Source organism: Dysgonomonas sp. 511, assembly GCF_010501105.1.
Classification (GTDB): domain Bacteria; phylum Bacteroidota; class Bacteroidia; order Bacteroidales; family Dysgonomonadaceae; genus Dysgonomonas.
Genome location: NZ_QVMQ01000025.1, coordinates 15,384 through 73,054 on the forward strand (window position 1 = coordinate 15,384; position 57,671 = coordinate 73,054).

At 41.2% G+C, this 57,671-nt stretch carries 48 protein-coding genes and 3 tRNA genes; 17 read left to right on the forward strand and 34 right to left on the reverse strand.

Features of this window, described 5'->3' with window-relative positions; genetic code table 11:
- Positions 1–318, reverse strand: a 318-nt coding sequence (locus D0T57_RS11725; protein ID WP_163273682.1) for a hypothetical protein, incomplete at its 3' end; no start/stop codon positions are given.
- A 144-nt stretch (positions 319–462) separates the two neighbouring features.
- Positions 463–536: transfer RNA gene (locus tag D0T57_RS11730), tRNA-Arg, on the reverse strand.
- 250 nt (positions 537–786) lie between these two features.
- On the opposite strand from D0T57_RS11730, the gene D0T57_RS11735 reads away from it, so the two are divergent.
- The gene (locus D0T57_RS11735) at positions 787–1,443 is read left to right on the forward strand and encodes a DUF2975 domain-containing protein (RefSeq protein WP_163273683.1); all 657 of its coding nucleotides are present in this window, start codon (positions 787–789) and stop codon (positions 1,441–1,443) included.
- A gap of 37 nt (positions 1,444–1,480) precedes the next feature.
- Positions 1,481–1,690 (forward strand): helix-turn-helix transcriptional regulator, encoded by a 210-nt coding sequence (locus D0T57_RS11740; RefSeq protein WP_163273684.1) that lies wholly within the window; start codon positions 1,481–1,483, stop codon positions 1,688–1,690.
- Between the two features lie 6 nt (positions 1,691–1,696).
- On the opposite strand, the gene dapA is transcribed toward D0T57_RS11740, so the two are convergent.
- The 5 genes from dapA to gldG all read right to left on the reverse strand — a co-directional run bounded on the left by dapA (position 1,697) and on the right by gldG (position 9,958).
- Positions 1,697–2,590, reverse strand: coding sequence for a 4-hydroxy-tetrahydrodipicolinate synthase (gene dapA / locus D0T57_RS11745; protein WP_163273685.1), 894 nt, complete (start codon positions 2,588–2,590; stop codon positions 1,697–1,699).
- Positions 2,591–2,839: 249 nt separating this feature from the next.
- Positions 2,840–3,985 (reverse strand): galactokinase, encoded by a 1,146-nt coding sequence (gene galK, locus D0T57_RS11750; RefSeq protein WP_163273686.1) that lies wholly within the window; start codon positions 3,983–3,985, stop codon positions 2,840–2,842.
- Positions 3,986–4,300: 315 nt separating this feature from the next.
- Positions 4,301–6,298 (reverse strand): NAD-dependent DNA ligase LigA, encoded by a 1,998-nt coding sequence (gene ligA, locus D0T57_RS11755; protein WP_163273687.1) that lies wholly within the window; start codon positions 6,296–6,298, stop codon positions 4,301–4,303.
- 114 nt (positions 6,299–6,412) lie between these two features.
- A complete protein-coding gene (locus D0T57_RS11760) occupies positions 6,413–7,531 on the reverse strand; it encodes an SGNH/GDSL hydrolase family protein (protein ID WP_163273688.1) in 1,119 nt (372 codons plus the stop codon).
- A 30-nt stretch (positions 7,532–7,561) separates the two neighbouring features.
- Complete coding sequence (gene gldG / locus D0T57_RS11765) at positions 7,562–9,958, reverse strand: gliding motility-associated ABC transporter substrate-binding protein GldG (protein WP_163273689.1); 2,397 nt, start codon at positions 9,956–9,958, stop codon at positions 7,562–7,564.
- A gap of 267 nt (positions 9,959–10,225) precedes the next feature.
- On the opposite strand from gldG, the gene mscL reads away from it, so the two are divergent.
- Both mscL and D0T57_RS11775 read left to right on the forward strand, forming a co-directional pair.
- Positions 10,226–10,636, forward strand: a complete 411-nt coding sequence (gene mscL / locus D0T57_RS11770) for a large-conductance mechanosensitive channel protein MscL (RefSeq protein WP_163273690.1) — start codon at positions 10,226–10,228, stop codon at positions 10,634–10,636.
- Positions 10,637–10,673: 37 nt separating this feature from the next.
- A complete protein-coding gene (locus D0T57_RS11775) occupies positions 10,674–11,516 on the forward strand; it encodes a M48 family metallopeptidase (RefSeq protein ID WP_185154675.1) in 843 nt (280 codons plus the stop codon).
- Between the two features lie 161 nt (positions 11,517–11,677).
- On the opposite strand, the gene D0T57_RS11780 is transcribed toward D0T57_RS11775, so the two are convergent.
- From D0T57_RS11780 to D0T57_RS11790, 3 genes are all read right to left on the reverse strand, one after another.
- Positions 11,678–14,143, reverse strand: coding sequence for a DUF5686 and carboxypeptidase-like regulatory domain-containing protein (locus D0T57_RS11780; RefSeq protein WP_255490584.1), 2,466 nt, complete (start codon positions 14,141–14,143; stop codon positions 11,678–11,680).
- Between the two features lie 275 nt (positions 14,144–14,418).
- The gene (gene ettA, locus D0T57_RS11785; RefSeq protein WP_163273692.1) at positions 14,419–16,104 is read right to left on the reverse strand and encodes an energy-dependent translational throttle protein EttA; all 1,686 of its coding nucleotides are present in this window, start codon (positions 16,102–16,104) and stop codon (positions 14,419–14,421) included.
- A 163-nt stretch (positions 16,105–16,267) separates the two neighbouring features.
- Positions 16,268–17,926 (reverse strand): AMP-binding protein, encoded by a 1,659-nt coding sequence (locus D0T57_RS11790; RefSeq protein ID WP_163273693.1) that lies wholly within the window; start codon positions 17,924–17,926, stop codon positions 16,268–16,270.
- Positions 17,927–18,223: 297 nt separating this feature from the next.
- On the opposite strand from D0T57_RS11790, the gene D0T57_RS11795 reads away from it, so the two are divergent.
- The 3 genes from D0T57_RS11795 (at position 18,224) to D0T57_RS16100 (ending at position 22,777) form a co-directional block, all read left to right on the forward strand.
- Positions 18,224–21,877, forward strand: coding sequence for a tetratricopeptide repeat protein (locus D0T57_RS11795; protein WP_185154676.1), 3,654 nt, complete (start codon positions 18,224–18,226; stop codon positions 21,875–21,877).
- 218 nt (positions 21,878–22,095) lie between these two features.
- Positions 22,096–22,413, forward strand: a complete 318-nt coding sequence (locus D0T57_RS11800) for an IS630 transposase-related protein (RefSeq protein ID WP_163273695.1) — start codon at positions 22,096–22,098, stop codon at positions 22,411–22,413.
- 79 nt (positions 22,414–22,492) lie between these two features.
- Entirely contained in the window at positions 22,493–22,777 is a 285-nt protein-coding gene (locus D0T57_RS16100) for a transposase (RefSeq protein ID WP_368666929.1), read from the forward strand.
- Between the two features lie 177 nt (positions 22,778–22,954).
- Here the strand turns inward: D0T57_RS16100 and rplI are convergent, their stop codons facing one another.
- The 3 genes from rplI to rpsF are packed head-to-tail and all read right to left on the reverse strand — an operon-like array spanning position 22,955 to position 24,045.
- Positions 22,955–23,398 (reverse strand): 50S ribosomal protein L9, encoded by a 444-nt coding sequence (rplI, locus tag D0T57_RS11810; protein ID WP_163273697.1) that lies wholly within the window; start codon positions 23,396–23,398, stop codon positions 22,955–22,957.
- 17 nt (positions 23,399–23,415) lie between these two features.
- On the reverse strand, positions 23,416–23,682 hold the full coding sequence (gene rpsR, locus D0T57_RS11815) for a 30S ribosomal protein S18 (protein WP_006798740.1): 267 nt from the start codon (positions 23,680–23,682) through the stop codon (positions 23,416–23,418).
- A 3-nt stretch (positions 23,683–23,685) separates the two neighbouring features.
- Positions 23,686–24,045 (reverse strand): 30S ribosomal protein S6, encoded by a 360-nt coding sequence (gene rpsF / locus D0T57_RS11820; protein ID WP_163273698.1) that lies wholly within the window; start codon positions 24,043–24,045, stop codon positions 23,686–23,688.
- A gap of 154 nt (positions 24,046–24,199) precedes the next feature.
- On the opposite strand from rpsF, the gene D0T57_RS11825 reads away from it, so the two are divergent.
- Complete coding sequence (locus D0T57_RS11825; protein ID WP_163273699.1) at positions 24,200–24,679, forward strand: MarR family winged helix-turn-helix transcriptional regulator; 480 nt, start codon at positions 24,200–24,202, stop codon at positions 24,677–24,679.
- Here D0T57_RS11825 and D0T57_RS11830 read toward each other — a convergent pair.
- The 14 genes from D0T57_RS11830 to ilvD all read right to left on the reverse strand — a co-directional run bounded on the left by D0T57_RS11830 (position 24,676) and on the right by ilvD (position 41,831).
- Positions 24,676–25,725 carry an endonuclease/exonuclease/phosphatase family protein gene (locus D0T57_RS11830; protein ID WP_255490585.1) on the reverse strand — a complete coding sequence of 350 codons (1,050 nt, stop codon included), beginning with the start codon at positions 25,723–25,725 and terminating at the stop codon, positions 24,676–24,678. The genes D0T57_RS11825 and D0T57_RS11830 overlap by 4 nt on opposite strands.
- The gene (locus D0T57_RS11835) at positions 25,715–27,091 is read right to left on the reverse strand and encodes a hypothetical protein (protein ID WP_368666928.1); all 1,377 of its coding nucleotides are present in this window, start codon (positions 27,089–27,091) and stop codon (positions 25,715–25,717) included. The genes D0T57_RS11830 and D0T57_RS11835 overlap by 11 nt, the downstream gene beginning before the upstream one ends.
- 13 nt (positions 27,092–27,104) lie before the next feature.
- Entirely contained in the window at positions 27,105–27,821 is a 717-nt protein-coding gene (locus tag D0T57_RS11840) for a DsbA family oxidoreductase (protein WP_163273701.1), read from the reverse strand.
- Positions 27,822–27,941: 120 nt separating this feature from the next.
- Positions 27,942–28,025: transfer RNA gene (locus D0T57_RS11845), tRNA-Leu, on the reverse strand.
- A 313-nt stretch (positions 28,026–28,338) separates the two neighbouring features.
- Positions 28,339–29,064, reverse strand: a complete 726-nt coding sequence (locus D0T57_RS11850; RefSeq protein WP_163273702.1) for a YebC/PmpR family DNA-binding transcriptional regulator — start codon at positions 29,062–29,064, stop codon at positions 28,339–28,341.
- A 104-nt stretch (positions 29,065–29,168) separates the two neighbouring features.
- Complete coding sequence (locus tag D0T57_RS11855; RefSeq protein WP_163273703.1) at positions 29,169–29,990, reverse strand: VanW family protein; 822 nt, start codon at positions 29,988–29,990, stop codon at positions 29,169–29,171.
- 17 nt (positions 29,991–30,007) lie between these two features.
- Complete coding sequence (gene abc-f, locus D0T57_RS11860; RefSeq protein WP_163273704.1) at positions 30,008–31,594, reverse strand: ribosomal protection-like ABC-F family protein; 1,587 nt, start codon at positions 31,592–31,594, stop codon at positions 30,008–30,010.
- Positions 31,595–31,918: 324 nt separating this feature from the next.
- On the reverse strand, positions 31,919–34,390 hold the full coding sequence (gene pheT, locus D0T57_RS11865; protein ID WP_163273705.1) for a phenylalanine--tRNA ligase subunit beta: 2,472 nt from the start codon (positions 34,388–34,390) through the stop codon (positions 31,919–31,921).
- 256 nt (positions 34,391–34,646) lie between these two features.
- Positions 34,647–35,693, reverse strand: coding sequence for a ketol-acid reductoisomerase (ilvC, locus tag D0T57_RS11870; RefSeq protein ID WP_163273706.1), 1,047 nt, complete (start codon positions 35,691–35,693; stop codon positions 34,647–34,649).
- Between the two features lie 38 nt (positions 35,694–35,731).
- Entirely contained in the window at positions 35,732–36,472 is a 741-nt protein-coding gene (locus D0T57_RS11875; protein ID WP_163273707.1) for an acyl-[acyl-carrier-protein] thioesterase, read from the reverse strand.
- Positions 36,473–36,510: 38 nt separating this feature from the next.
- Positions 36,511–37,296, reverse strand: coding sequence for an FkbM family methyltransferase (locus D0T57_RS11880; RefSeq protein WP_163273708.1), 786 nt, complete (start codon positions 37,294–37,296; stop codon positions 36,511–36,513).
- Positions 37,297–37,421: 125 nt separating this feature from the next.
- Positions 37,422–37,970, reverse strand: coding sequence for an acetolactate synthase small subunit (gene ilvN / locus D0T57_RS11885; RefSeq protein WP_163273709.1), 549 nt, complete (start codon positions 37,968–37,970; stop codon positions 37,422–37,424).
- 116 nt (positions 37,971–38,086) lie between these two features.
- Positions 38,087–39,793, reverse strand: a complete 1,707-nt coding sequence (gene ilvB / locus D0T57_RS11890) for a biosynthetic-type acetolactate synthase large subunit (RefSeq protein ID WP_163273710.1) — start codon at positions 39,791–39,793, stop codon at positions 38,087–38,089.
- A 208-nt stretch (positions 39,794–40,001) separates the two neighbouring features.
- Complete coding sequence (ilvD, locus tag D0T57_RS11895) at positions 40,002–41,831, reverse strand: dihydroxy-acid dehydratase (RefSeq protein WP_163273711.1); 1,830 nt, start codon at positions 41,829–41,831, stop codon at positions 40,002–40,004.
- 612 nt (positions 41,832–42,443) lie between these two features.
- On the opposite strand from ilvD, the gene D0T57_RS11900 reads away from it, so the two are divergent.
- A complete protein-coding gene (locus tag D0T57_RS11900; RefSeq protein ID WP_163273712.1) occupies positions 42,444–43,250 on the forward strand; it encodes an AraC family transcriptional regulator in 807 nt (268 codons plus the stop codon).
- A gap of 110 nt (positions 43,251–43,360) precedes the next feature.
- Here the strand turns inward: D0T57_RS11900 and D0T57_RS11905 are convergent, their stop codons facing one another.
- A complete protein-coding gene (locus tag D0T57_RS11905; RefSeq protein WP_163273713.1) occupies positions 43,361–44,023 on the reverse strand; it encodes a B3/4 domain-containing protein in 663 nt (220 codons plus the stop codon).
- A 438-nt stretch (positions 44,024–44,461) separates the two neighbouring features.
- On the opposite strand from D0T57_RS11905, the gene sufC reads away from it, so the two are divergent.
- The 8 genes from sufC to D0T57_RS11945 all read left to right on the forward strand — a co-directional run bounded on the left by sufC (position 44,462) and on the right by D0T57_RS11945 (position 52,917).
- Positions 44,462–45,220 carry a Fe-S cluster assembly ATPase SufC gene (gene sufC, locus D0T57_RS11910; protein WP_163273714.1) on the forward strand — a complete coding sequence of 253 codons (759 nt, stop codon included), beginning with the start codon at positions 44,462–44,464 and terminating at the stop codon, positions 45,218–45,220.
- Positions 45,220–46,560 (forward strand): Fe-S cluster assembly protein SufD, encoded by a 1,341-nt coding sequence (gene sufD / locus D0T57_RS11915; protein WP_163273715.1) that lies wholly within the window; start codon positions 45,220–45,222, stop codon positions 46,558–46,560. Before sufC ends, sufD begins: the two co-directional genes overlap by 1 nt.
- 77 nt (positions 46,561–46,637) lie before the next feature.
- The gene (locus D0T57_RS11920) at positions 46,638–47,852 is read left to right on the forward strand and encodes an aminotransferase class V-fold PLP-dependent enzyme (protein ID WP_163273716.1); all 1,215 of its coding nucleotides are present in this window, start codon (positions 46,638–46,640) and stop codon (positions 47,850–47,852) included.
- Positions 47,853–47,969: 117 nt separating this feature from the next.
- On the forward strand, positions 47,970–48,821 hold the full coding sequence (locus tag D0T57_RS11925) for an outer membrane protein assembly factor BamD (RefSeq protein ID WP_163273717.1): 852 nt from the start codon (positions 47,970–47,972) through the stop codon (positions 48,819–48,821).
- Positions 48,822–48,861: 40 nt separating this feature from the next.
- Positions 48,862–49,194, forward strand: a complete 333-nt coding sequence (locus D0T57_RS11930; RefSeq protein WP_163273718.1) for a DNA-directed RNA polymerase subunit omega — start codon at positions 48,862–48,864, stop codon at positions 49,192–49,194.
- Between the two features lie 3 nt (positions 49,195–49,197).
- Positions 49,198–49,668 carry a DUF4293 domain-containing protein gene (locus D0T57_RS11935; RefSeq protein WP_163273719.1) on the forward strand — a complete coding sequence of 157 codons (471 nt, stop codon included), beginning with the start codon at positions 49,198–49,200 and terminating at the stop codon, positions 49,666–49,668.
- A 124-nt stretch (positions 49,669–49,792) separates the two neighbouring features.
- Positions 49,793–52,762: a PEP/pyruvate-binding domain-containing protein gene (locus D0T57_RS11940; RefSeq protein WP_163273720.1), complete on the forward strand. Its 2,970-nt coding sequence runs from the start codon at positions 49,793–49,795 to the stop codon at positions 52,760–52,762.
- An 84-nt stretch (positions 52,763–52,846) separates the two neighbouring features.
- A tRNA-Cys gene (locus D0T57_RS11945) sits at positions 52,847–52,917 on the forward strand.
- 89 nt (positions 52,918–53,006) lie between these two features.
- On the opposite strand, the gene D0T57_RS11950 is transcribed toward D0T57_RS11945, so the two are convergent.
- From D0T57_RS11950 to D0T57_RS11975, 6 genes are all read right to left on the reverse strand, one after another.
- Positions 53,007–53,975, reverse strand: a complete 969-nt coding sequence (locus D0T57_RS11950; protein WP_163273721.1) for a DUF4062 domain-containing protein — start codon at positions 53,973–53,975, stop codon at positions 53,007–53,009.
- Between the two features lie 686 nt (positions 53,976–54,661).
- Positions 54,662–55,723 (reverse strand): phage/plasmid replication protein, encoded by a 1,062-nt coding sequence (locus tag D0T57_RS11955; protein ID WP_163273722.1) that lies wholly within the window; start codon positions 55,721–55,723, stop codon positions 54,662–54,664.
- Positions 55,724–55,727: 4 nt separating this feature from the next.
- Entirely contained in the window at positions 55,728–56,066 is a 339-nt protein-coding gene (locus tag D0T57_RS11960; protein WP_163273723.1) for an AlpA family transcriptional regulator, read from the reverse strand.
- 160 nt (positions 56,067–56,226) lie between these two features.
- On the reverse strand, positions 56,227–56,748 hold the full coding sequence (locus tag D0T57_RS11965; RefSeq protein ID WP_163273724.1) for a hypothetical protein: 522 nt from the start codon (positions 56,746–56,748) through the stop codon (positions 56,227–56,229).
- 25 nt (positions 56,749–56,773) lie between these two features.
- On the reverse strand, positions 56,774–57,358 hold the full coding sequence (locus tag D0T57_RS11970) for a hypothetical protein (RefSeq protein ID WP_163273725.1): 585 nt from the start codon (positions 57,356–57,358) through the stop codon (positions 56,774–56,776).
- A gap of 3 nt (positions 57,359–57,361) precedes the next feature.
- On the reverse strand, positions 57,362–57,649 hold the full coding sequence (locus D0T57_RS11975; RefSeq protein WP_221412305.1) for a hypothetical protein: 288 nt from the start codon (positions 57,647–57,649) through the stop codon (positions 57,362–57,364).
- Positions 57,650–57,671: the final 22 nt, after the last annotated feature.

The window sequence follows — 57,671 nt, forward strand, 5'->3', positions numbered from 1 at the left end:
AGAGGCAAACTCTTCGGTTAGACGAGTACCTTTGGCTACTACTTCCCAATCACGCATATACGGATTGCCTGTATTCAGATCCTGCCAGCGACGACGGCGGACGTGAAGTATTAAACTTTTCCCTCGAAGAGGAAAGTCATGTATCGATGCGGGTGGGTAAAAACCTTTGGATTGAAGGTGTTTGCCTTTACGTTCTTCTTCCGATAAATCCTTCTCATCCAAATAGATTAAGATTGCTGTAGAGGTGCGTTCGGCATGGGTTACTTCAAAATAAGTCAATATGCCTTCGGGTAATAATAGTTCGTAGCCTGTTTCCATAAAACAAAACTACTCCCTTTTTTCTAGCTCCACAACTTTCCGGGGTGAGCCCCGAAGAGCCGTGATTCGCTAAGTGTTTTTCTAAGTACTAAAAAACAAAAGCGTGTAAACCATTGATTCACACACTTTATTGTTTTCTAAGAGTGACCACGACAGGATTCAAACCTGTAACCTTCTGATCCGTAGTCAGATGCTCTATTCAGTTGAGCTACGTAGCCGTTTTCCTTAAATGCGTTGCAAAGATAGAATAGTTTTGCTTATATTCCAAATTTGTAGAGGTTATTTTTTAGATAAAATTAAAGAGAATATGTATCTGCTGTCTATTTCCTTGTGTTTGTGATGTTTATAACATATGTGAAGTGTTATTTAATAAGAATATATCGTTTTTCGATAAATTATTTGTGAATTTCGAAAATAATTTATTCTTTTGCATATAGATATTTGAACTAAATAAAAAAAATAAATGTTATGAATAAGAAAATTAAAGTTTACAGTATTTTGTTGGCACTAGTTTTTGTGGGAAGTTTTGTCCATATGGTGTATACTGAAAAAGATGAAATAGTGTCCTCGTTTAAGCAAGGAGCAAAAGATGGAGGAGGAAACTCATCTTTTTTCAGCAGTATTCCCGTTATGCTCGAACCTATGGATGGTAATCAGGCTGTGCCTGTGCTGCACGACCAAAAAACAAACAAAGATCTAAAAACTACAGACTATACATATAAAGTACGGATAGAGGTGCCGGACGGATCTATCCCTACACATTATTATATTATCGAAGTGGTAATGTCGGTCTTTACCGTGTTTTTTATGATTGCTTTGCTGGCTTTTCCATTCCTCTTTTTCAATGTGATATACAATATCGGTAAAAATAAGATGATAAGCGACTCCACTACTTTCAAACTCCGAGTGATGGGCTGGACGCTCATCGGTTGGTTTATACTCGAATCTGTTATTTGTTATATGGATATGTCGCTGGCAAAACAATCATTGGATATAAATGGATTTAACATAACGGGAGAAAGCGTCAGTGCATATCCGCTTATACTAGGACTGATAATGCTGATTATCACAGAGGTAATCAATTATGCCCTGAAAATGAAAGAAGAACAGGATTTAACTATCTAATAGAAATTGTAATAAAGAAACTGAAAATGAATAAGATATGGCAATAATAGTAAATCTGGATGTAATGATGGCAAAACGGAAGATGTCGCTCAACGAATTATCGGAAAAGGTAGATATCACTCCTGCCAACCTTTCTATATTGAAAACGGGCAAAGCCAAAGCCATACGTTTCAGCACGCTCGAAGCGATATGCAAGGAGTTGGAATGCCAGCCCGGCGATATATTGGAATTTAAAGAAGGTGGATAACAGAGGTCAGCAGTCGATATTTAGTTCTTGCAACACATGGCGTATCTGCTCGTAAGTGGTGATGCGCGTAGGGACAAGCGGCAATCGCAACTTGTTTTCTATGTATCCCATCATGTTGAGCATACATTTCACCCCGGCAGGGTTGCCATCGACAAACAGCAGGTTGAACAACTCGTTGAAACTATGATGTATGGTAAGCGCGCTGCTGTAATCGCCTTCGAGGGCGAGGCGCGTCATTCGACTGAACTCCTTCGGGAAAGCGTTTCCTATAACGGATATTACTCCTATCGCCCCTAATGTTATCAGAGGGAAAGTGATACCATCGTCGCCCGAAATGACATCGAAATGCTCTGGCTTACGTTTGATTATTTCGTCCATTTGCGTCATATTTCCCGAAGCCTCTTTCACTGCAATAATATTAGGGAAATCGTTGGCTATGCGCAAAGTGGTATCGGCAGTCATATTTACACCAGTGCGTCCCGGTACGTTGTACGAGATTATTGGTAGTGAAGAAACCTCAGATATGGCTTTGTAGTGTTGATAAATGCCTTCCTGCGAGGGTTTGTTGTAATAAGGTACTACAGATAATATACCGTCGATGCCGTTATAATCGTTTTTCTTTAGCTTGTCTACTATGGCGCGTGTATTGTTTCCGCCTTCGCCTAAAATAATGGGGATCTGTCCGCCCACACGGCTGACTACCAATTCCACAACCTGCTTCTTCTCATCTTCGGTCAGTGTAGGGGTTTCGGCTGTAGTTCCCAGCACTACGAGATAATCAGTACCATTTTGCAGCTGGTAATCCACAAGACGCAAGAGGGCATCATAATCCACGCTTTCGTCTTCTTTGAAAGGAGTAATCAGTGCCACTCCCATTCCTCTCAGGTTTATTCTCGGCATAAACGTTTATCAAGCTTTGTTCTTAGTTCCCGGATGGGAGCATCTATTTCAATAAGTGCAAAATTAAGAATTAATTCACACCTTATGATTATAATGGAGGTAATTTTTTAAGCAGAATAAATAATTATCGCAAAAGTGTAAACCATTTGTATTGATAATGGAACAAAGAAGCCATTTCCTGCATTAAGAGGTCATGGCTTCTTTTATTATTAATGTTGTCCTATTCTCCTGTCTTGCAGGATCTAGTGGTTACAGCTTTCTTGCACCATCTTTGATTACTACATCGTAAACTTTAGGTTTGATTTTGAACTTCTGCTCGTAGCTTTCGGTTGCACGTTTGATAAATCCGTCGTACAATTCGTTCTTCACAAGGTTGATGGTACAACCTCCGAATCCGCCGCCCATTACGCGCGAGCCGGCAACACCGCATTCGCGTGCTATATCGTTGAGGAAGTCGAGTTCATCGCAACTTACTTCATATTTGCGGCTCAAACCGATATGAGTTTCGTACATTTTCTTACCTACAGTTTCGTAGTCGCCTTTTTCAAGGGCTTCGCAGGCATCGAGCAGGCGTTGTATTTCTTCGATAACAAATTCGGCGCGGATATAGTCTTCTGCACTTACTTCGTTGGCTACTTCACGAAGCATTGCCATATTGGCATCGCGAAGCAATTTAACTTCAGGATGGCGTTTTGCAATGGCAGCAGCTACATTTTCACACGATTGACGACGTTTGTTGTACGCACCTTCTGCCAGATTGTGGGAAACACAAGTGTTTATCAACACCAAGCGGTATCCTTCCGGATTGAACGGTACATATTGATATTCGAGCGAACGGCAATCGAGACGGATCAGCGAGCCTTCTTTACCGAAACATGACGCAAATTGATCCATGATGCCGCACATCACGCCTACATAATTATGTTCTGTAGCTTGCCCGATTAGCGCCAGTTCGAAACGGTCGAAACCGAGATTGAATTGGTCGTTGACAGCAAAGCCAAAGCAGCTTTCCAAAGCAGCCGAAGAAGACATCCCTGCACCCAAAGGTACATCGCCCGAAAATACAGTGTCGAATCCCGGTACTGCCTTTCCTTTCTTTATCATTTCGCGGCAAACGCCGTAAATATATTTTGCCCATTGTTTGGCGGGAAGGTCATTTTCGCCCAGTCCAAATTCAGCCGATTCCTCAAGGTCGAGGGCAAAGGCGCGTACTTTGTCTGTCCCGTTTGGCTTGATTTCGCAATACATGCCTTTGTCGATGGCTCCCGGCAATACAAACCCGCCGTTGTAGTCTGTATGTTCACCGATAAGGTTTACACGTCCCGGAGATGTGTACAAAGTGCCGCCCTCTCCGTAAAGGGCTTTAAATTTTTCCTGAATTTTGTTTAAATCCATGGTTACGAGTTGTTTTAGGTTAAATAAATAATGTATATATTAGTTCATCTTTCCTTGTGTAAAAAGGAGACACAAGATACGTCTTTTTTAACAAAGGACAAAGGGTTTTCGCAGCCGATTGTCTTATATTGTACGCTTTATTATATCTTTTTAATTATTCGTAGATACGAGCAGATAAGATATGAGATATAAGTTTTATTTTTATGGAGAGAAGCCCCCTCTTTCATTCTGAACGAAGTGAAGAATCTCTTTCATCCAACACTATATTCATATTTTTTCATTTAAGAATACCCATTCAGGATTAAAGGCGGTAATTTACTTCAATAGCCCCAGAAAATCGTCTTCACCTATAATCTTTACCCCTAGCTTTTCAGCTTTTTCCAGTTTGGCGGGTCCCATATTATCTCCGGCAAGCAAATAGCTGGTTTTCGATGAGATAGAACCGCTGTTCTTCCCTCCGTTTTGTTCTATCATATCCTTGTATTCGTCGCGCGAATGTTTCTCAAATGTTCCACTGATAACAATAGTAAGCCCTTCCAGTTTATTTGTCCGTTTGGCTATTACGTCTTCGCTTAGTTCAAATTTGAGCCCAAATTCGCGAAGCTTGTTCACCACCTCAAGGTTTGCTTCTTCGCCAAAATACTTGACTATGCTTTGCGCTATGCGGTCGCCAATTTCGTCCACTTGTGTAAGTTCTTCTACCGATGCAGCCATCAGCTTGTCGATACTAGGGAATGCACGCGCCAGTTTTTTGGCAACAGTTTCGCCTACATAGCGGATACCCAACGCGTATAATACACGTTCGTAAGGTACGTTTACCGAGCCGTGTATGCTGTCTACCAAATTCTTTGCGCTTTTTTCTGCCCAACGTTCAAGGCGGCATATATCCTGCCATTTTAATGCGTAAAGGTCGGCTATATTGTGTATCAGTTTGGCGTTGTAGAGATGCTCCACGGTTTCCGAACCGCCTGCTATATTCATCGCCTTACGCGTGAGGAAGTGACCGATGCGCCCTTTGATTTGTGGCGGGCAACCCGTATCGTTGGGGCAATAGTATATGGCTTCACCTTCGTCTTTTATGAGCGGTGTACCGCATTCGGGGCAGTTTTTGGTAAATTCCACCTTCGGATCGAATATGCCGCGTTTTGCGGTGTCTACTCCTGTTATCTTAGGGATTATCTCGCCGCCTTTTTCCACAAATACCTGGTCGTTGACGTGTAGGTCGAGCAGGTTGATATAGTCTTCGTTGTATAGCGAAGCCCGTTTGACGGTGGTTCCCGATAGTTTTACGGGGCTAAGGTTGGCAACGGGTGTCACTGCTCCTGTGCGCCCTACCTGGTAGGATACCGACAGGAGGGTGGTGGTTGCCTGCTCTGCCTGAAACTTGTAGGCGATAGCCCAGCGTGGAAATTTGGACGTGAAACCGAGGTTGCGTTGCTGCGAAAGCGAATTTACTTTCAGCACAATGCCATCGGTAGCTACAGGCAGGTTTTTGCGCCCGGTGTCCCAATATTGTATGTAGTCGAAAACTTCATCGAGGGTCTTGCATTTTTTTGTGGCATCCGAAATCTTGAAGCCCCATTCTTTGGCTTTCATCAGGTTCTCGTAATGTCCGTCTGTCGGCAGGTTTTCGCCGAGCATATAATAAAGGAACGAATCGAGCTTACGTGAGGCTACAATTTTGGGGTCTTGCTGCTTGAGCGTACCCGAACCGGCATTGCGCGGATTGGCAAAGAGGGCTTCTTCCTGTTCTTCGCGTTCCTTATTCAGTTCTTCGAATACTGCCCACGGCATCAGTATTTCGCCGCGTATTTCAAATTCCTGCGGGTAGTCGTCGCCTCTCAGTAGCAAAGGAATACTGCGTATGGTGCGCACATTGGCGGTAACATCGTCGCCCTGCACGCCGTCGCCACGTGTTACGGCTTGTGTGAGCATACCATTTACATAAGTGAGGGAAATGGATGTGCCATCGTATTTTAGTTCGCAGACTATTTCAAATTCGTCGTTCAGCCCTTTTTGCACACGGTTGTAAAAGTCGGTCACTTCTTCTTTCGAATAGGTGTTGCCTAGCGAAAGCATCGGGTATTTGTGCGGCACTTGCTTGAACGACTTGTTGATGTCGCTGCCTACGCGCTGTGTGGGCGAGTTGGGGTCGAAATATTCGGGATGCTGTGTTTCGAGATCCGAAAGTTCTTTCAATTTCTTATCGAACTCGAAGTCGGATATTGTGGGCATCGACAATACATAATAGTCGTAGTTGTGCTTGTTCAGCTCGTCGCGAAGTGCGTCAATTTGTTGCTTTATCTGATCCATTGTTCCGGTTAAAAAAGTGCAGATGCAAATATAAAAAGAATAAAAATGATTGAGGGCAAAAATAGAAATTTTTCTGGGTTGGGATTTTTTGGGGGGTAGAAAAAAGATTAAACTTCAATTGTTAGGTTTCAAATCCATATCAGAGGCAAATGCTTTTATTATATGCTCTGCCAGAATCATATGCCCTATATCATTCAAATGCACGCCATCCGCAGTGAAGTCGTGAACCGAATCGAAACAGGAATTATCTATCCATACTATATCTGCGTCTTGCTGTTTCAATTTTTCGTAGATTTCGAACAGCAGTTTATTGCGGACTTCGGTATAGGCTTTCGACTTTTTATCGAAATCATTGTTGAACAGCGAAACATTCTCCCGTATAAACCCTTCGACAAGATATACTCTTTTTCCTTGTTTCAGCAATCCTTCTATAAACTGCGAGGCATGGCCTTCAACGTTGTCCAAAGTTGTATTAGGCACACATTCGAGTACAATCTCCTTCGAATCTATACCGGCGAGAAAAGGCAGCATCTCCAAATCGAATAGCCCAAGACCGGAGAAGCCTACATTGATTACTTCTCTTTCCAGGCTTCGCGACAGGATGTTCGGGTAGCTTAGCCCCGGTCGCGAAGGGCTTGACCCCTGCGTTATGCTCGATCCGTAGATTATTATCTTCCTTTCACTATCCAACACTTCCTGTTTTTCTATATACGAACCATTGTCTACCCCTATTTCCAGTTTGCTCACTTCAGAGTAGGTCGGTAGATTGATGAGGAAAATCTTTTCTGAGTTATCCATAAAATCTAACGCTTCGGAACAATTGAATATCTCATTATCGGGGATCGCCGAGGCTACATATACAAAGCTGCTGTCTTTATATTGATACAGGTCGATGCCGGCTCTGCACAACAGGCTCATAGAGTGGAATGGGGCGATGTTGTCGTTTTCCCATTTGAGCGCAATTCGTGTGGAATTTGTTCTGAAGGCAATGCTTACACCTGTAGAGGTAGTGGATATATATTCGAATCCTTTTATTTTGTCGAATCTTTTCAGGTCTTTTGTCAGGCTTCCGTATATGGTGAATTGGGTTGCATCGTGATAGTTTATATCGTTATTCGAAATGTAATTTATGCGGAATTTATTGAACTGGATAGTGAAGTAATCTTTTTTGAGAAGAAAGATGGTGATTGCAGCCAATAATATTATGGCGATTGTTTTTATATGGATTTTCATGTGTTTGTGTAGTTTTTGTTATTCTTTCGTTTATCCCCCATACTTCCTCTTACGATACAATACCACTCCGCCCATTATCAGTAGCACAAATAAAGGAGGGAACACTATATTTATCAACGCATAACGGTCGCGGCTTTCATACGACAGTTTCTTATCGAGAATGTATAATTGCTGCTTTTTTGTACGCAACACCATCAACCCTTCATCGTCGGTAAGCCAGTTTACAGCATTTACTATAAAGTCGCGGTTGCCGTATTGTTGCCCCGATACACGGTCGTAGCCCATGGGCAAAACCGTACTGTTGCCGCCCTGACCTTCTATGCCGTTGGTGATGATGTCGGACGACGAAACCACAATCATTCTTGTATCCGTACTTTTCTGGATGATCTTGCGCCCTGCTGTCTCCACACTGTCGGGAATTATGCGTCCGGCATACAGTGACGCGAACCGTCCTTGCAGGCTTACCGCAACAGGGATAAAGGAGTGGTCGAAATAATCAGGCGTATTTTGTACGCGTTCCACATCGAAGTCGATGGTTTCGGGCACCTTCACCAAGCGGGTGTTTGCCGATGTGGTGAGCAGGATGTCTTTCTTTATGTCTGCCGACTTATTTACCACGTCTACCGAACTGGCAAAGCCTGCCAGTACATCGCGTATATTCTTTGTAATTACCCGATCGGGCGAAGGCATCAGCAGCGGTTGGTAATAGTTGGGCACTTCTATTGTGCTTTGTGTTTCGCTGCCGGATACCAGGTAGGTGGTTATGCACTGCTGGTCTTGTATCAGGTCGGCATTGATGCGTACGCCGTATGTAAACAGCATATCGTCAAGATTGGTGTCGTTTTTCATGCTTGGCGACTGCCCCGTCCGGGCAAGTTGCTGGTGCGAATAGTATGCGCCGTCTACCAGCCACAGCACCTTGCCTCCCTGCATGATATATTGGTCGAGGATGTATTTTTCGGTTTCGCTGTATCGTTTCAACGGGCCTGCAATGATTACGGCATCGAAATCGTCGAGTTCGCCGGTGCGGTTGCCTATCTCACCGCGGTTCACAAAGTAGTATTTCGCCAGTACTTCTTCAGCATCGTAGACGTAGGTACGTGGTATTTCGTCGTGTCCTTCTATGAAAGCGATAGTTTTAGGCCGTTCTTGTTGCAATAATCGTATAGCGTCTGTAAATTCAAATTCGAGGCTTTCGGCTGAGGCATTCAGGTTTTGCTCTGCCGTATATCCTTTTACGTTTTTCAGCAGGGGTACAACAAGGGTGTCGCTGCCGTTTATAACCTGTGCATAAGGGTATATCACTTTCCGGCTGATCTTTCCCTCACGATCGGTTTCGTTGAGAAAGATACCTGTCATACCCGCTTCGTGCATCGCATCGAATACCTGTTGCGGAGTGTTTCCTAGTTGGTATGGCGATACATAATCTATTGCTATCTTATTGTTGGCATAACTGTTGAAATCGTCGAGAAGCGTACGTGTTGCATCCTGTAGATGTTGGAAGCCGTAGTTGAGTTCGCCCGTCAGATAGATGTTTATTTTCAAAGGTTTGCCCTCAGCTACACCTTTAAGCAGGTCTTTCGAATATTGGCTCAGAGTGAAACGTTTGTCGGCGGTGAAGTCGAAGCGGTTGTTTGGTATAAACATTAGTATAAGGTTAAAAACCAGAAAACAGGATATTCCATATGTCAATGCTTTCCTTCTCTTTTTGTTTAGGGCAAAATGTATAGCAATGCCCGACAGCAAGATGTAGTTGGTTATGACAACAAGGTCGTTTACCTGTATTACTCCCCTCTGCATTTGCCTGTAGTGGTACGATAAGCCCAGCGAGGACATAAAGCCCTTGATTTTTCCCGATATGAACAGCTCTGCCAACAGGTCGAAGCCATAGAATACAAACAGGCATAATATGAGCGACAGCAAGAAAGCCGCCACCTGATTGCGTGTAGCCGCCGACCCTGCCATCCCTATGGCTATGAATACAGAGGTAAGCAAGAGCAGTGATATATAAGATGCTGTAATGCCTGCCATGTCGATATTGCCAGTCGGGTTTGCCAGTTGGTAAAGCGAATATACATACAGCATGGTAGGCAATATGGTGATGACGACAAAAATAAATACGGCCAGAAATTTACTCAAACAGATGGAAGCAATGCTTACAGGGCGTATAAGTAATGTGTCGAGAGTCTTGTTCCGCCTTTCTTCTGCAAAAGTCCGCATCGTTAGTGCCGGAATCAGTACCGACAGTATGATGGCAGCCAAAGCGAAGAAATGCTTCGTATCGGCATATCCACTATCTATAATATTGTAGCTTCCCGAGAAAAACCATAACAGACAGCCTGTTGCCAATAGAAAAACAAGGGCGAAAAATGCACTTGCCGGCGAGCAAAAGACAGACTTGATTTCTCTGTATATCAAAGCTTTCATATATGTATGTATATATAGGATGGTATTTTGAACCTCAAAATATAAATTAAACAGAAAGTAAAGATAGTTATTTTATTGTTTTGAAAGATAATCTGTTCCGAAGCAGGGTTATTTTAAACAAAATTCGTTAATTTGCGTTCTAAAGAAAGCGTTGATTGAAGAATGTAATGAGTGTTTTGCTTGCCATGCAGAGGAATGAAGCGTCTTTTTTACGATTGATTGTGTAAATTAAACTGATTAATAATATAATAAGCAACTAAATTAATTATGGCAATAATAAAGGAACTGAAAGAGTTTATGATGCGCGGCAACGTGATAGATATGGCTGTCGGTGTTATTGTAGGAGGTGCGTTTGGGAAAATAGTATCATCGCTGGTTAGCGATATCGTTATGCCTCCCATTGGTATATTAGTGGGTGGGGTAGACTTTACCGACCTCAAACTGGAACTGAAGCAGGCTACTGCCGACGCTGCTGCTGTAACTATCAATTACGGCACATTCCTGCAAACTGTGTTCGATTTTGTTATCATTGCAACAGCTATATTTTTTGCTATCAAGGCTATCAACTCGTTTAAGAAGAAACAAGAAGATGCGCCAGCTGCTCCCCCTGCACCAACCAAGGAAGAGCAATTGCTGACAGAAATAAGGGACTTGCTGAAAGAGCAAAACCAAAAATAAAACCATTAACTGAAACTAAAATCAAAACTGATCTATTATGAAAACAACTGCAATCTTGTGGTTCGTCTCTTGTATGCTGCTGTTGGCAGGATGCGGAAGCGTACCTGTGACGGGGCGTAAGCAACTATCGCTGGTATCGAACAGCGAAGTGCTGACTCTCAGCCTTCAACAATACGATGAATTTATGAAATCGGCACCCGTATCTACCGATAAGGTGAATACAGCGATAGTGCAAAGAGTGGGGCGAAACATAGCCAATGCGGTGGAAACCTACTTGAAAAACAATGGGTATGGCGACCAATTGCAAGACTATGCCTGGGAGTTCAACTTGGTGAAGAGTACCGATGTGAATGCCTTTTGTATGCCGGGCGGAAAGATAGTGGTATATGAAGGCATATTGCCATATACCCAAAACGAAACGGGGCTTGCCGTAGTAATGGGGCACGAGGTGGCTCACGCGGTAGCCAAGCACTCCAACGAGCGTATGAGTCAGCAACTCGCCACCCAATATGGTACGGCTGCCGTTGGTGCCGTTCTTGGCAATGCTTCGGCAGGTGTACAACAAGCTGCTGCTGTAGCTATCGGCTTGGGCTCGCAATATGGTATATTGCTGCCTTATTCGCGCAAACAGGAATTGGAAGCCGACCAGTTGGGGCTTATCTTTATGGCCATGGCGGGCTACGATCCCAATCAGGCAGTAGGTTTCTGGCAACGTATGTCGCAAAATGGAGGTGGTACGCCTGAGTTTATGAGTACCCACCCATCAGATCAGACGCGTATCAGCCAAATACAAAAAGATCTGCCCGAAGCGCTGAAATATTATAAGGGAGGAACCACAAGCTCCGGCAATGCCAAGACCTCCAACCAGTGGAAGTTTTAAGTGAGAAGTAGTATAAAGAGAGAAGAGGGTATGCAAAAAGTAGTTACCAATACGATACTTTTTACATACCCTCCTTATAGTTTATTACACCATCATTGATTTTATCCCTCTTTGCCTTTAACCTCTTTATTTATGGGGCAGCAATGTAACAGACTATTGAATCAAAACGTAAAGTCGAACGAAATTCTGAAACCATCTTTGTCTATTCCCGGATGATCTAGGTAATTGATACGCCTTACGTAGTCGATACGGAAAAACTTGAAAATATTCTCTATTCCCACATTAAATTCCATATAAGGATTTCCATTTTTGGTAGTATGGGTGTTTTGTGGAAACAATAACAGGTCGTGGTTGTTTTGCGGATTATTCCTGTCGCTCAGGCTACCTAGAAAACCTCTGAATCCTAATATTTCGCGCCATTTAAGATACTTTAGCAGCGGTATGCGATTGAATACGAATCCGCCTAGATGATAATACGCCTCCCACGATACTTGCGAGTCGTGAACAAATTCCAATGGTTCTATAAGGTAGAAATTTCCGTTTTGTATAGTGTACGAATTGTTTGCACTAGGGGTGATGAGGAATGGGAAAGGGGTTTCGCCCCAGATTTTTTCGGCTTGCCCTTTCAATGTCAGTTTGCCGTATGGTGCAAACCAAAAACTTTTGATTACCGAAAACGATGTCTTATTGTAATGGTATTGCCCTCCCAGAAAACCGTCGAATGCCATAGTATGGCTTAAGTTGAGGACAAACTTCTTGGATGTAATGGAACTTCTTTTTCGTCTTTGTTGGAAGAATTTTTCATTCGGGGCATAGCGCAGAGCTAGCATGGCTTCGGTAGTCTTTATCCTGCCTACATGGAAGATATTGCCGTCGGCGTCCATCTTGTTGAATACGAGGTTGCCAGCAGGATCTTCTTCGAATGTCTGCCCTGTAAATTTGAATGAAAACCCATTATAAAACTCCTTTTCATACGCTACCTGCGTCTGGCGGTTGTAGGTCAGTCGCTGGTTTTTTGTCGAACTCAGCGACATGAGTATATTATCGCGTTCGGCCTGGGTATATCGTTGTCCTAAGGTGTTTATATCGTATTTGTAGGCTACCGTTAAGTTTTGTTTCGGAAACTCTTCTTTGTTGTTTTGTATATCATTGAAAGCCCATGTTGCTTCGGCATAATACTTAAATTTATTGTCGCGCGTACCATATGCCCCATATCCATACAAGAAAAGGTGTGGATGCAGGTTTTTTGTGGTGGCCATAGTGAAGCGGAATCGATTGCCTTCCAGCGAATTGTAGCTGTAGAATGTAGGGATTGTACCAATATCTACTTTGTTCTTGTTTTCGTCTTTCGATGTAGGTATATAACCCGTAGCTAAGAGTTTCCCTGCACCAAAAGCTACTTTTAAGAATAGGTCTTTACCCAATTCTTTCATCATATCGTCCATTCGGAAGTCCTTTTGGTAACCAAGCGGGCGGTTGGCAATCCAATAAGTATCGTTGCGCTTGTCGTAGTCTTTCTGGCATACTTCGGGAGCGGTCAGGATAAATACCGGATCCATCGGGTTATTTAGCTTAGTATTTTCATATAGCTTAGTTTTTTCTACATAGAACTTCAGGGCGTCGAGCATAGAGAGGTCGAGAGCCATTGTTTCTTTAACGGGAATCCATATATCATCTTTGTTTTTTTCAAAGTCGTGTTGTATTACCAATTGGTCTACAAAGTTGATGTTCATTTTCTTTGGCGTACTCATTATTGCACGTTTTACGGCATAGGTACTGTCGAGCGAAATAAACAAATGTCCTGTAAAACCTATATCGCGCGAATTGAATGGGGCAAAATCCAGCTTCACATACCTGTCATTATCTATAGATACAGTATCCGAGAGGTACCAACGATAAAAGTTAATGGCACTACTACTGCTCAGTGGGCTAACAAATTCGTGGAGTAAGAGGGTGATAGAGTTATCGAAAATAGATACATCTTTAAAAACCTCTTTTATTACAGCATCAATTCCCTCTGTTTCAAATTCTTGATCGAGTCCTTGTATTTGGTATGCTTTAACGATTCTTTTGTTCGATTTCGGTTCTTTCCTGTAAAACACGTCGGATAGCCTTTCGCGTAGAGAAAACGGCAATATTGTTTTTCCGTCTATTCTCGATGTATCCATGTACTCGGGGAGGAACTTATAACGTTTGAGTATTCCTTTTTCGGGTTTGAAGTCGTTGAATGCAAACAATGTACGTTCGTATTCGTTGTATTCGTAGTAGCTTTGCGAGGCTATGTTTGTGTTATTTTTATTGGCTATCACTTTTTTTATAAGTTCGACGGCGGGATTGTTCTTTTTCGAATACTTTTCTTTTTTCGGCTTTACTACTACTTCTTGCAAAGCGCGGTCTTCCGGTACTAGTAAAATCTCTTTTGTCGAAGTGGTTCTTGGAAGCACTTTTATTGTCTTGGTTTTGTATCCCAATATAGATATCGACAGCGAAGTGTGTCCGCTATGGTTACTTATCCTGAACTCGCCATCTTCGTCGGAGAATGTACCTATAGTCGTTTTATCGAACGAAATAGTGACAAATGGTAGCTTCTCGCCTGTAATAGAATCTTTTACTACCCCTTTTACCATAGTCGCATTCTGTGCTGTAGCGAGGATGCAGGATAGAAAGAGAAAAGTGAGTATTAAATACTTTTTATGTTTTGTGTTTATAATGTGTTGTGGTATGCCACTCATTTATTATTTATTTAATTAAAAGGATATTTGCAGACAACTAAAAAAGTCATCTAGCAGTTACTAAAAATCAAGAATGAATATAAAAATACTCATTCTTGATTTTTTCATATATTAGATTGTGCAATTTTACTTTCGTTGCACGAAGATATCACTTTTTTTAACAAAGCTCTTTAATTTGTCAGCTTTCTGTAACGTATCCGCTTAGGTTCTACATTACCCATACGGGCTTTCTTGTTTTCTTCGTATTCGCTGTAACTACCTTCGAAGAAGAAGACTTCAGAGTTGCCTTCAAACGCCAGGATATGTGTACAGATGCGGTCGAGGAACCAGCGGTCGTGGGATATAACAACAGCACAGCCGGCAAAGTTTTCCAAACCTTCTTCCAATGCACGCAGGGTATTGACATCAATATCATTTGTAGGCTCGTCGAGCAACAATACATTGGCTTCCGATTTGAGTGTCAATGCCAGATGCAGGCGGTTTCGCTCACCACCCGAAAGCACCCCTGTAAGCTTTTCCTGATCGCCTCCCGAGAAATTGAACCGCGAGAGGTATGCACGTGCGTTTATCTCGCGTCCGCCTACACGGACAAACTCGTTGCCTCCCGATATGGTTTGATATACGCTCTTGTTGGGGTCAATATCAGTATGAGCCTGGTCTACATAGCCTATTTTCACTGTTTCGCCTACTTCGAATGTACCTTTGTCTGCTTGTTCGAGCCCTTGTATAAGGCGGAAAAGCGTGGTTTTACCGGCACCATTTGGCCCTATGATACCTACTATACCCGATGGCGGAAGCATAAATTCGAGATTGTCGAACAGCAGTTTGTCGCCAAAGGCTTTGCTCACACCGTGAGCTTCTATTACTTTATTACCAAGGCGAGGGCCGTTGGGAATAAATATTTCGAGTTTTTCTTCACGCTCTTTTTCGTCGGCGTTCAATAGTTTCTCGTAGTCGTTTATGCGGGCTCTACCTTTGGCATGGCGGGCTTTAGGTGCCATACGCACCCATTCCAATTCGCGTTCGAGCGTTTTGCGGCGTTTGCTGGCTTGCTTTTCTTCCTGCTCCATACGTTTGGTTTTCTGTTCGAGCCACGAGGTGTAGTTTCCTTTCCACGGGATGCCTTCGCCACGGTCGAGTTCGAGAATCCATCCTGCTACATGGTCGAGGAAGTAACGGTCGTGCGTAATGCAGATAACCGTTCCTTTATATTGTTGAAGGTGTTGTTCGAGCCAGTCGATAGATTCGGCATCCAGGTGGTTGGTCGGCTCATCGAGTAGTAGTACATCCGGTTCTTGCAACAAGAGGCGGCAAAGGGCTACGCGGCGTGCTTCTCCTCCCGACAGGTTTTCTGCCAACTGGTCTTCGGGCGGACAGCGGAGGGCATCCATAGCACGTTCCAGCTTGTTGTCGATGTTCCATGCGTCGGAGGCATCTATTTTATCTTGCAATTCGGCCTGACGGGCAAACAGAGAGTCCATTTTATCCGGATCCTCATAATACTCGGCCAAACCAAATTTTTCGTTTATTTCTTCATATTCTTTCAGCAAGTCCATGATAGGTTGCACGCCTTCCTGCACTATTTCTTTTACGGTCTTGGCCGGGTCGAGTTTTGGGTCTTGCTCCAGATAGCCGACACTAAATCCTTTGTCGGAAACTATTTCGCCTTGGTATTCTTTGTCGATACCTGCAATAATTTTAAGCAGGGTAGATTTACCCGAACCGTTGAGGCCGATAATACCTATCTTAGCCCCATAAAAAAAAGAGAGGTAAATATTTTTTAATACTTGTTTTTGTGGCGGGTAGATTTTACTCACGCCAATCATCGAGAAAATAATTTTCTTATCGTCTGACATATCTGTTTTTAATAATTTATTTCAAAAAAATATTGCCAAAGATAATACATTTTAAGCATATTGTCGAATCAGTTATCTTAAACTATAGTTTCGTCTGACTGCAAAAAAATAAAACTTTTAATCTTTGTGAAAAGAGATTAAAAGTTTTATGATTTTTTCTATATCAATTCTTCTGATACAAGAACCGCTTTATACTCCTTTTGGGCGTCTTCTCAAATTCCTGTTCCTGTATTCTGAAATTCACCACCTGGCTGTATTTTGGCAACCGCTTGTTGATAGCTTTCATTTCGGATACAAAGATAGTCGAATAGTCGTTTTCTCCAATACCATGCTGCTTCATATATTCTTTGTTGGGATAGATAAGTGCTATCAATTTGCCATTTTCTTCTATAATGAGCGATTCGGCTACATATGGCGAATTATTATAGAAATCTTCTATTTCTTCCGGATATATATTTTGCCCCGAAGCTCCCAGTATCATTGTTTTGCTACGTCCTTTGATAAAGACAAAGCCGTCTTTGTCCATCACTCCCAAGTCGCCGGTACGCAGCCATCCCTCTCCATCGAGAACGTGTTTTGTTGCTTCCGCGTTTTTAAAGTATCCCAACATGACATTTTGTCCCTTTACTAAAATTTCCCCCGTTTCAGTTTCCATGTTTGCCGAATCTATGCGTACACTCATACGGTCTACAGGGCGTCCGCACGAAGCTGGTTTATATGTTTCCCAGTATTCGTATGATATCAGCGGGCCGCATTCGGTCATGCCATAGCCTACTGTATAAGGGAATTTTATATCCGAAAGGAATGTACCTACCTCTTTGTTCAAGGCTGCACCTCCAATAACTACTTCTATTAGTTTACCGCCAAATACAGGAATCAGCTTATCGGCTACTTGTTTATATATTTTCTTCTTGAAAAATGGTATTTTCAACAGCGTTTTTACCGGTTGCTTTGCCAGTTGTGGGAAAACCCTTGTTTGCACTATCTTCTCTATGATAAGCGGTACGGCTAATACTAGCGTAGGTTTTACTTTCGAAAAAGCGTCCATAATGATTTGCGGCGAAGGCACGCGTGTAAGGAAATGGATGTGACAGCCTTTGCATATCGACAGCAATATCTCGAAAGCCAACCCGTACATATGTGCCATGGGCAGCATACATACTATGCCGTCGCCTGCTTTTACGAATGGGATGTTGTCGATGGCGAAGCGCGTGTTCGACCAAAGGCTGCGGTATGGTATCATCACTCCTTTAGGATTGCTTGTAGTTCCCGAAGTATAGTTGAGTACAGCAAGTTCGTCTGGTGATTCGTCATATACTTTTACGTTGGCTTTGGTAAAGCCGTCCGGATATTTCTGTCTGAACGCATGCTCAAGGTCGGAACATGATTCTAGCAATTTTGCCGACCTCGATTTCTTTACCGAAAAGTCGTCAATTATCATTATAGTTTCCACGGCCGGCATTTGCACAGGATCTATTTTCGACCATACAAATTCGTCTGCAAACATAAACCGTGCTTCGCAATGGTTTACAAGTGTATGGATGCTCTCTCCGCTAAAATCGTGCAAAAGGGTGGTTATAACAGCCCCATAGTTGAGCGAGGCAAAGAATGCTACAGCCCAGTTTGCCGAGTTGCGTCCACAGATAGCGATTTTGTCTCCCTGCTTCACTTCCATATCGTTGAGCAGGATATGTATTTGCGCTATCTTACGTGCGAAATCTTTGTACAGATATGTTTCGCCATTATAATCGGACAGGGCGGGGCGTTCCCAGTTCTCAAGAATACCATCCCTGATGAGCGTTAAAAATTTGTTATTTTCCATAAGGTTTTATTGTAGTTATATATACAAATGTAATGAAAATATGAAATCTTCAAAGTTAGAATATGTAAATAAAGCCGTTTTTTAGGAAAAAATCACCAAATTCCGAGTCTGGCTATATTTGCAAGCATATGGGCTAGAGGCATTTTACTCCTCACCAAGTACAACGGAGCCAATCTGCATGAATTTATCGTCTTGCACGATATTAATGCCTAATACAATAAAATGTTTATTTTTGTGTTTTATTTATTGTAACAATCATCATTAGCCAGCAGTCTCTACGTGTCGCAGAATAAGATAATGGGTACACTGCTTTTTGTTGCAGGGGTACTGTGTTTGTTGTTTACTTGGTCGTGTTCTAACCAGAAGAATACGGCTTTGACGCGTTTCTACCACTCTGTAAACACACGTTACAATATTCACTTCAATGCAAACGAAGCCTACAAAGAAGCCCTGAAAAACAAGCAGCGTAATATCGACGACAACCTCTCGGAAATGCTGTATGTGTTTCCAGATAATTCGGATACCACAGCAAATAGCTTCCAATCGGGCACGGGGAATTTTACCACTACAATAGATAAAACCACCAAAGCTATTAAGCTTCACTCTATAAAGACCAAGCCACGGCGCGACCCTAAACGCCGCAATGATACTGAATATCAGGCATGGTTGCAGCAAAAAGAATACACTCCCTTTATGGATCAGGTATGGCTGCTATTGGCGCGTGCCGAGTTTCACGACGGCAATTACCTTCGAGCTATTACCACATTTATGTACATTACCAAGATATATGGCTCGCAGCCCGATATAGTAGCCGAAAGTAACCTTTGGATAGCACGTGCATATACAGAAATGGGATGGATGTACGAAGCAGGTAATATCTTGCATAAGATGGAGTTGGCAGGAGGCCCACCCAAAAGCCACGAAGGGCTTTATGCTTCGGTGAAGGCGAATTATCTGGTGCGCACAGGCGAATATCAGGAAGCTATACCGTACTTGCAATCGGCAATAAAAAAAGAAAAAGATAAGCATCAGAAGCTACGGATGAGATACCTGCTTGCACAACTTTACGAAGAAACAGGAGACAAAGCCAATGCCTATAAAGCTTTTGGCGATGTGCAGGGAGGCAGCACACCATATAAATATACGCTTAATGCCAAATTGCAGCAAGCCTTGCTCGATACGTCGAAAGGGGATAAAACCATTATATCTTCGCTTACAAAGATGGCTAAAAGCTCCAAGAACAAAGAGTATAAAGACCAGCTTTACTATACGATTGGTAATGTTTACCTGCAAAGCGCGGATACGATAAAAGCCATAGAGAATTATAGGGAGGCTGTAAAAGAAAGCTCTCGCAATGGTTACGACAAGATGATGGCAGAAGTGGCTCTTGGCGATCTTTATTTCGACCGGCGCGAATTTGTAAATGCCCAGCCATTCTACCAAGGGCCGCTTACGCAATTGAAAAAGTCGCATCCGGCATATCCCCGCGTAGCATTGCGTTCCAATGTGCTTGACGAACTGGTGGTGCATGTGAAGACAGTGGAGGAACAGGATAGTTTGCAATATGTTGCCCGCTTGCCCGAAGATGAGCGATTGGCGCTTATCAATAAAAAAATAGAGACACTAAAAGAAGAAGAAGAGAAAAGACGCAAAGAGGAGGAAAGGCTAAAGCAGGAAGAACAGCGCAGCCAACGGTTAACCAGTTGGGGAGACCTGGGCAATAACTCGTTGCTTGAACCTACTAACAATCAACAAATAACTCCTGTAATTCCGCAAACATCTTTCGGACAGCAAAACAATGCAAATGCGTTTTATTTTTATAACGAACAGGCTGTAAACCAGGGAAAAATAGCCTTCAAAAAACAATGGGGCAACCGGAAACTGGAAGACGATTGGCGCAGGAAGAATAAAACGAGTACGACATCATCATTCGATGATTTTGGAGGCGAAACCGATATTATAGCTGGCACCGATAGCACTTCATTAAATCCGCAAACAGGTGAAGTGGAGGCTCTAGAGAGTGACTCGGTTTCTAACAATGTCTATTCGGTGGAGTATTACCTGCAACAATTGCCTCTCACCGAAGAAGCTGTGACAGAATCGAACGAGCTGATCGAAAATGCCTTGTTCAATATGGGGCTGATCTATAAAGATAAATTACAGAATATACCGTTGGCGATAGATGCCTTTAATACAGATATAGAGCGTTTTCCGCAAACGCCTAATCTTGAGGAAATATACTATCAGTTGCTATTGATATATATGCAGGCAGGCAACAAGGCTATGATGGCTGATTACAGGAACAGGCTTTTGAGCGAATTTACAGAGGGGGTATATGCCAGAGCATTGTCGGATGCCGACTATGAGTGGAATTTCAGGCATCTGCCGGTTATTCAGGATTCGCTTTATAATGCAGCTTACGAAGCATACCAGAAAGCCGATGTACAGGCTGTAAGGAGCAACTACCGCACGATGAATGAAAAATATCCGCTGACCACTCTTATGCCTAAGTTTGCATTACTCAACGCCTTGTCGTATGCCCAAAGCCGCGACATACAAGCATTGGGCGATAACCTGAAGGAATTGACGGAGAAATATCCCAAATCGGACGTTACTTCATTGGCTTCACAAATATTGGAAAGGATAAAAGATGGCAGGGGATTGCTGTCGGACGGTACGCCGATCACCGATTTCGACTGGAGCAAGGCTTATCTGTCGGATAGTACGATGGTGGATGACGAAGGTAAGGCCGTGTTGTTTACCGACAACCTTGATACGGAATACCTGTTGCTGCTGATGTATAAGTCGAATACGATAGACAGGAACGAGCTGTTGTATGAAGTTGCAGATTATAACTTCTCCAACTATGTGATACAGACTTACGACCTTAGTTTCGAAACCGATCCTCCTTACGATATATTACAGATGAAAGGCTTTGCGACATTTGCCAATGTTAGGTCGTACTTGAATAAGGCTTTTGCGCCGGGAGGGTTGATGTCGAAAATAGATACGACAATAATGGTTGTTCCTATTTCCGTTGAGAATTATACAAAAGCCTTGCCGCGTATGGGAATGGCTGAATATATGGCATTTGTAGAAGAACATTATGAATCGTTGCTGCCTCAGCTTATTTCCTATTGGAACAATAAAGAAATGGAGCAGGATGTGTCGGCAACGGAAGAAGGTACAGCAGAACCGGAAGAAAAAAACGTTCAACCACAGGTGAAAGAAGAAACAAAAAGACCAGTAGAGGCCAAACCTGCAACTAAGCCGGAAAAACCTGTAAACGACAAGGAAATAACTGCCGACGACCTGTTGACTGACGAGCAATTGGAGAAAGTAGGACAGGTAAACGATGCTATAGAAAAGGTTGAGGATATAATGAGCAATCCTGTAGATGGGATAAAAGGGCTGTTCAACCAATATAAGAACAGGCAAAAACTGACTAAAGAAGAAAGGGATGCCCTGAAAGAACAGCAAAGACAGGAAAAGGAGCGCAAGAAAGAGCAGAAAGCAATAGAAAAAGCCCGTCAAGACTCTGTGCGCAGGGTAGAAAAAATGCATAGCGATTCCATTGCTAATGCCGAAAAAGTGCTACAAGATTCTATCAAAGCGGCAGAGAAGGCTAAAAAAGAAGAAGCTAAGCTTGAAGAGCAACGTAAAAAGGATGCAGAAAAAGCTGCAATAAAAGCCCGTGAAGACGAACAGAAGCGTAAAGAAAACGAACGCAAAGAACATCAACGCCAACAAGAGCAGCGTTTGCGCGATCGGGAAAATGAACGTAAGGAGAAAGAAAAAGCTAGGGAAGAACTCCGTAAACAAAAAGAGCGCGAACAGGAAGAACGCCGTCGCCAACGCGAAAAAGAGCGTAAAGAACTGGAGAAAGCCAGAGAGCAGGAACGAAAGGAAAAAGAACGGCAAGCCGAGGAAAGACGTAGGAATAAAGATTGAATTGGCTAAGGATACATTTCAACGATGCATTGGATTTTTTCCTGATATCAATACTTCCTGATAATTATATCCCTTTTTAGCTTTAATTCAACTCTTAATTTTTCATTTTTAACTAAACTCTCTATCTTTGCAACAAAATAAACAATTATGAAAAAGCTATTTTATATTCTACTATAGTTAAATCATAATAATTTGACATATTTTTAGTATCTTTGAGAATGAGTTATTCACTAGATTTTCGCAAACAAGTATTTAAGATCAAGTCAGATCAACGTCTTACTTATCAGCAGACAAGTGAACTGTTTGGGATTCCCATCCGGACACTATTTAGATGGCAACAGCGTATCGAGCCTAAAACAAAGCGCAACAAACCATCAACAAAAATAGACATGAAGGCTCTACTCAAAGATGTAGAGGAAAATCCTGATGCTTACCAATACGAACGAGCAAAGAAATTTGGAGTTGGTCAAAGTACAATATTTTACGCACTTAAGCGCTTAGCAGTCAGTAATAAAAAAAACGCTATTTCATCCTAAAGCCGATGAATTATCCAGACTTCAATTTCAGCTTAAGCTCATCCAATACGAATTGATAGACAAACGCCCCATAATTTATTTGGATGAAAGTGGCTTTTGTGTGGATGCACCCAGGGACAGAGGCTATAGCCTTAGGGGTAAGAGATGTTATGCAAGCAAAGACTGGCACGCAAAGGGAAGAGTTAATGTTATCGGAGCTATCTCCAACTTCAAATTATTGAATGTTTGTTTATTTCATTGCAATATAGATGCCGATGTTTTCTATGAATGGCTTACTCGAGAATTACTGCCGAATATCCCTCAAAATTCAGTTATTGTACTTGACAATGCTACATTTCACAAAAGGAATGATGCTTTATTGTGATTTAGCTATATTGTACCGATATTCCCTTTTCTATGCAGTTTTTCATGTCTTTAATTGCTTTCTTGCCCTAAACATTATTCTCATATACAGTTTTCACAAAATATGGGAAAGTGTCAATCAATCAAAAAAGGCAGCAATCAAAACGACTGCTGCCCCTCTATTTATATTCTTAATTTCTTATTCAGAAACTACTTCGAAAGGAATTTCTACAGAAACTTCTTTGTGAAGTTTTGCTATAGCTTTGTAATTTCCTACTTCTTTTACAGAATCTTTTATCACGATAACCTTACGGTCTACAGTGAAGCCTTTTTTCTCCAATGCTTCTGCTATCTGGATATTGGTAACCGATCCGAAGATAGTACCTGTAGTGCTTGTTTTCGCTCCTATCACCAGTGAAACACCATCGAGTTTTGCAGCCAACCCCTGAGCATCTTGTTTGATTTTCTCAAGTTTGTGGGCACGTTGCTTCATGTTTTCAGACAATACTTTTTTCGCCGACTCTGTAGCTATTACAGCTTTACCTTGGGGAAGAAGGTAGTTGCGTCCGTAACCGTCTTTCACAGTTACTACTTCATCTTTGTATCCTAGGTTAAGGACATCTTCTTTCAATATTACTTGCATCTTTCTTTCCTCCTTTATTATTTCATTAAGTCTGTTACATAAGGAAGCAATGCCAGATGGCGTGCTCTTTTTACAGCTTGAGCTACACGACGTTGGAATTTCAATGAAGTTCCTGTAATACGACGAGGAAGGATTTTTCCTTGTTCGTTAAGGAATTTCTTCAAAAACTCAGGGTCTTTGTAGTCGATATACTTGATACCGTTCTTTTTGAAACGGCAATATTTCTTTTTCTTGACGTCAACTGAAGGCGGAGTCAAATATCTGATTTCTGATTGTTGTGCCATAACTTAGTTCTCCTTTACTTCTTCTGTTTTTTTAGATGATTTCAAATTTCTTCTCTTTTGCGCATACTCATGAGCGAATTTGTCTTGACGGAAAGTCAAAAAACGGATTACACGCTCGTCGCGACGGAAGTTAACTTCCAACTTAGAGATCACAGCAGGATCGGCTTCGAACTCAAGAAATGCATAAAAACCGGTAGATTTCTTTTGGATAGGATACGCAAGTTTGCGAAGCCCCCAGTTTTCTTCATTCACTATTGTTGCCCCTTCGTTGGTCAAAATAGTTTTGAATTTATCTACCGCTTCCTTCATCTGAGCATCAGACAAAACGGGAGTCAAAATGAAAACGGTTTCGTAATTGTTCATAAATAAATTAATTAATGATTAAACTTACATTTTTTCAAATGAGGTGCAAAGATATGGCTTTTTATTAATAAATCAAAATGTAAAAGCTGTAAAAAATCTTTGACTTACAGACTTCTTATCTTACTTTTGTAGTTGACAAACAAGAAAAACATAGATGGACAACGACGAAATATTGAGTATAGACCACGACCTGAATCTGATATTCCCTATTATCAACGGTAAAGTTTCGATGGCTATAAACCGTATGATGTACCGCAACTTCAGGAAAGAGGGACTGGATATCACACCCGAACAGTGGACTGTACTGGCTTTCTTGTGGAAAGAAGACGGGGTTGCGCAACAGACGCTTTGCAATTCGACCTTCAAAGACAAGCCGAGCATGACAAGGCTTATCGACAACCTGACTAAGCAAGGGCTGGTGTACCGCAATGCCTCGGAAACAGACCGGCGTTCCAACCTTATTTTCCTTACCGATCAAGGAAAAGCAATAAAAGAAAAGGCGACAAACGCTATTGCTACCACTATGGAATCGGCTTTGGCGGGTATCGATGAAGAGGGGCTCAGGCATGTGCGTTCCCTGCTTGCTGCCGTATTCGGCAATATACAAGACGCTTTGGATAATTCTTCTTATTAATCCTCCCTTATTACCAAATCCATATAAACGGGCAGGTGGTCGCTGATACCGCCCAGATACTTATATCCCGAATAGGTACGCAAAGGCTTCGCGCCTCCATATTTGGGATTGTCTTTTTCGAAGAGGAAACCAGCAGAAAAAACATGGGCTTCCTTATTCTTTATATATAACCGGGGACTGATGAGCAGGTTGCCACTGACCACAAACTGATCTATATACCCCCACTTGCCTCTGTATTTGTACGAACCTGCACTATTTTTATCTTGAACTCCTTTATCGTAAAACATATTATAAAGCCTGTCGGCAGAAAGATCGTCTGAGACACCTCTTGCCCCGAGCGTCTCTTTTATACTGATATCGTGCGGATAGTCGTTGAAATCGCCCATAATAATGATATTGGCATCTTTCCTAACCCGGCGGAGGCTATCTGTTTGCTGCCTTAGCAGTTCGGCGCACTTTATCCTGTAAGGGCGGCTTTTCTTTATGCCTTCGTTGCGCGATGGGAAATGACAAACAAATATATCCAATATCTTCCCGTTCACTACTTTGCCTGTCACATGGAGTATATCGCGCGTAGCTTTTGCCGAATCTCCTAATATGGGTGTATAACTTTTATGGGATAATATTTTTATCTGGTCGCGCTGGTAAAGCAAAGCAACATTTGCCCCGCGCGAATCTTTCGAATAGGTAATTACATACTGATATTTATGTCGCCGGAGGGCTGCCTTGCAGGTAAGGTCGGTCAATACGGAATCGTTTTCCACTTCGCACAAGCCAACTACTGCCGGAGGATAACCCTCTCCCACCGACGTTATAACCTTGCTTACATCGTGCAGTTTCTTCCAGTAGCGGTGATGGTTCCATCGAAGCTTGCCTTCGGGAGTAAAATCTTCATCGTTCGTTGCTGGATTATTTTTTACATCATATAGGTTTTCGGCATTGTAGAACATTATACGAAACTTTTCCTGAGCATCTACCTCTTGTCCGGAAAAGAAAACGATAACGAACAATAAACATAAAACCCCCAAAGCTTTCTTAATGCTCATAGCATCCAATATTCGAACTTCCGTCGGTCAGCCTCGGATATCCGTCTATATCGTATGGTACAGACTGGGAATAATACTGGTTGCCGGCTGCTATTGCCGGAGAATTTTCCTGTAAACGGAAATTGTAGGAATAATCCTTGTCCTTGTTCAAGTTGAGGAACAGAGGTGCGGTATTCCATATTATATCAGTAAAATTGCCTCCGGCCTGTTCATTGCCTCTTATCAGGCAATTGATAAAGCTATAATCGCCCTGTATGGCCTTATCTATCAATAGTTCACGGCTTAAAGATCCATAGATAATGGTGTTTGTAACTTTACAGTCCAACAGATTCGTGCCCGAATGGGCAAGCACCATACTTTCTTTTCCCCGCGAAGCCCAGCTAAAATAATTTGCAATGGTGCAGTGCCAAAAATTATACTCTCCTCCCTGCAATTCGACCACCGCCCCCCTTGCATTAGAGAACAACCCGTTGGTAAAATCAATCCTGCAATTGGAAGCCAATATCCCATAGTCGTACGAATTGTGCACGATCGTATTGTAAATGACGGCTTTTTGCATATCGGCGACTGATGGGTAAAATGTCATGCTGCGATTAGCATTTCGGATATGTACATTTTCGAGCCTGTTGCCAAAACTTTCGGGAAAGAAATAGATGCCGTCCCACTGTCCGGGAACATTGTCATAAGGGATCTTCCCCTCGATATTGCCAAAGCGCGAACCTCTTATTGCAACCGGATTCTCTATTGTACCCTGTACCAACAATGTGCCGTGAACCTGTATAGAAGCTTCGGCTTTCATATAAAGGGTAACCCCTTCGCCTATTGTGGCTTTCGCTCCCTTTTTCACAACAAGCGAATCGTAGACCAACAGGGGCTTGGTGTTAGTGATAATGCTGTCTTTCGTTACACTTCTGTTTTTCCAGATATAAACATCCTGCCCCACGGCTTCGAGGTGTACATATTGCACATTGCCATTGGTTACAAACCGGATAGAATCTTTGATAAGAACAGGCGAATTTTCATCTAAAGGGTTTACTGTAACCTCTACAAAGCCAAACAAGCTATCGTTTTTCAGTACTTCGAGGTTTGTTATGCGTGTACCCTTTACTCCATCTATATTCATCCGGAAGCCGCTTTTGGCAGCATTCACCAGTTCGGCAGATTCTATAACCAGCGATTTATTGTTGCGGTTATGTATTTTAAATTGCTTTGTAGCAGAACCGATAGTTGTAAATACTGTATCGAAGGCGATAGAGTCGGCCGAGAAACCCAACCTCAGGTTTTGGTCTGAGGAAAAGTCGTCGTCGTCCGAACATGCCACCAGTACGATCAACAAGAATAATGCGGAGAGGATATGTTTCTTCACTTTTCTGTTTTTTTTAACTGCAAATGCCATCGATAGAGCAAGATTGCCCACTTATCACTTCACCTGTTTCTGTAGAGACACCGCCTTGTTTCCACTCAGCGTAGGCTTCATTCAATACTTTCAGATAATCTTCTACTGGTATCGAACCTTGTATCACCCGTTTGTTATTGAATACGTAATAAGGAATATATTCGAGATCGTCGGCATTCGATGTATCTTCCGTCACTTCCTTCTTATAATCATTCCCTTCGAGCATCTCCACAACAGACTGCCCATCCAGGCCGATGGAAACGCCTAATGCAACAAGGGTATCTTTATCACTGATATCTTTCCCTTTAACGAAATAAGCATCGAAAAGCACTTCTTCGGCTTCGGTTGCCAATCCCGATTTGCCGGCTAGCTTTACCAACCGCAAGGCACGGGCGGTATTTGCCACTACCAGGTTATCGTAATTGTAATTCAGGCCTACTTCTTCTGCCAGCTTAGCTGTATTGCTCATACTCTTGTGGGCATCGGCCTCCGTCAGTCCATATTTATTGGCAAAATAAGTGTAAATTGAAATATCGAGGCTTTTTTGCGGTATATCCGGATCTAGCTCGTAGCTATGCCATACGAGTTCCACTTTATCGCGATCGGGAAATTGCTCCAGTGCCATTTCCAGTTTCCGTTTACCTATATAGCAATACGGACAGGCTATGTCTGACCATATATCAATTTTCATTTTCTCCATTTTCGTTCTCTTTATATCACTAATAACAAAGATACTTCTATTTCGTTAAATTGAAAAGTTTGCCACAGCCACAAAAACAAAAAAGAAGCTATATTTCTATAACTTCTTCATTTTCAGTAGTGCGCACGACGAGATTTGAACTCACACACCGTTACCGGCACTACCCCCTCAAAGTAGCGTGTCTACCAATTCCACCACGTGCGCTTTTGTTGTTAAACAAGGATACGGTAAAAACACCGCACTTGAGCGAAAGCCAGAACGTTAATCTACTAACGCCATATCATTGCAAACAATATATTTCAAACTTTCTTCAAGAAAAGTACCCGTTAGTACCTTTTTAGCCTTGAATCGTCCTACAGATACCATTTTAAACACCTGTCTAACTTTCCGGGTTCGAAATTACATCTTTTTTCTGAAACTACCAAAAAACTGATAAATAAACGTTTTTTTCTTGATGAAAACTGGAATTATTATACAAAAGTTGAATAATATGAAGTATAACCGGAATAAGAAAATATTATTCTTCGATATCTTCTTTCATATTGTGAAACACGTTCTGAACATCATCATCATCATCAAATTTATCCAAAAGTTTTTGAATCTGTTCTTGCTGTTCTTTGGTAAGTTCTTTAAAATCGTTAGGAATACGCTCAAATTCAGCACTATGTATTTCAAATCCGTTTTCTTCCAGATACTTCTGTATATCGGAATACGATTTAAATTCACCATAAAGAATGATATCGTCGCCGTCCTGATCTACTTCGTCCACACCATAGTCGATAAGTTCGAGTTCGAGGTCTTCGAGAGATACACCATCTTTAGCTCCAATTTTAAACACACATTTATGGTCGAAAAGAAACTCAAGGCTACCAGATGTACCTAGCGAACCGCCAAACTTATTAAAATAACTGCGCACATTGGCAACGGTGCGTGTGGGGTTGTCTGTTGCTGTTTCCACAAAGATAGCTATACCAAAAGGGCCATAGCCTTCGTAGTTTACTTCTTTGTAGTCGGCTTCGTCTTTCGATGTGGCCTTTTTGATGGCACGCTCCACATTCTCTTTAGGCATATTTTCTTTTTTAGCCTGTTGCATCAGCACACGGAGACGTGGATTAGTATCAGGTTCGGGACCACCCTCTTTGGTAGCTATTGTAATTTGTTTGCCTAATTTCGTAAACACGCGGGCCATATTTCCCCAGCGTTTCAGCTTAGTTGCTTTGCGGTATTCAAACGCTCTTCCCATAAAATATATGTATTTCTTATTTGATTATTTTTATTTGCTACGCAAAAGTATAAAAAATATTGGAGATTGCTCAAGTACGTTTATAGAAATTAGTAATATGCAAATCAGCTATGTGCAATATAAGTATCAGGCGTATAGGTGACCCTTGCAAAATTCTTTGTTATCAACTCGGCATCTACGATTTTTCCACCTTCAAATTTGAGTATCTTGTTTCGCCAGATTTCATTCTTGCGATAAAACTCCTCCCCTATTTTCAGAAACTGATGATCTTTTTCGAATACATGGTAAGCAAAATCCAGTTCCTGATCTATCCGGAGTTCACCCTCCAAGCACTTATCTGTAAGCCAAAGATTCACTTGGAAAGTATAAGGCGTGTTGTTTGTAAACTGATAATCGCGATAATTATAGAATACTGTAGCACCACTACCGAACGGGAGCACACGCCCATCGTCGGGAAAAGGGTCGAACGAATGATGATAACGTTCTGTCACAGTCAATGGGCTATGCATCACCAGCCAATGTACCAAATTGGATATCTGGCACAATCCTCCGCCGATACCCGGACGGGCTTTACCAAAAGAAAGTTCCATCCCCTCCAGATATCCCTTGCGGCGCGTGGGCAATCCTACCAGTTTGCAAAAAGAGAAGGTTTCGCCGGGATGGATAATTATGCCGTCTACCTTGCCAACAGCAATACGCAGATTGGTTATCTTATTTATTTGCAGTTGCATATCGCTTTCGCCCAGCTTCTTGAGAAGAACAGACTGGTGCTTCTTAACCCTAAACGGAAGCTTTTGAGCATCTCTGTGTTTGCTATACTTCTTTCGCCCAAAATACCAACTTCCATACCGCCTGATCCTGCGCAGCCAAACTGCTATAAAATACAGTGCAGGATGCTGCTGGCTCAAAAGCTTTCTCTTTTTCATAGATATCGTAAGTGTTGTTATAGTTTTATAAAGCGTTCTATATTTATTTGTTCCAGAAAATAGCTATCGTGCGAAACAACGATCAGAGTTCCCCTATACTCGTTGATGGCCATCGTAAGTATTTCCATACTTTGAATGTCAAGATTATTTGTTGGTTCGTCCAGCACGATTATATCAGGCGCCTGGTTGCTGATGGTGAGGCAACAAAGTATCAATCGCATACGTTCGCCACCACTCAGGCTTTCGCATGGTTTGTCCCAATCTTGCTTCGTAAACAAGAACCTGTTGAGCCGTGACTTTATTTCATGTTCCTGCAAGCCGGAATTATTGTATAGTTCAGCTTGTTGGTAAACCGACAACACATTGTTAATCAATGAATAATCCTGATCTATATAGATTGTCTTATTATCTGCAATATAAACATCGCCCTCTTGCGGTACAATGTTGCCGAGTATAATCTTTATCAACGTGGTCTTTCCCGAACCGTTTAAGCCTTTTAAAGCAATACGCTCGCCGCTTACAATCTGAAAGTTCAGGTTTTCAGGCCAAAGCAACCGGTCTGAATAGCTGAAATTGACGTCTTTAGCAGTAAACAACACCTTGCCTTTGTGTAAGGAAGAATTGTCGAAGCCGAGTTTCATCTTATCTGTATCGGTAGCTGAAGCGCGTAAGTCTTTTAGTTCCTGAAAAATGCCATCTATCCTATCGGCATGAATATCCTTTACCTTAGAAGTGCTGTTTTCAGCCTTGTTCCGCAGCGTATTCATCATTATGCGGGCTGTTCCTGCCTTTTCCTGCTTCTTTTTTCCGCGGGCATCAAGCTTCTGCTGCCGCTCTATAGTTTCACGCTCCTTCTCTTTGGCTTTCCGCAAAGCTTTTTCTTTACTTTTTATATCCTGGTCGAGAGCTTCGCGCTGTAGTTGCTTCTGTTCGGCATAGAAATCATAATTGCCGCCATATACAGTAATGCCGTGCTTACTGAGCTCACAAACCAGATTCAACAAATTGAGCAACTTCCTGTCGTGGCTTACAATCAAGAGAGTCTTATTCGACGTTTGTATGAAATCGTACAACTGCTCGCGTCCTTTCACATCCAGATGGTTGCTTGGTTCATCGAGCAAGACAAATTCCGGTTGGTGGATATGGATACCGGCAAGGAAAACCTTAGTCTTCTGGCCTCCGCTCAGATTCGACATTTTCAGGTTCAAATCCAGATCATCGAGTTGCCAATAGTTTAAGGCTTCCCGGCAACGCTGGTCTATAGTCCAGTCATCGTCTAATAGAAGCATATTTTCCTCAGTAGCGTTTCCTGCCAGAATTTCTTCTAATGCCTTAAGCTTTACATTGATATTCAATGCTTCGGCAATGGTAAGGTGATTGTACTGGCCGAAAATCTGAGGGATAAAATAAGGCTTGCTATCTGCCACTACTCGCCCCGAAGAGGGTGGTAATGAACCGGAAATAATCTTGAGTAATGTAGATTTTCCCGATCCGTTGTTACCTATCAGGGCTACCTTGTCGTGATTGTTGACTGTAAGGCTTATATTATCGAATAATAAGTCTTTGTTGGGATGCGAATACGCAATATCTTGAAGTATCAACATAGTTTCTTAATTTATAAAGTGAATAACCAGAACCTCTTATGAGGCTCAATTCCTATCTCTATAATTTTAATAAGAAACTAAATTCTACATTGCGTCAATTTTTGATTTGCAAATACAAAGGTACTTACTTTTTCCGAGTATTATATAATGAATAGTATAGAAAAGCAGGGCAAACGTATGAAAAAATGATATTCCGGTTTTGGCTATTGTAGGGGCGAATTATCATTCGCCCGAAATAGAAAAAATCTGCGGGCGAATGATAATTGTATAGAAAAGGGCTTCAATTATATAAAACCCTTTTCTATGTATATGATTTAATCGCTATTATCTCAATTGTGCCCCGATTTCGCTTTCCAGCGATTTCTGTATCTTCTGCATTATAGCATCTATCTGCTTATCGTTAAGCGTCTTTTCGTCATCCTGCAATACAAAATTCACGGCATACGATTTCTTGCCTTCCAGAAGGTTTTTGCCCTCATACACATCAAACAGCGACACATCTTTCAGCAACTTGCGTTCTGCCTTATAAGCTATTTTCTCAATCTGGTCGAACAATACCTTTTTATCTACCAACAGAGCCAAGTCGCGTTTTACTGCCGGGAATTTCGATACTTCGGCATAAGTAATCGTATGCTTCCTTATTTCTTTCATTAGCGCATCCCAGTTCAGTTCGGCAAAATAGACATCTGTATTGATATCATGTACTTTCAGCATTTTTTTGCTTACGATACCCAATACGCCTAACTGTTTGCCTTTTCCTTTTGCCTGTATCTTCAAAGCAGTGCTGAAAATCTCGTCTGAATATTGTTCGTATTCATATCTGCTTGTTGCTATACCCAAACGGGCGAATATATTCTCTACATGTGCTTTAAGCTGGTACACAGACGATTTTTCGTTTGCCGCCGCCCAGCTATTATCTATGCTGTTGCCGCTAAGCCACAATCCCAGATGATACTCTTCGCTGTATTCGCGCAATATATCGTCTTCCGATTTCTTATCGGCATCGTAATAGTAGCAGTTGCCCAATTCGTAGAAACGGATATCGGAATTTTGACGGTTGCGGTTATAGACAATGCTTTCCAAGCCACCATGCAAAAGGGTTTGACGCATTACACTAAGGTCGGTACTCAATGGATTGATAAGATGTACACAATGCGATATAGGGAATACCTCCGATTGGGCATAATACGATTCTTTGCTCAACGAGTTATTAAAAATTTCATTGAAGCCTGCACCTGTAAGCTGCTCTGAAATAAGGTTTTGCAAATCATAACTTTTGTCTGTAGGTGTTTCGTACGACAGGCTCGATTGCAGGTTGTCGCTCATTTCAATATTGTTGTAGCCATATACGCGTAAAACATCTTCTATCACATCTACATCGCGCAGTACATCGACCCTGTAAGTAGGTATGGCAAGTGTAAGCCCTTCTGCGGTTTCGCTCTTTATTTCTACTTCCAGGCTGTCCAGGATGGACTTTACCGTATCCTTCTCGATCTCTTTACCTATCAGCGAATTAACTTTCTGATAAGCCAACTCCACAACCGGTTTTTCTATGATGGCAGGATATACATCCTGTATTTCGCCTACAATTTTTCCTCCGGCTAGTTGTTGTATCAGCAAAGCTGTGTATTTCAATACATAGATCGCATCATTAGGATCGCAACCACGCTCGAAACGGAACGATGAGTCGGTGTTCAATCCGTGACGGCGAGCCGTTTTCCTTATCCACGACGGGTTGAAATAGGCACATTCCAGAAATACATCTTTCGTATCTTCTGTAACTCCCGATTTAAGTCCTCCGAAAACCCCACCGATACACATACCTTCTTTGTCGTTGCATATCATCAGGTCGCGGTCGCTAAGGGTGCGTTCTACTTCGTCGAGGGTGACGAACTTCGTTCCCTCAGCCAATGTTTTCACCACTACTTCGCCTCCTGTTATATAAGCAGCATCGAAAGCATGAAGAGGATGCCCCAGCCCGTGTAAGGCATAGTTTGTAATATCCACAATATTGTTGATAGGGCGCAAACCGATAAGCGTAAGCTTTTCTTTCAGCCAGTCGGGACTTTCTGTTACAGTCACACCTTTTATGGTTACACCTGTATAACGCGGGCAAGCTTCTGCATTTTCTACCTTTACAGTGATGCCTTTGTCGTTTGGTTCATCTATTTTGAAGGCTTCTACCGAAGGTTTCTTCAATTCCCCTTCCAGCTTGTTTTGCTTAAGGTAGGCGGCCAAATCGCGTGCAACACCGTAGTGAGATGCCCCATCTATGCGGTTTGGTGTAATGTCCACCTCCAGTATATAGTCGCTTTTTATATTGTAATATTCTTTTGCCGGTGTACCCACCTTTGCATCGGCTGGCAAAACGATAATCCCTTCATGGCTTTTGCCGATACCGATTTCGTCTTCGGCACATATCATACCAAAAGATTCTGTACCGCGTATTTTCGATTTCTTGATCTTAAAAGCCTCACCACCTTCGGGATAAAGGGTTGTACCGACTACAGCAACCACTACTTTCTGTCCGGCGGCCACATTAGGCGCACCGCATACAATCTGCAAAGGTTCGCCTTCGCCTACATTTACAGTTGTTATATGCAGGTGGTCGGAGTCGGGATGGTCTGTACAGGTAAGCATCTCACCTATAACAAGCCCTTCGAGCCCTCCTTTTATGGTTTCTACTTCTTCCACTCCTCCGGTTTCCAGACCCAGCGAAGTGAGTGCTGCGGACGTTTCTTCGGGAGATAAATCGAAATCGAGATAATCTTTAAGCCAATTGTAAGAAATATTCATTTTATGTTGTTATTTTATATTTTCTGAAAAAAAGTTCGTCAAAAATACAAAATAGTTATGAGATATGCTAGTATATCATACAAATAGAAAGGAAGTATCCCAAAAGCAATCATCTGCTTCATTGCTTCATTTATTAGCCATCGGTCACATACTTTTGTATGCTCCCTTCTGTCTAAAAATGAGCGGCTTCGCATCTAATCACTTTTTTATTACTTTTGGGACACCTTACTTTACTTATAATGACTAATTCTTAATATTAATTATTTTCAGGACGTAGTTTCCTAACCACCTCACCTGTACGCCACATTTCACTTTCGCGAAGAGCTTTAAGCTCTACTTCCAGTTTTTCGCGGTAATCAGGTTGTGAGTTCGTATCTATCGAACGTTGAGCTTCGTTTCCGTTTGCCACTTCGCTATAAAGTTTTTGGAAAACAGGCTTTGTTGCATCGTGGAAAGGTCCCATCCAGTCCAAAGCACCGCGTTGAGCAGTAGTTGAACAGTTGGCATACATCCAGTCCATACCGTTTTCGGCAAACAATGGCATCAACGACTGTGTAAGTTCCTCAACAGTTTCGTTGAAAGCTTCCGATGGAGAGTGTCCGTTTTCGCGCAATACTTCATACTGTGCCAAAAGGATTCCTTGGATAGCACCCATCAGCGTACCGCGCTCGCCTGTAAGATCGGAATATACTTCGCGTTTGAAGTCTGTTTCGAACAGGTAGCCCGAACCTACTCCGATACCTAAAGCCACTACACGTTCTTTGGCACGGCCTGTAGCATCCTGGAAGATAGCATAGCTAGAGTTCAAGCCACGTCCTTCGAGGAACATACGGCGAAGGCTTGTTCCCGAACCTTTAGGCGCTACAAGAATAACGTCTACATCGGCAGGAGGAACGATTCCTGTACGTTCTTTGTAAGTGATACCGAAACCATGAGAGAAATAAAGGGCTTTGCCTGCTGTAAGGTAAGGTTTAAGGCGTGGCCATACTTCTATTTGTGCGGCATCCGACAACAGGTATTGAATGATAGTACCTTTTTCGGCAGCTTCTTCTATATCGAACAATGTTTCGCCCGGAACCCATCCATCGGCAATGGCTTTTTCCCATGTTTTACCACCTTTGCGTTGTCCGATAATCACGTTGAAACCGTTATCGCGAAGATTAAGGGCTTGTCCTGGACCTTGTACGCCGTAACCGATAACTGCTATTGTTTCGTCTTTCAATACTTCTCTTGCTTTTTCTAAAGGAAATTCATCGCGGGTAGCTACTTGCTCAACTACACCTCCAAAGTTCATTTCTGCCATGATTGATTTTTGTTAAATAAATTATATAGGTTAAAAAATTATTCCCATGTGATTCTTGTCGAACAGATATTTGTAGCCTCGTCTCTCATTTCCATGATGAAAACGGAATCGGCTTCCTCACGTTTCAGTATTTCGATATTTGTACCATACCGCCCCTCCGATACATAATTGATTTCTATACGGCGTATTTCTTTTTCCCTGAACATATCTATATCGAATACATCGACAAAATGCTCGATATACTTCATACTATTCAGGTGTTTGTTGATATCCACATCGCTGTATTTGACCGTGAAACCCGATGCCGGCTCATAATTATCCTTCAATTGAGGAATCTTTGTCATACCTTCTATCGGACAGACCTTCTCCTGATCGATGTAATCGACCAAGCCCTCCAATTCCAGAACATTAGTCGGACGGCGAGTAATAAGGTCGATAGAAGCCCAAAGCGATTTGGCAAAGCCAATCTCCCTTCCTGTTTCATCTTCGAAAGAGAAATAACGTTCGGTAAACATCCTGTTCACATTTGCTACCCATGTTTTGATAACCATAACAGTATCATTCTTTGGGTATTCGAACACTTCTATAGCCATACGCGAAAGTACCCACACCCGGTCTTTCGATGTCATATCCGAGTATCCGAACCCACGCTCTTCGGCATGTTTTGTCGCTGCCTGCAACATGAATCCCCCTATCATCGGAAGAGTTGCTTTCCCTCTGAAATCGGTGAGGTAAGCATCTATTTCAAATTCGTAGCGTCCTATTTTGGGTGCTGCCATATTTATATTAGTGTTTTTTCTTGTTAAAGTATCAAAGCTTATCCTCTATCAGCAGCTTCGCTGTGTGCATATATGTCGCCGAAGCCTATTTTATGGAATGCTGCGGTTTTTACATGTTCTATCATTTCTTCGGTGGTCAGCCATGTTTTCAACGCCCATTTCATGCTTTCTTCTACCGAATAATTGAATTTTATGTTTTTGTCGAGGCTGCTCAGGCGCATCATGCAGTCTATTGCGTTCTGTGTTTGTTCCGGCACAGTATATTCGAATGATATATACCTGATTGGTTGCGACAATCCATTGAGCACCTGCAATTCAAATCCTTCTACATCTATCTTGATAAATGACGGTTTGCCATATTCGGCAATGAGAGCGTCGAGAGTAGTCATTTCAACGCTGACAGTCTTGTTCCAACAACGGTCGTTGAAGCGTCCTTCTTTTACTGTGTCTATCCATTCGGTAGAGAATGAAGAGAATACAGAATTGGAAGCTATATGTAACTCTTTTTCGCCAACCTTTTCGTCTATGCCTTTGGTTACTATGGCAATTTTATTGCCAAAAAGCTCCCTAAGTTTAGTATAACAACTTTCTTGAGGTTCTACAGCTACCACTTTAGCACCTATTGCCAGAAGGGGTTTTACCCTGTTTCCTTCATTGGCTCCTACGTCGAAAACCAATTCACCGGGAGCTACCAGGCTGCCATACATTTTTTTCCGTGCTTCGAAGTATCTTTCTTCTTTCCGGTCAATTCGTTTTCCCTGAATCTTATGATACAGGTTTACTCCGTATTTACCGATGATTTTCTTTACAAGTTCTTTATCCATTTTTCTTTTTTTATTTACTGTAGGGAATACATTTTATTAATATTGGTACGTTATTGCTATACAAAGGTAATGCTTTTGCAATAAAGTACTTGATTCATATCCCTACTAATTTAGGAAACGAAGCTCTACTTTGTTAATTGTTGCTTCCTGTCCAGTTCGGCAAGCATATCGCTCAACCGCTCTATTTTCGATTTGGTAATGGCCACCCTCCCCGAACGGATAAACTGCAATACGCCTATCGACTTGCTCAGTTCTTCAAACAAGCCTTGCGTTTCCTGATAATGCCCTGTTTTTTCCAATACAACGCTGTTTTCGTTGATGTCGAGTATGCGGGCATTGTGTTTCCTTATCAGTTCTTCTACCGACTGTATTTTCAGAAATTCGGTAGTAGAAAGCTTGTACAAAGCGATTTCCTGAAAAACAAGCTCGTCGTTTGTATTGTAATATGATTTTAATACATCTACACGCTTATCTATCTGTAATACAACCTTTTTAATTGTCTCCTCATCGCAAAAGACAGTAATAGTAAACTTATGGATGCCTTCGAGTGCCGAGGCCGATACCGAAAGCGTTTCTATATTCAACTGCCTGCGGGTAAATACGCTGGTCACCTGGCTAAGAAGCCCTACCGTATTTTCGGAGAAAATAGTTATAGTATATAATGTCTTGTCCATATCTTTATCTATTAAGATTTATCTGCTTCTTTCTGGGTTATTCATCACCAATATTTTCGGCGTAACTACTTTTATGAACCCACAGGCAAGCAGTAATATAAATGCTAATCTTATATTCATTCGTTTCCCAGCAATATATTTGTTACACAACCACCTGCCGGAACCATAGGATATACCATTCCCTTGGTTTCTACTTGTACATCGAGAAGATATGCACCATCGTGTTCGAGCATCCGCTTTATAGCATTATCCAGGTCTGAACGCTCGGCTACCCTTTCACTTTTTATATCGTAAGCTTCAGCTATCTTTACAAAGTCCGGATTTGTCATCACTGTTTCGGAATAACGCTCATCGAAAAACAGCTCCTGCCATTGGCGTACCATTCCAAGAAAGTGGTTGTTCAACAGGATTATCTTCACATTAATGCCATATTGCATAATAGTACCCAACTCCTGAATAGTCATCTGTATGCCGCCATCGCCTACAAAAAGGCATATTGTACGGTCGGCAGCCCCATATTTAGCACCTATTGCAGCAGGTAGGCCGAAGCCCATTGTACCTAGTCCGCCGGAAGTAACCACACTGCGGCTGCGGAAATACTTGAAATAACGTACAGCCATCATCTGGTGCTGACCTACATCGGTTACCAATACGCCATCGCTGCCGGTGGCTTCCGATACTTTATTGATAACTTCTCCCATCTTCAGTTGTCCCGATTGAGGATGTAGTTCGCTGTTGATAACTACATCATATTCTCTCTGGTAGCAGGATTTAAATTCGTCCATCCATTCCGGATAAGACTTCTTTTCCAACAGGTTGGTAACCATAGGCAATGTGTCTTTCACATCGCCCAAAACGCGCGCCGTAACGGGGACATTCTTGTTTATCTCGGCTTTGTCTATATCGAAATGGATTATTTGAGCTTGTTTGGCATAAGTTTCCAAATCGCCTGTCACCCGGTCGTCGAAACGCATACCAATGGCTATCAGCACATCACATTCGTTAGTTTTCAGGTTAGGACCAATATTACCGTGCATACCCAGCATACCTACATTTTGAGGATGGGAAGAAGGAATAGCCGACAGCCCCAATATTGTAGAGGCCGCAGGCACACCCGATTTCTCCAAGAATGCCAGCAATTCTTTTTCGGCGTTGCCAAGTATAACACCCTGCCCTATCAGCGCCAGAGGCTTCTTTGCTGCGTTTATCATATTTGCAGCAACTTCTATTTCCTGCTCTTTCACATCGGGTTTGGGTTGGTAGCTGCGGATAAATACTTTTTTATCGAACTTGTATTCCAGCATACCGTTCTGGGCATCTTTGGTAATGTCGAGCACTACCGGCCCCGGCCGCCCTGTAGACGCGATATAAAACGCTTTGGCAACAGCCGAAGGTATATCTTCTGCCCGCCTTATCTGGTACGACCATTTGGAAACAGGCTGGGTAATACCCACTACATCGGCTTCCTGAAAGGCATCGCTACCCAAAAGGGAAGATGGTACCTGCCCCGCAATAACGACAATAGGCGTACTGTCGAGCATAGCATCGGCAATACCGGTAATGGTATTGGTTGCACCCGGCCCGGAAGTGACCAACGCCACTCCTACCCTGCCCGATGTGCGGGCATATCCCTGTGCGGCATGTGTAGCCGCCTGTTCGTGGCGTACAAGAATATGGTTTATCCGGTCTTTGTAATCGTACAGGCAATCGAATACCGGTATAATCTGCCCGCCGGGATAACCGAAAATAATATCTACACCCTCGTCTATCAATGCCTTGATAAGAGCTTCGCGTCCGGTAATTTTATTGATATTGTTATCCATGTAATTTATTTTTTAATAGCCTACGTAACTTTCCAGAAATAGGGATAGTATAAATATTCCAACCAAAAAGAGTAAAACTAATATCATACTTAAGAAGGACGTGCCCCCGGTTTTTTCGAGATAATTGAGCCTGTCGCCCATATTGTTATATGTTTCCTTTGCTTTGGCTACAGTCCGTTGTGTCATTATCTCATATGTATTTTTAAGGTTACTCCACTATCCGTACTCCGCCCAGATCGGCTGAACTAACCATGCTTGCATACGCTCTCAAAGCCTTAGATACTACGCGGTCGCGGTTTGGCTTAAAGGCATCTTTACCTTTTGCCATTTCTTCTTTCAACCGGGCATCCAGTTCGTTATCTGTCAACTTCACATTTATCGAACGGTTAGGAATGTCTATCTCTATAATATCGCCATTGCGCACTAATCCGATAGCTCCACCCGAAGCCGCTTCGGGCGAAATATGCCCAATAGAAAGCCCCGATGTGCCACCCGAAAAGCGTCCGTCGGTGATAAGGGCACATTCTTTACCCAGATGCTTCGACTTGATATAGGATGTAGGGTAAAGCATTTCCTGCATTCCCGGCCCGCCTTTTGGCCCTTCGTAGGTGATAACCACCACATCGCCTGCCACAACTTCATCCTTTAGGATGCCTTCGCAAGCGGCGTCTTGTGAGTGGAATACTTTTGCCGTTCCCGTAAATTTAAAGATACTTTCGTCTACCCCCGCTGTTTTCACCACGCAGCCATTGAGGGCTATATTGCCTTTCAGAATCGCCAGTCCACCATCTTTGGTGTAGGCATGTTCCATATCGCGGATACAACCATTAGCCCTGTCGCTATCGAGTGCCGGGTAATAATTATCTTGCGAACCCATAATAAGGTTGAACTTATTGCCGGGTGCAGATTTATATAGCAATCCGGCTGCTTCGGTTGGATTTGGCTTTGTAATATCATATTTATCAACAGCTTCGCCTAAAGTCATACCATCGGCTCGCGATACAGAAGGGTCAATCAGCCCACCTTTATTCAGTTCGTTCATTATTCCTAAAACGCCTCCGGCACGGTTCACGTCCTGAATATGGTATTTTTGTGTATTTGGAGCTACTTTGCAAAGGCATGGAGTCTTGCGCGAAAGCTTGTCTATATCGTCCATAGTGAAATCGACTTCTGCTTCCTGGGCTACTGCCAGCAAGTGAAGGATGGTATTGGTAGAGCCCCCCATCGCTATATCGAGCGTCATGGCATTGAGAAAAGCTTGTTTGGTAGCAATACTGCGCGGCAACACCGACTCGTCGCCATCGCGATAGTATTTATAAGCATTTTCTACTATTTGCTTTGCTGCATCTTTAAACAGTTGAGAGCGGTTTGCGTGTGTAGCAACCACAGTTCCATTACCCGGCAAAGCTAATCCGATAGCTTCATTGAGGCAGTTCATCGAATTGGCTGTGAACATACCCGAACACGAACCACAGGTAGGACAGGCAGCACGCTCTATAGCATCTACCTCCTTGTCGGAAACTGTGTTGTCGGCAGCTTTTATCATGGCATCTATCAAGTCGAGGTGTTGGTTATTCAACTCTCCGGCCTCCATAGGCCCACCCGACACGAATATTGCAGGTATATTGAGGCGCATTGCTGCCATCAGCATCCCCGGAGTTATCTTGTCGCAATTGCTGATACATATCATAGCATCGGCTTTGTGCGCATTTACCATGTATTCTACACTATCGGCTATCAGGTCGCGCGATGGAAGTGAATAAAGCATGCCATCGTGCCCCATAGCTATACCGTCGTCTATGGCTATTGTATTAAATTCGGCAGCAAAACAACCAAGGGCTTCTATTTCAGCTTTCACTTTTTGCCCTATATCGTGCAGATGGACGTGTCCCGGTACGAATTGCGTAAATGAATTGACTATGGCAATCAATGGTTTACCCATTTGTTCCTCTTTCATTCCGTTTGCTCTCCACAGGGCGCGGGCTCCTGCCATGCGGCGTCCTTGTGTACTTGTTGAACTTCTTAATTCGAATCCCATAACTTTATTCTTAGCTGTTTAGCTGTATTTGTTCATAAAAAAAACCTTTCCCAGCAATGAGAAAGGTTTATATTTAATTTATTCCTTATATATCTATATAATACACACCTTTCTCATTTATTCTGTCCGACGAGGAGAATATCAATGACGAGGAGGATATGTAAAAAGCAATTTGTCATTTTTTCGTTTCAATTTCGATCACAAAGTTACAAACTTTTTTTTATAAACAAACTTTATCCCTCTTTTTTTGAGTTTAAACTAGCTTTTTCTTTTATACCGGCACTTAATCTAAAATTTCATATTTTAATATAAACAAAGCAAAAACACCATTATTATAGACAAAGACGGCGAACCTTTTGCTCTATAATTCATTAAATAATATGATTCTAAGCTACTGTTAGGATATATTGAATATTATTTTGTTAATATAAGCATCCAAAGCGGTAATTATTATACCATATGGCGCATACGAGCCTAAAGATAAAAAATAACTGAATATATTTGCCAGAGTTATAAGGAGACGAGTAATAAATGCACCAATGTCCATACACAAAACATAATAAAAGTAGTGATTATACTGCCCATTTGCCGACTGACGGTTTTGGAATGTATATGGAAGCTGACAATTTGAATATAGCGGCAATTAAGTTTTCGATAGGTTTTAGTATCCTTGGATATTGTACCGGAGGAGAAATAAAAATTGTAATAGATTCGAATGAATACATATTTTCGAAAGGCGACCTTATCGTAATACAGCAAGGGTACATAATATCGCTGAAAGAAAAGAGTGACGACTTTAGAGCCAACTACTTTGTAATCTCCGAGTCGTTTATCAACGAAATACTGAGTGGCATATCGCGCATATCTCCCTTGTTTTATATACATATGCGCAAAAAGATCTTTTACAAGTTGGACGAAAATGAGATATACAGGTATTTGACCTACTTCGAGCTGATAGCCAACAGGGAGAAAGCCGCCAACAATTATTTCCAGAAAGAATATATCGTAAGCACTTTGAGGCTTTTTTACCTCGATTTGTACAATAATTATAAAAACAACTTGCAATTAGACGGCAACCTCTCGGCAAACACCCGTAAAGAGCAGGTAACATACGATTTTTTCCTACTGATACTCGAACATCATATGGAAAACAGGGAAGTTGCATTTTATGCTAAAAAGATGTCGCTTACGCCTAAATACCTGTCTTCGATAATAAAAGAAACCAGTGGAAGGTCGGCTAAAGACTGGATAGTGCAGTACACTTTGTTCGAAATAAAATCGCTGTTGATGACTTCGAAATATAATATACAAGAAATAGCCGTAAGGACTAATTTTTCGAATCAGGCATCATTCGGTCGCTTTTTCAAGAAATATACGGGTATATCCCCATCGAATTATAAAAACAAACATATGGAATAATTTATGTTATTAAGGAGACAAATAACATGTCAATAGTAGTTTTACAAAGTTTGTGTTAAAGTTTGGGCTCCTGTAAGTCGTGAGATTTGCAGGAGTTTTTGTTTCTACGATCAGTAGTAAACTATCTGTACATCCTGGGCACCCACATATTCTTGCATTAAGCCAACCATATATTGTGTAGCATCGGCGAGCCCCTCGCTGCCATTGTAACCATTTATCAGGGCTAAGAAATTAGTAGTACCCAATGATATCTTCGTACGCTCATTGTCACTGGTTGGCGTACCTATACCGCCGGCTCGGTCGCGATATACAGGCAAGCCTTCTATGTTGAGCATCCCTTTTCCTATCCCCTCGTAAGGTTCGTTTTCCTTGCCCACGCCCAAGGTCAATGTATCGCCCTGTATCTTATCCACATCGAACCCTCCGATAGAATAACCCGTGCGGATGGAAACCAGGTTGATCAGGTCTACCAACGTATCTATCCGATACAAGGGCAATTCTCTCAATATCCTGCGCAGGAGGGCTTCAGACGACGGGCGGTAACGGTTAGGGTCTTTCCCAAACCGTTTGTATGCCTCGCGGGTAGCGTGTATTGCAGCATTCTTCTTTATATCTTCTATTTTATTACTACTGCGATAACCGGCTGAAAACGTATCTATATCATCCCACAACGCATTGCTATGCAGGTTGTTGCTTACCTTTGCCATTATTGCCGCTCCCTTGAAACCGGGGCACAACCTGCGAAATTCTTCTGAAACTATAATATTAATCATAACCGGATGTAAAAAAACATTTCGACCGGCAAAGTTAATATCTTAATTAACAAACAGGCATAAATGCCCTGCCGGAGTTTTCTCATAGATTTAATAAATAAGCAATAGCTCGTTGTAAAGGATTTATTTTTGGTTTTATTTATTAATTTTGTGACCGGAAGTTTTTCCGAAGGGTGAACATAAGCACCCAACTGGCGTTTATAGAGAATATAAGTAATTGTTCAAATTTTATTCATTCTAATTTTTAGAACTGTTTTAGAGATAATTTTTTCATGCGCGAAGCGATAGTAGCGGGCTACTTGATCTGAGCGAAGGGGGAAATTAGCCGAAAAACAGACTAAAAATGAATGAAGAAAAAGTAGTAATAAAGTATTCGTATAAAATTTAAACAGTTACTAAATACCAGATAATAAATTTCAAACAACATAAAATATTGTAATGGCAAACTTATTAAACATAAAGAATCTTCATGCCGAAGTAGAAGGAAAAGAAATATTAAAGGGACTCGACCTCGTGGTCAACGAAGGCGAAGTACACGCTATAATGGGGCCTAACGGAGCCGGCAAAAGTACGCTTGCATCGGTATTGGTAGGCAACCCCAACTATGAAGTAACAGAAGGCGAAGTCGATTTCAGAGGACGCGATTTACTTGAACTAGACCCCGAAGACAGGGCTAGAGAAGGCTTGTTCCTGAGTTTTCAATACCCGGTAGAAATTCCCGGAGTAAGCATGACAAACTTTATGCGTGCATCACTCAACGAAATACGTAAATACAGAGGACAAGATCCTATTTCTGCCTCCGATTTCCTGAAAATGATACGGGAGAAACGTGATTTGGTAGAATTGGACAAAGATCTTGCCGGACGTTCGGTAAACGAAGGTTTCTCGGGCGGGGAGAAAAAACGTAACGAAATATTCCAAATGGCAATGCTTGAGCCTAAGCTCGCCATTCTCGACGAAACCGATTCCGGCCTCGATATCGACGCCTTGCGCATCGTGGCTTCGGGCGTAAACAAATTGCGCAGCAAAGACAATGCTACAGTAGTTATCACTCACTATCAACGCCTGCTCGATTACATCAAACCAGACTTTGTACACGTGCTGTATAAAGGCAGGATAGTGAAAAGTGCAGGGCCAGAGCTCGCGCTCGAACTCGAAGAAAAAGGATACGACTGGATTATAAAAGAATTTCAATAATGATAGAAACCCAATATATAAATATATTCACCGAGTACAGGGATAAGCTCGATGCCAAATCTGTACCCGGCATGAACAATATGCGCGACAAAGCACTAAAGGCTTTTATCGCAAATGGCTTTCCCACCAAAAAGCAGGAGGATTATCTCTATCTGGATGTAGCAGCAGAATTCACACCCGATTTTGCATTGAATATCAACCGCATACCATTTACCGGAAATCCGTATGTAGCATTCAGGTGCGAAATACCAAACCTGACAACAAATCTCTATTTCGTTCTCAACGACCTTGTACATACCGAACATCTCCCCAAAGTGGAGTACCCGAAAGGGGTATTTGTGGGAAGTATGGCTGATTTTTGGCAACAGCAACCCGAAGTATTCGCTAAACATTACGGACAGATAGCAGATGTGGAAAACAATGATACAATAGCATTCAATACCATGTTTGCACAAGACGGCTTTGTAATATATGTGCCAAAAGGAGTGATTGTGGAGAGGCCTATACAACTTATAAATATACTAAAAAGTGAATTTAACAGCCTGGTAAACCGCCGTATATTGATCATAGCCGAAGATGATGCACAAGTAAAGCTCCTTGTGTGCGACCATACTGTCGACGAATCGCAATTCCTAGCTACACAGGTAACAGAAATACATGCAGGGCGCAATGCGATTGTAGACTATTACGACCTGGAAGAAAATTCCGACCATGTAACACGGCTGACAAATACATTCGTCTCGCAGGATGATTCATCCAATGTATTGGTCAATAACATGACACTCAATACCGGACGCAGCCGCAACAATTATAATGTGAAGCTAAATGGCGAACACGCCGAAGCATATGTCTGCGGAATGGTGATAGCCGACAAAAAGCAATACGTAGATAATTTTGCATTTCTCGACCACGCCAAGCCACATTGTACCAGCACACAATTATTTAAATATGTATTGCAGGAAGATGCTGTGGGCTCTTTCTGTGGGCGTGTCCTCGTGGAAAAAGATGCTCAGAAAACGCAGGCATACCAGTCGAACAACAACCTTTGTGTTTCGCCGTCATCGAAAATGTATGCGAAGCCACAACTCGAAATTTATGCCGACGACGTAAAATGCTCGCACGGGCTGACTACGGGGCAGTTGGACGAAGAAGCCCTGTTTTATCTCCGTTCGCGCGGAATTGGCGTAAACGAGGCCAAATTGATGCTTATGCAGGCGTTTACGGCAGGGGTTTTGGAACATGTGCGCATACCACTGTTAAAAGAACGTCTGGCCGACCTTGTCGGAAAACGATTTAAAGGCGAATCGGCGCGTTGTGGCAATTGCTTAATTTGCAAATAAATCAGTTACAAATCACGAGTTATAAGTTATCAGACATAATAAATAACTCGAAACCCGTAACCCGAAACTCGTAACCAATGAATATAGAACAAATAAGAGCCGATTTCCCTATCCTTTCGGAAACTGTATATGGCAAGCCGCTTGTCTATCTCGACAACGGGGCAACCACCCAGAAGCCCGAATGTGTAGTCAGGGAGCTTGAGAGGATATATTACACCACGAACGCAAATGTGCATCGTGGTGTACATCGTTTAAGCCAGCAGGCTACCGATCTGGCAGAGGTGGCGCGCGTAGTAGTACAACAGTTTATAAACGCGCCATCGAGCAGGGAGGTAATCTTTACAAGAGGAACTACCGAATCTATCAATCTGGTAGCCCATAGTTTTTGCCAACAGTTTTGCAAAGAAGGCGACGAGATCATTGTTTCGGAAATGGAGCACCATGCCAACATTGTATCGTGGCAATTGCAGGAAACAATCAGGGGAATCAAACTCAGAGTTATCCCTATCAATGAAAAGGGCGAACTGCAGCTCGACGAACTCGAAAAACTGATTTCAGCGAAAACCCGCCTCATTTCGGTAACTCATGTTTCCAACGTTTTGGGCACAATCAACCCCATAGAGAAAATTATCGAAATAGCCCACCGCAACGATATACCTGTACTGATAGATGCAGCACAATCTATACAGCACCTCACTGTAGATGTGCAAAAGCTGGATTGCGACTTCCTTGTATTTTCGGGACATAAGGTATATGGGCCAAACGGTGTAGGCGTCCTTTATGGAAAAGAAAAATGGCTCGAACAAATGCCGCCCTACCAGGGAGGAGGCGAAATGATAAAACAAGTATCTTTTAAAGGTACTACATTCAACGAGTTACCGTTCAAGTTCGAAGCCGGAACGCCCGATTATCCCGGAGTAATAGCTCTAGCCACCGCAATAAATTACATAAAAAAAATAGGCCTCGACTCAATAAAAGCATACGAAGATCAGTTATTAGAGTATTGTACTGATAAGTTGACCGATATCGAGGGGATGCGCATATATGGTACATCCGGGCAGAAATGCAGCGTAATATCCTTCCTCGTGGGCAATATTCATCACTACGATATGGGAATGCTTCTTGACAAGATGGGGATAGCTGTACGTACAGGCCACCATTGCGCCCAGCCGCTAATGGATGTATTGGGTATAGAAGGAACGGTAAGGGCGTCATTTGCATTCTACAATACAAAAGAAGAAATAGACAAATTAATAGACGGCGTAAAGAGAGTTGTCGGTATGTTTAAGTAAAAAAGCCAAAAACCGGTCTTTTTTACCCGCTTAAGGCAGCTTGTAACGATTATTATATAAGTTTATTTTCAAAATATAAAAGCTTTGTTTAAATTTGCAAACTAATTTTTGAGTAGAATGAAGATTAAAATTCTGTGCACCTTATTACTGGCATTGTTATTTGCATCGTGCGGCGAATACAATAAAATACTAAAGAGCCGCGATGCCGAACTGAAATACACGTATGCCAAAAAGTATTTCGATGAAAAAAAATATGGCCGTACAGCCACCCTGTTAAGTGAAATTCTGACAGCGTATACAGGTTCGTCGAAAGAACAGGAGATACTATTCCTGTTGGCACAATCCTATTTCTACGACAAAGATTACACCACTGCTACACAATACTACACCCGCTATTACAACAAATTCCCTAAGGGAGAATATACCGAACTGGCACGATACAATTCCGCTTACAGTTTGTATCTGGATTCGCCCGATGCACGCCTCGACCAATCGAGTACAATACGTGCGATACAGGAATTTCAGAATTTTCTGGAATACTTCCCAATGAGCGAGAAAGCTCCTGAAGCGCAAGAAAAAATGTTCGAAATGCAGGAAAAACTGGCATATAAAGAGTTTCTTGCCGCCCGTCTTTACTACAATCTGGGACTATATATGGGTAACAACTACGAATCGTGTATCGTAACATCGAAAGAAGCGCTTAAAAGCTATCCGTTTTCAGCTCTGTCCGAAGAATTCCAGATACTGATAGTACGTGCGCGGTACGAACTAGCCTATTACAGTGTAGAAAACAAAAAGCCTACCCGCTACAGAGATTTGATGGACGAACATTTCAATTACAGGAATATGTTCCCTAGCGGAAAATATACAAAAGAATCGGAAAAATATTACCGCCAGGCATTAAAAGCCTTGAATCAAGACGTTGACGAACTCACAAATCAAGTATTGATAGAAGAGCAGGTAAAATAATATAAACAGAACCAGTAAAAATAATATTGATAAAATAAAGATGGATTACAGAAAGTCAAACGCAGCCAGCAATACAGTTACGAGAGATATGATGTCGTTGTCGGAAGAAACCGGTAACGTGTATGAGACTGTAAGGATAATAGCAAAACGTGCAAACCAGATTTCTGTGGAGATGAAGCAGGATTTAGATAAAAAATTGCAAGAGTTTGCATCTTACAACGATAACCTGGAGGAGGTTTTTGAAAACAGGGAGCAAATTGAAATATCCCGTTACTATGAGAAACTTCCGAAAGCTACGCTTATTGCTGCACAAGAATATACAGAAGGTAAGTTGTATTACAGAAATCCGAATAAAGAAAAAGACAATTTTTAGAAAATGATACAACGTATTCAGACTGTATATCTACTTGTTGCCGCACTTCTTATCGGTATTTCTACTTTTATTCCATTAGTAGGTATCGAATCGGATATGGGAAAAGCTGGAATATCGGGCATTATATATGCAATGGGTATAGGAGATATAGATCATGGAGCGATACAACATCCGACATGGGGTGTATTTGTTTTTGCTGTAATTTCTACAATATTGCCTCTTGTTAATATCTTTTTGTACAAGAAAAGAAAGATGCAAATTAAAATAGGAATAACCACTATTATATCTATTATTCTTTTCTATATAACATTTGCCACATATTTCATCGTATATTCGTCTAAATACAGCTTTTTGTTCGATAACATTCAAGCAGGTATTACATTTCCTATCATGTCGTTAGCTTTCAATATAATGGCTATACAGAAAATAAAAAAAGACGAGAAGTTGGTAAAATCACTTGATCGGATACGTTAATTATCACAAGAAATAAGAATAGAAGCCGGAAGACAAATTGCAATTATCTTCCGGCCTTTTTATTTATACAATTTTGGTTCGGCTTTGCGCTTTCACTATATTTGTCAAGCATAAAAAAAACATCATGGAAAAACTACCCGATATAAGAGCATTCCGGTTTAAAGACACATCGTTTGCTACGTTGATGACCAAACGCATATTCAATGTAATGCTTATAGCAACCAAGTATGATTCTTTCATGCTGGAAGACGATGGACGCATCGACGAGCAGATTTTCAACGAATATACATCGCTAAACCTTAGTTACCCTCCCCGCTTTACGCAAGTGGTGACAGAAGAGGATGCGCTACGCGAACTCAGTGAAAACCATTACGAGCTGATAATACAAATGCCGAATATGGACGACACTGATATGTTTGCTACTGCGAAACATATAAAGCAGCTCTATCCGGATACTCCATTCGTAGTACTCACCCCCTTCTCGAAAGAAGTGACCAAACGCTTGTCGCTAGAGGATTTGTCGGGTGTCGATTATGTATTTAGCTGGCTCGGAAACCCTGAACTCCTGCTTGCTATTATAAAGCTCATGGAGGATGCCATGAATGTGGAGCATGACACCGAAAATGTAGGTGTCCAGATAATACTACTGATAGAAGATTCTGTACGTTTTTACTCTTCAGCCCTCCCTACCCTTTTCAAATCGGTGATGGAAGAATCGAAACAATTCTCGAAGGAAGCGCTGAATGAGCACCAGCAGAAGCTCCGTATGCGCGGCCGTCCTAAAATTATGCTGGCACGAACATACGAAGAAGCAGTTGAGATATATAGCAAATACTATAAATATATGCTGGGCGTAATAACAGACATGAGCTACCAGCACAAGGGCGAAAAGGATAAACTTGCAGGCTACGAATTTGCTAAGTGGGTAAGGAGTAAGAAGCGCTTCGTACCTATTATTTTCACCTCGTCGGAAGTTGCGAATAAGGCTTATGCAGACGAATTGGGGTGTAATTTCATAGATAAAAATTCGAAAAGTTTTCCCCGCGACCTTAAGAAACAAATAATAAATAATTTCGGGTTCGGAGATTTCATTATTATCAACCCCGAAACAAAGGAAGAGGTGATGCGCATCCGCAACCTGAAAGAGTTGCAACGCAACATATTCAATATTCCTACCGATTCGCTACGCTATCACCTTTCCAACGACCATTTCTCCCGTTTTTTCTATTCCAGAGCCATGTTTCCGATGGCTGAATGGATGAAAAGGATCAGTGTTTCGGACTACGAGAGCATGGACGAAGCCCGTCAGCTTATTTACGATATGATAATAACATACCGCAAAGTAAAGAATACAGGGGTGGTTGCAACCTTCGACAAAGAGCGTTTCGATGAGTTCTCCAACTTTGCACGAATGGGGGATGGTTCCCTCGGCGGTAAAGGGCGTAGTATCGCCTTTATGGACAATATTGTAAAAGAACACCTTGAGCTGAATGAAGATGAAAATGTACCTGTAAGAACACCCCGTACGGTGGTTTTAAGTACCGAGATCTTCGACGAGTTTATGGAGATTAACGACCTGTATCCGATAGCATTATCAGATAAACCGGATGATGAGATATTACGCTATTTTCTGAAAGCCGGAATGCCCGACCGAATGATCGAAGACTTTATGGCTTTCCTCGAAACAGTAAAAGCTCCGATTGCCGTCAGGTCGTCGAGCCTACTGGAAGATTCGCATTACCAACCTTTTGCCGGCGTGTATGCCACTTATATGATTCCTGTGTTGCAGGATAAATATGAGATGCTTGGATTGTTGGGCAAGGCAATAAAGGCTGTTTACGCTTCGGTCTTTTACAGGGATAGTAAAACTTACATGACTGCCACCCATAATCTTATAGATCAGGAAAAAATGGCAATCGTATTGCAGGAGGCTGTAGGTACGCAATATGGAAACCGCTTCTATCCTACCCTATCTGGAGTTGCGCGTTCTCTTAACTTTTATCCGGTAGGAAACGAGCTTCCCGAAGAAGGAATTGCTAATATAGTATTGGGATTGGGTAAATATATCGTTGAAGGTGGTGTCAATCTACGCTTTTCCCCGGCTCATCCTCACAGCATTGTCCAGTTAAGTACTGTCGATTTGGCATTGAGGGATACACAACGCTATTTCTATGCGCTAGACCTGACCAGTTTCGACAAAGAATTTTCGACAAATGATGGATTTAACCTCCTGAAACTAACCACGAAAGATGCAGAGAAAGATGATTCAATAAGATATATTGCTTCGACATATGAACCTAGCGACCAGACAATATATGATGGATATTACGAAGGCGGACGAAAAATAATTTCTTTTGCCAATATATTACAGCACAATGTTTTCCCATTAGCTGAGATACTTCAAAAGGTCTTGAAAATAGGACAAGAGGAAATGGGCCGCCCTGTAGAAATCGAATTTGCAGTAGACTTGAAGAGTAAAGATGAAGGTATATTCTATTTATTACAGATCAGGCCGATAGTACAAAATAAAGAATTGCAGAGTGAAGATTTATCGAAAATAAAACCTGAAGAAGAAATCCTGCATTCCAACAGTGCACTGGGACATGGTATAATGAACGATATATTCGACTTTGTATATGTCAAGACTGAAGGCTTCAATGCTATAAATAATGACAAGATAGCGGTAGAAATTGATAATTTGAATGCTGAGTTCCTGAAAAATAATAAAGGTTATATTTTGGTCGGACCAGGCCGTTGGGGCAGTAGCGATCCTTGGTTGGGTGTGCCAGTAAGATGGCCGCAGATATCTAATGCGCGTGTGCTGGTTGAACTGACATTGAATAGTTATAACATAGAACCTAGTCAGGGTACACATTTTTTCCAGAATCTAACTTCATTTGGAGCGGGTTATTTCTCTGTCAACCCATACAGTTTCGAGAATGACTTGTTCGATGAAGAATACCTGAATATGCAACCGGCTGTATATGAGACTGAATATATACGGCACATATGCTTTTCGTCTCCTCTGATAGTAAAAATAAACGGAAAAAAGAAAATTGGAACGGTTTTAAAGCCTGATACAGATTCAAAATAGATTATTATTGTTTATAAAATAAATAGAGCGAATGCTTGACTCTTAAGTAAATTTTCATATCTTTGCAATCGCAAAACCCAAAGTGGTTCCTTGGCCGAGTGGCTAGGCGCCGGTCTGCAAAACCGTTTACGGCGGTTCGAATCCGCCAGGAACCTCAAGGAGAACTCCGAAGTCGTTTATTTATAACACTTTCGGAGTTTTTTTATTTTTGGAGGTACGGCGAGAGGTACGAAATAGAGATTAATTAGAATGGTAAACCATCATCCTCTGGAACCTCTTCCACTCTAATAAAATTATCGTCCCAATCAGCTTGTTTTATATATTTTAGCTTATTTTCATCAAAAAGAGACTCATCAATATAGATTCTTCTACATATAGTGTCATTACCACGTTTGAATTGTCTTTCCCAATAAGGATCATTTATTAAATCTTCTACAAATTTGAATCCTCTTGATTTAAAAAGAGCCTCTAAATCAGAAGTTCCTTCGATATAAATATTATAGTTTATATTCAATATTTGCTTTAACCTATTTACAATCGGATGATTAACCCTAATAATACGATTAATTTCTTCATCTTTCCCTTGGGAATCTTCTTTAAGATAATCAACCATTTCACGCAAAGTTTTAGCCGTGCTTTCTATATCTTTTATTATAAGGGTTTCTTTTACTCTTTTGCTATCAAGCATGAATTGCTTAAATAAACCTGCAAATTGCTCTTTTAAATAACTCGTAATATCTTCTGCGGTTTCAAATCCTTTAATATTATTATTATGAGGAAGAGCTTTGATTTCCTCTATAAATTTATAAATATTGACATTATCAACATATTTATAATTAATATCCTTGTTATCTTTATTTAAAATATAAGTTTCATATTCAGTAAACACATTCTTATCAATAAAGACAAAAACTTGCTTATCCTCCTTTAATGCAGTTTTCACTTCTAACTGAGACACAGAGTATTCTTGCTCTTTTTCTTTTGAAATCCCAGAGCTACCATACCGACTTCCAATAATAGAAATCAATATGTCTATATTGGATATTTCTTTATAACAATATGCCTGCAATGCTTTATCTTTTCCATATGGAATATCTCCCTCTTCATTTCGAACAGGTTCATAACCTAAACTCTCAATAAATTTGTCTAATTCAACTCGAATTTGTTTCAAGTCATAAAAAGTGGAGCTAATAAATATTCTTGGTTTTGCCATTTTAATATATTTATATAAAGAACAAATATACGATTATTTACATGATTATTTTCGATTTACAGCATTCTTATATCGAAAGTAAAGCCGAATAAGCCCACGAGGATAAAAAGCGAAATTTCGGCACGAAAACGGCTTGGACGGAAATTTGCGTCAAAATATATTTCGTAAACCTCCCCTTCTAAGGCTTCGTTTCACTCAGCCTTAGAAATACGTCCAACATCCAATAATTAGATACCCTATAAAGCCAGTTTCACATTTCGGTACTCCTACTATCGTTTACAGAGATAAAAGCTCAACGAAGGGCAAACAATATACTGTACCTTCATTTTATAAGTCTTTGCGTTTAGATTTCCACAAAGGTTTTATATTAGCTGGGTAGAGCTTTGTTATTCAACTTCAATTATTGAAACTTATATTTGTACTTCTTTGCGTTTCTTAGTTATTCCGTTGCACTTAGTAGTAAATAACAATGATGCGCAATAGCACCCAATTATATAAGGGTTGTTCTGTACATTCTTCTTTATGCTTCGTTTGTATATACGCAAAGAGGGTTTGTTATTACATCTTCCATATCACACAGCTCTATATTACGCAACATAGTATTCCTCCAATTACAAATACTCATATATATTAATACTACATCATTAGGTTTCTCCTATACAGAGAAACTATTCCTACTCTTATTGCTATTTAATTCCGCACACGCTTTTTACTAAAGTCGGAAAATAAGCAGAATCGTCTTTTAGACTTTGTCGTAATAAAGCCAATATAATATCTCCACGCAATACTTTTTTATTATACTCTTTGGAAGAAGGAAATTTATCAAAAGTCGCAATAAATTCGGTATATGCTTTGCTTCTTGCCGTTTTTAATGCCCCTTTATTCTTTCCTTTACAATACGATAAGTAAGAATTAAGGAATCTCTCATACTTTTCTGCAAATAAATCAAACTCCTCTACTCCTTCAAATGATTCTATTTGGTCAAATCCAATCAAAGAGGTTAGAAAAAGATATTCTTTGGGAGTCATAGAATCATTTTCTTCCAAAGCATTCATAATAACGATGTCATTTACGTTCTTTGCCCAAAATTCATATAGATTGGAATAGTTTATATGTAAGTCGCCAATAGTTCGTATAAATCCCATATGACTTTGATTGAATGCCTTTTTATTATCAAGAGTGAATTCGATTCTCAATATATGATTGCCTTCAGCTTGCATCGTACCAATAGTTTCCCTCATACCTTCATCTTTTTTAGCAACTTCCGTAGTTTTATCATATATTTTCAAATGCTTGCAAGTAGCATCAAAATAAATAGTTTCATCTAAAAAGTTATCCCTGTCATACAAATGATAATCAACTATTTTGGGGATGATTTCTTTACATGACGTTTTTATTTTTACATTCAGTCCTATCTCGCATTGGGTAAATCTTGTTTTGCCTAATTCGGAGGGCTGTATATGTAGAGCTTCTGCAAGATTAAATATTGCTTTTTCAAAATCTGAAGCAGTTAAATCTCTGAAAGTAGATTTTCCATAGAGCCAATTCCTGATACTTCCCGAAACTATTACTTTCCTTTTGTCTTCTTTATGAACACCAACAAACAAAGAATGGTCTCCTTTTCTGGAGGAACGAGGAAGTCTATATTTATCCCAATCGGATTCTTTCTTGATTAAGACTTTCCAAGGTCTGCAATTTTCAAGGCTTCCCGAAAATTTATCAAATCGAATTGTAATTTTGTCAATCATAGCGTTATTTTTTATGAATCGCCATATACTCCTCAATGTCCTTCTTATCGAACATGATACTTTTTTTGCCAGGAACTTTGATAAAAGGAAAACCGTCCTCCATTCTCATTCGATATAGCGTAGAAGCAGAAATTTCAAGCATACTACGTACATCTTTTGCCGAAAGTAAATCGGACGTAACTTTTTCTTTTCTCTTCTCCCTTTTTACTTCCTTGAATAACTCCTCCGAAATTTGATTTTGAATATCAAATAGTTTTTCTTGCATAACAAGAATACCTTTCATATAAGCCCTTTGCCTTTTGAGAAGTTTTTGAATATTATTGACCTCATTTATTTTCTTCATAAATCGAATATTTATCAGTCAAATATAGTCATTTTTGGAATATATACAAAAATATTATACCCAATACACTATTTGAAAAGACAATAGGGAACAACCTGTTAAGTTATTCCCCGCTCCTATTATTAATCCAACAACTACCGATTATTTAATAAGTAGAATTTCAATTCGATGATTTTATCAAACCTTTTAATGCTTCTTGTAAATCCTTTTTGGTACGAATAGGCTTATATTTATTTCTATTTTGATTTTTCTCAATACCGCTATTTATATTTTGCTTTGCTTGCATTCGTTTTTCTTCAACCGTTTGGTGAGAAACTTTATACCAACCTGCGACTTTTGCATCAACTATTATTGTATCACATATCATTACTCCTTGCTTATTTAGCAGAGCCTCTTCCTCTTCGGTAATCTCGGTACAATTCCAATCGGCTACATTATCATCGGGAGGTAAATAATCATTCAAATCGGCTGTAACATAAGTCTTGTATTTCTTGACCACTTTGGTATCATACAAATACGTTGTACAAATTGATATAGAATCAGATAATTTTCCGTTTCCTAAATACCTCTTTGCTTCGCTAATTGATATTGAAGGCTCTATAAGTAGAGTTTGCGAATAGGAAAGAATGTTAATACAAAGCATGGACGACAGAGTAATGAATAATCTTTTCAAATGTTTCATTTTTGAGATTTTTAAGAATAGCATATTACAAGACTATTCCAGAGAACCGAATTTCAACTGCACAACCTCCTACTTTTTTAGGGAAATACTCATGGATAGTAATAATACAAGAATCATTATCATAATAAGTATCTCCTTCCGAACTATTAAGCTTTACTTCTCCAGTCAAATTATATAATCCTTCTTCGGGAGAAGAATCGGGAGAGGTGGGGTCATATTCCAATCCCGTTATCTTTTCAACAAGTTTGATAAAACTATTTATATCAGGAATAGGCAAATAGCAGATTCTTACTTCTCCTTCATCAGGAATAATTACATTAACAAATGGATAAGGATTGTAAGTATAAGCTAAAATTCCGTTTTTCAAATCGTAGTTTGCTCTTTTTACATCTTCCTTCCAAGTCCTCTCATCCCTTTCTATATAAACTCGTTTATCTATGGTATAGGTAGGTGCTTTGAAAAACGAAGTTGCATTTACATTTCCTTTATAGAATTTCCAAGCATCACTAACTATTTCCCGCATTACAACCTCTTGGTTAACCGTTTGAGAGTTTGCATTATATCTAATAAACAACAATAGTAGAATTGATAATATTATTTTCTTTTTCATGGTTTATCCTCTCATTATTCTTAAATATTCCTCATCTTTAAGCAACCGCTCTCTTCTTTTCTCTTCGGTTTCTCCAATACAAGAAAGCAATATAATACTGACTATTGGAGTTAGACAAAGTGAGAAAACTACCCAATAAAAGACACTTCGCCCATTTTTGGAAGCCATTTCGTAAACATACCAAAAAAGAATAATGGCATTGATGACTATTGCTATTAGAAAAATCATAGCAAGAAAACCGATAGAATTAAATTCCGTTTGCATAAATGAAATTATAATCTCCGCAGCCAAAGAGGTTTATATAAAAGAAGAA

Coding starts and splice junctions, on each gene's coding strand:
- D0T57_RS11735 (WP_163273683.1), top strand. CDS start 787: ATGAATAAGAAAATTAAAGTTTACAGTATTTTGTTGGCACTAGTTTTT.
- D0T57_RS11740 (WP_163273684.1), top strand. CDS start 1,481: ATGGCAATAATAGTAAATCTGGATGTAATGATGGCAAAACGGAAGATG.
- dapA (WP_163273685.1), bottom strand. CDS start 2,590: ATGCCGAGAATAAACCTGAGAGGAATGGGAGTGGCACTGATTACTCCT.
- galK (WP_163273686.1), bottom strand. CDS start 3,985: ATGGATTTAAACAAAATTCAGGAAAAATTTAAAGCCCTTTACGGAGAG.
- ligA (WP_163273687.1), bottom strand. CDS start 6,298: ATGGATCAGATAAAGCAACAAATTGACGCACTTCGCGACGAGCTGAAC.
- D0T57_RS11760 (WP_163273688.1), bottom strand. CDS start 7,531: ATGAAAATCCATATAAAAACAATCGCCATAATATTATTGGCTGCAATC.
- gldG (WP_163273689.1), bottom strand. CDS start 9,958: ATGAAAGCTTTGATATACAGAGAAATCAAGTCTGTCTTTTGCTCGCCG.
- mscL (WP_163273690.1), top strand. CDS start 10,226: ATGGCAATAATAAAGGAACTGAAAGAGTTTATGATGCGCGGCAACGTG.
- D0T57_RS11775 (WP_185154675.1), top strand. CDS start 10,674: ATGAAAACAACTGCAATCTTGTGGTTCGTCTCTTGTATGCTGCTGTTG.
- D0T57_RS11780 (WP_255490584.1), bottom strand. CDS start 14,143: ATGGTAAAAGGGGTAGTAAAAGATTCTATTACAGGCGAGAAGCTACCA.
- ettA (WP_163273692.1), bottom strand. CDS start 16,104: ATGTCAGACGATAAGAAAATTATTTTCTCGATGATTGGCGTGAGTAAA.
- D0T57_RS11790 (WP_163273693.1), bottom strand. CDS start 17,926: ATGGAAAATAACAAATTTTTAACGCTCATCAGGGATGGTATTCTTGAG.
- D0T57_RS11795 (WP_185154676.1), top strand. CDS start 18,224: ATGGGTACACTGCTTTTTGTTGCAGGGGTACTGTGTTTGTTGTTTACT.
- D0T57_RS11800 (WP_163273695.1), top strand. CDS start 22,096: ATGAGTTATTCACTAGATTTTCGCAAACAAGTATTTAAGATCAAGTCA.
- rplI (WP_163273697.1), bottom strand. CDS start 23,398: ATGCAAGTAATATTGAAAGAAGATGTCCTTAACCTAGGATACAAAGAT.
- rpsR (WP_006798740.1), bottom strand. CDS start 23,682: ATGGCACAACAATCAGAAATCAGATATTTGACTCCGCCTTCAGTTGAC.
- rpsF (WP_163273698.1), bottom strand. CDS start 24,045: ATGAACAATTACGAAACCGTTTTCATTTTGACTCCCGTTTTGTCTGAT.
- D0T57_RS11825 (WP_163273699.1), top strand. CDS start 24,200: ATGGACAACGACGAAATATTGAGTATAGACCACGACCTGAATCTGATA.
- D0T57_RS11830 (WP_255490585.1), bottom strand. CDS start 25,725: ATGAGCATTAAGAAAGCTTTGGGGGTTTTATGTTTATTGTTCGTTATC.
- D0T57_RS11840 (WP_163273701.1), bottom strand. CDS start 27,821: ATGGAGAAAATGAAAATTGATATATGGTCAGACATAGCCTGTCCGTAT.
- D0T57_RS11850 (WP_163273702.1), bottom strand. CDS start 29,064: ATGGGAAGAGCGTTTGAATACCGCAAAGCAACTAAGCTGAAACGCTGG.
- D0T57_RS11855 (WP_163273703.1), bottom strand. CDS start 29,990: ATGAAAAAGAGAAAGCTTTTGAGCCAGCAGCATCCTGCACTGTATTTT.
- abc-f (WP_163273704.1), bottom strand. CDS start 31,594: ATGTTGATACTTCAAGATATTGCGTATTCGCATCCCAACAAAGACTTA.
- pheT (WP_163273705.1), bottom strand. CDS start 34,390: ATGAATATTTCTTACAATTGGCTTAAAGATTATCTCGATTTCGATTTA.
- ilvC (WP_163273706.1), bottom strand. CDS start 35,693: ATGGCAGAAATGAACTTTGGAGGTGTAGTTGAGCAAGTAGCTACCCGC.
- D0T57_RS11875 (WP_163273707.1), bottom strand. CDS start 36,472: ATGGCAGCACCCAAAATAGGACGCTACGAATTTGAAATAGATGCTTAC.
- D0T57_RS11880 (WP_163273708.1), bottom strand. CDS start 37,296: ATGGATAAAGAACTTGTAAAGAAAATCATCGGTAAATACGGAGTAAAC.
- ilvN (WP_163273709.1), bottom strand. CDS start 37,970: ATGGACAAGACATTATATACTATAACTATTTTCTCCGAAAATACGGTA.
- ilvB (WP_163273710.1), bottom strand. CDS start 39,793: ATGGATAACAATATCAATAAAATTACCGGACGCGAAGCTCTTATCAAG.
- ilvD (WP_163273711.1), bottom strand. CDS start 41,831: ATGGGATTCGAATTAAGAAGTTCAACAAGTACACAAGGACGCCGCATG.
- D0T57_RS11900 (WP_163273712.1), top strand. CDS start 42,444: ATGGAAGCTGACAATTTGAATATAGCGGCAATTAAGTTTTCGATAGGT.
- D0T57_RS11905 (WP_163273713.1), bottom strand. CDS start 44,023: ATGATTAATATTATAGTTTCAGAAGAATTTCGCAGGTTGTGCCCCGGT.
- sufC (WP_163273714.1), top strand. CDS start 44,462: ATGGCAAACTTATTAAACATAAAGAATCTTCATGCCGAAGTAGAAGGA.
- sufD (WP_163273715.1), top strand. CDS start 45,220: ATGATAGAAACCCAATATATAAATATATTCACCGAGTACAGGGATAAG.
- D0T57_RS11920 (WP_163273716.1), top strand. CDS start 46,638: ATGAATATAGAACAAATAAGAGCCGATTTCCCTATCCTTTCGGAAACT.
- D0T57_RS11925 (WP_163273717.1), top strand. CDS start 47,970: ATGAAGATTAAAATTCTGTGCACCTTATTACTGGCATTGTTATTTGCA.
- D0T57_RS11930 (WP_163273718.1), top strand. CDS start 48,862: ATGGATTACAGAAAGTCAAACGCAGCCAGCAATACAGTTACGAGAGAT.
- D0T57_RS11935 (WP_163273719.1), top strand. CDS start 49,198: ATGATACAACGTATTCAGACTGTATATCTACTTGTTGCCGCACTTCTT.
- D0T57_RS11940 (WP_163273720.1), top strand. CDS start 49,793: ATGGAAAAACTACCCGATATAAGAGCATTCCGGTTTAAAGACACATCG.
- D0T57_RS11950 (WP_163273721.1), bottom strand. CDS start 53,975: ATGGCAAAACCAAGAATATTTATTAGCTCCACTTTTTATGACTTGAAA.
- D0T57_RS11955 (WP_163273722.1), bottom strand. CDS start 55,723: ATGATTGACAAAATTACAATTCGATTTGATAAATTTTCGGGAAGCCTT.
- D0T57_RS11960 (WP_163273723.1), bottom strand. CDS start 56,066: ATGAAGAAAATAAATGAGGTCAATAATATTCAAAAACTTCTCAAAAGG.
- D0T57_RS11965 (WP_163273724.1), bottom strand. CDS start 56,748: ATGAAACATTTGAAAAGATTATTCATTACTCTGTCGTCCATGCTTTGT.
- D0T57_RS11970 (WP_163273725.1), bottom strand. CDS start 57,358: ATGAAAAAGAAAATAATATTATCAATTCTACTATTGTTGTTTATTAGA.